The organism is Siphonobacter sp. BAB-5385, from assembly GCF_002261125.1.
Taxonomy (GTDB): domain Bacteria; phylum Bacteroidota; class Bacteroidia; order Cytophagales; family Spirosomataceae; genus Siphonobacter.
Window position 1 is genome coordinate 1 of record NZ_NMPS01000224.1, and the last position, 54,586, is coordinate 54,586.

The 54,586-nt window shown below is 43.8% G+C and carries 45 protein-coding genes; 28 read left to right on the forward strand and 17 right to left on the reverse strand.

The genetic code is table 11. The features are described 5' to 3' along the window. Positions 1 to 436: 436 nt before the first annotated feature. Positions 437 to 2,008, reverse strand: a complete 1,572-nt coding sequence (locus tag BWI93_RS23765) for a reverse transcriptase domain-containing protein (RefSeq protein WP_176454310.1) — start codon at positions 2,006 to 2,008, stop codon at positions 437 to 439. Between the two features lie 435 nt (positions 2,009 to 2,443). Here BWI93_RS23765 and BWI93_RS23770 point away from each other — a divergent pair, with 435 nt between their 5' ends. Beyond that, positions 2,444 to 3,646, forward strand: a complete 1,203-nt coding sequence (locus BWI93_RS23770) for a hypothetical protein (RefSeq protein WP_094816084.1) — start codon at positions 2,444 to 2,446, stop codon at positions 3,644 to 3,646. A gap of 61 nt (positions 3,647 to 3,707) precedes the next feature. Here the strand turns inward: BWI93_RS23770 and BWI93_RS23775 are convergent, their stop codons facing one another. Continuing rightward, positions 3,708 to 4,157 carry a hypothetical protein gene (locus BWI93_RS23775; RefSeq protein ID WP_094816086.1) on the reverse strand — a complete coding sequence of 150 codons (450 nt, stop codon included), beginning with the start codon at positions 4,155 to 4,157 and terminating at the stop codon, positions 3,708 to 3,710. Positions 4,158 to 4,294: 137 nt separating this feature from the next. Here BWI93_RS23775 and BWI93_RS23780 point away from each other — a divergent pair, with 137 nt between their 5' ends. The 8 genes from BWI93_RS23780 to BWI93_RS23815 are packed head-to-tail and all read left to right on the forward strand — an operon-like array spanning position 4,295 to position 15,181. Further along, positions 4,295 to 5,869 carry a type I restriction-modification system subunit M gene (locus tag BWI93_RS23780; protein WP_094816088.1) on the forward strand — a complete coding sequence of 525 codons (1,575 nt, stop codon included), beginning with the start codon at positions 4,295 to 4,297 and terminating at the stop codon, positions 5,867 to 5,869. Positions 5,870 to 5,920: 51 nt separating this feature from the next. Continuing rightward, on the forward strand, positions 5,921 to 7,147 hold the full coding sequence (locus tag BWI93_RS23785) for a restriction endonuclease subunit S (RefSeq protein ID WP_217902335.1): 1,227 nt from the start codon (positions 5,921 to 5,923) through the stop codon (positions 7,145 to 7,147). Between the two features lie 31 nt (positions 7,148 to 7,178). Next, positions 7,179 to 8,198: a YhcG family protein gene (locus BWI93_RS23790; protein WP_094816090.1), complete on the forward strand. Its 1,020-nt coding sequence runs from the start codon at positions 7,179 to 7,181 to the stop codon at positions 8,196 to 8,198. Between the two features lie 42 nt (positions 8,199 to 8,240). Beyond that, positions 8,241 to 11,108, forward strand: a complete 2,868-nt coding sequence (locus BWI93_RS23795) for a type I restriction endonuclease subunit R (RefSeq protein ID WP_094816092.1) — start codon at positions 8,241 to 8,243, stop codon at positions 11,106 to 11,108. 54 nt (positions 11,109 to 11,162) lie between these two features. Then, positions 11,163 to 12,668, forward strand: a complete 1,506-nt coding sequence (locus BWI93_RS23800; RefSeq protein WP_094816094.1) for a MotA/TolQ/ExbB proton channel family protein — start codon at positions 11,163 to 11,165, stop codon at positions 12,666 to 12,668. 2 nt (positions 12,669 to 12,670) lie between these two features. Further along, complete coding sequence (locus tag BWI93_RS23805) at positions 12,671 to 13,339, forward strand: OmpA family protein (RefSeq protein WP_094816096.1); 669 nt, start codon at positions 12,671 to 12,673, stop codon at positions 13,337 to 13,339. Beyond that, the gene (locus BWI93_RS23810) at positions 13,336 to 14,139 is read left to right on the forward strand and encodes an HNH endonuclease (RefSeq protein ID WP_094816098.1); all 804 of its coding nucleotides are present in this window, start codon (positions 13,336 to 13,338) and stop codon (positions 14,137 to 14,139) included. The genes BWI93_RS23805 and BWI93_RS23810 overlap by 4 nt, the downstream gene beginning before the upstream one ends. A gap of 28 nt (positions 14,140 to 14,167) precedes the next feature. Continuing rightward, positions 14,168 to 15,181, forward strand: coding sequence for a hypothetical protein (locus tag BWI93_RS23815; RefSeq protein ID WP_094816100.1), 1,014 nt, complete (start codon positions 14,168 to 14,170; stop codon positions 15,179 to 15,181). Between the two features lie 92 nt (positions 15,182 to 15,273). On the opposite strand, the gene BWI93_RS23820 is transcribed toward BWI93_RS23815, so the two are convergent. Next, positions 15,274 to 16,191, reverse strand: coding sequence for a BRCT domain-containing protein (locus BWI93_RS23820; protein WP_094816102.1), 918 nt, complete (start codon positions 16,189 to 16,191; stop codon positions 15,274 to 15,276). Positions 16,192 to 16,685: 494 nt separating this feature from the next. Here BWI93_RS23820 and BWI93_RS23825 point away from each other — a divergent pair, with 494 nt between their 5' ends. Together BWI93_RS23825 and BWI93_RS23830 are read left to right on the forward strand one after the other, a co-directional pair. After that, on the forward strand, positions 16,686 to 21,413 hold the full coding sequence (locus tag BWI93_RS23825; RefSeq protein WP_176454311.1) for a DUF3320 domain-containing protein: 4,728 nt from the start codon (positions 16,686 to 16,688) through the stop codon (positions 21,411 to 21,413). Positions 21,414 to 22,292: 879 nt separating this feature from the next. Further along, the gene (locus tag BWI93_RS23830; protein ID WP_255158039.1) at positions 22,293 to 25,736 is read left to right on the forward strand and encodes an alpha-L-rhamnosidase; all 3,444 of its coding nucleotides are present in this window, start codon (positions 22,293 to 22,295) and stop codon (positions 25,734 to 25,736) included. A gap of 194 nt (positions 25,737 to 25,930) precedes the next feature. On the opposite strand, the gene BWI93_RS23835 is transcribed toward BWI93_RS23830, so the two are convergent. The 5 genes from BWI93_RS23835 to BWI93_RS23855 all read right to left on the reverse strand — a co-directional run bounded on the left by BWI93_RS23835 (position 25,931) and on the right by BWI93_RS23855 (position 30,794). After that, on the reverse strand, positions 25,931 to 26,524 hold the full coding sequence (locus tag BWI93_RS23835; protein WP_094816160.1) for a sugar O-acetyltransferase: 594 nt from the start codon (positions 26,522 to 26,524) through the stop codon (positions 25,931 to 25,933). A gap of 139 nt (positions 26,525 to 26,663) precedes the next feature. Then, the gene (locus BWI93_RS23840; protein WP_094816108.1) at positions 26,664 to 28,904 is read right to left on the reverse strand and encodes a xanthine dehydrogenase family protein molybdopterin-binding subunit; all 2,241 of its coding nucleotides are present in this window, start codon (positions 28,902 to 28,904) and stop codon (positions 26,664 to 26,666) included. Positions 28,905 to 28,930: 26 nt separating this feature from the next. Further along, complete coding sequence (locus tag BWI93_RS23845; protein WP_094816110.1) at positions 28,931 to 29,926, reverse strand: xanthine dehydrogenase family protein subunit M; 996 nt, start codon at positions 29,924 to 29,926, stop codon at positions 28,931 to 28,933. Beyond that, positions 29,923 to 30,549: a (2Fe-2S)-binding protein gene (locus tag BWI93_RS23850; protein ID WP_094816112.1), complete on the reverse strand. Its 627-nt coding sequence runs from the start codon at positions 30,547 to 30,549 to the stop codon at positions 29,923 to 29,925. The genes BWI93_RS23845 and BWI93_RS23850 overlap by 4 nt, the downstream gene beginning before the upstream one ends. 53 nt (positions 30,550 to 30,602) lie before the next feature. Further along, positions 30,603 to 30,794 (reverse strand): cyclophilin-like fold protein, encoded by a 192-nt coding sequence (locus tag BWI93_RS23855; protein WP_369679215.1) that lies wholly within the window; start codon positions 30,792 to 30,794, stop codon positions 30,603 to 30,605. Between the two features lie 182 nt (positions 30,795 to 30,976). Between BWI93_RS23855 and BWI93_RS23860 the strand changes: the two genes are divergently transcribed. From BWI93_RS23860 to BWI93_RS23875, 4 genes are all read left to right on the forward strand, one after another. Next, positions 30,977 to 31,864 carry an AraC family transcriptional regulator gene (locus tag BWI93_RS23860; protein ID WP_094816114.1) on the forward strand — a complete coding sequence of 296 codons (888 nt, stop codon included), beginning with the start codon at positions 30,977 to 30,979 and terminating at the stop codon, positions 31,862 to 31,864. A gap of 110 nt (positions 31,865 to 31,974) precedes the next feature. Next, complete coding sequence (locus BWI93_RS23865; protein WP_094816116.1) at positions 31,975 to 32,763, forward strand: SDR family NAD(P)-dependent oxidoreductase; 789 nt, start codon at positions 31,975 to 31,977, stop codon at positions 32,761 to 32,763. Positions 32,764 to 32,856: 93 nt separating this feature from the next. After that, the gene (locus BWI93_RS23870) at positions 32,857 to 33,900 is read left to right on the forward strand and encodes an NAD(P)-dependent alcohol dehydrogenase (protein WP_094816118.1); all 1,044 of its coding nucleotides are present in this window, start codon (positions 32,857 to 32,859) and stop codon (positions 33,898 to 33,900) included. 130 nt (positions 33,901 to 34,030) lie between these two features. Further along, positions 34,031 to 34,723, forward strand: coding sequence for a hypothetical protein (locus BWI93_RS23875; protein WP_176454312.1), 693 nt, complete (start codon positions 34,031 to 34,033; stop codon positions 34,721 to 34,723). A gap of 148 nt (positions 34,724 to 34,871) precedes the next feature. On the opposite strand, the gene BWI93_RS28355 is transcribed toward BWI93_RS23875, so the two are convergent. The 4 genes from BWI93_RS28355 to BWI93_RS23885 are packed head-to-tail and all read right to left on the reverse strand — an operon-like array spanning position 34,872 to position 36,659. Next, positions 34,872 to 35,483, reverse strand: coding sequence for an aspartate/glutamate racemase family protein (locus BWI93_RS28355; RefSeq protein ID WP_217902336.1), 612 nt, complete (start codon positions 35,481 to 35,483; stop codon positions 34,872 to 34,874). Then, complete coding sequence (locus BWI93_RS28360; RefSeq protein WP_255158041.1) at positions 35,477 to 35,830, reverse strand: aspartate/glutamate racemase family protein; 354 nt, start codon at positions 35,828 to 35,830, stop codon at positions 35,477 to 35,479. Before BWI93_RS28360 ends, BWI93_RS28355 begins: the two co-directional genes overlap by 7 nt. After that, complete coding sequence (locus BWI93_RS28365) at positions 35,785 to 36,291, reverse strand: aspartate/glutamate racemase family protein (protein ID WP_217902337.1); 507 nt, start codon at positions 36,289 to 36,291, stop codon at positions 35,785 to 35,787. The genes BWI93_RS28360 and BWI93_RS28365 overlap by 46 nt, the downstream gene beginning before the upstream one ends. A 5-nt stretch (positions 36,292 to 36,296) precedes the next feature. Then, on the reverse strand, positions 36,297 to 36,659 hold the full coding sequence (locus BWI93_RS23885) for a helix-turn-helix domain-containing protein (RefSeq protein ID WP_094816122.1): 363 nt from the start codon (positions 36,657 to 36,659) through the stop codon (positions 36,297 to 36,299). A gap of 114 nt (positions 36,660 to 36,773) precedes the next feature. Here BWI93_RS23885 and BWI93_RS23890 point away from each other — a divergent pair, with 114 nt between their 5' ends. From BWI93_RS23890 to BWI93_RS23905, 4 genes are all read left to right on the forward strand, one after another. Next, a complete protein-coding gene (locus BWI93_RS23890) occupies positions 36,774 to 37,649 on the forward strand; it encodes an SDR family oxidoreductase (RefSeq protein WP_094816124.1) in 876 nt (291 codons plus the stop codon). A 96-nt stretch (positions 37,650 to 37,745) separates the two neighbouring features. Next, on the forward strand, positions 37,746 to 38,087 hold the full coding sequence (locus BWI93_RS23895; protein WP_094816126.1) for a DoxX family protein: 342 nt from the start codon (positions 37,746 to 37,748) through the stop codon (positions 38,085 to 38,087). A gap of 419 nt (positions 38,088 to 38,506) precedes the next feature. Further along, a complete protein-coding gene (locus tag BWI93_RS23900) occupies positions 38,507 to 38,854 on the forward strand; it encodes a nuclear transport factor 2 family protein (protein WP_217902338.1) in 348 nt (115 codons plus the stop codon). A 67-nt stretch (positions 38,855 to 38,921) separates the two neighbouring features. Continuing rightward, positions 38,922 to 39,395: a hypothetical protein gene (locus BWI93_RS23905; protein ID WP_141217582.1), complete on the forward strand. Its 474-nt coding sequence runs from the start codon at positions 38,922 to 38,924 to the stop codon at positions 39,393 to 39,395. Between the two features lie 404 nt (positions 39,396 to 39,799). Here the strand turns inward: BWI93_RS23905 and BWI93_RS23910 are convergent, their stop codons facing one another. Then, positions 39,800 to 40,177: a helix-turn-helix domain-containing protein gene (locus BWI93_RS23910; RefSeq protein WP_094816130.1), complete on the reverse strand. Its 378-nt coding sequence runs from the start codon at positions 40,175 to 40,177 to the stop codon at positions 39,800 to 39,802. 387 nt (positions 40,178 to 40,564) lie between these two features. Here BWI93_RS23910 and BWI93_RS23915 point away from each other — a divergent pair, with 387 nt between their 5' ends. Both BWI93_RS23915 and BWI93_RS23920 read left to right on the forward strand, forming a co-directional pair. Then, entirely contained in the window at positions 40,565 to 41,605 is a 1,041-nt protein-coding gene (locus BWI93_RS23915; RefSeq protein ID WP_094816132.1) for an aldo/keto reductase, read from the forward strand. A 37-nt stretch (positions 41,606 to 41,642) separates the two neighbouring features. Next, positions 41,643 to 42,413, forward strand: coding sequence for an SDR family oxidoreductase (locus BWI93_RS23920; protein WP_094816134.1), 771 nt, complete (start codon positions 41,643 to 41,645; stop codon positions 42,411 to 42,413). Between the two features lie 556 nt (positions 42,414 to 42,969). Here the strand turns inward: BWI93_RS23920 and BWI93_RS23925 are convergent. Continuing rightward, a complete protein-coding gene (locus BWI93_RS23925) occupies positions 42,970 to 43,662 on the reverse strand; it encodes a helix-turn-helix domain-containing protein (protein ID WP_199182119.1) in 693 nt (230 codons plus the stop codon). A gap of 308 nt (positions 43,663 to 43,970) precedes the next feature. Here BWI93_RS23925 and BWI93_RS23930 point away from each other — a divergent pair, with 308 nt between their 5' ends. The 5 genes from BWI93_RS23930 (at position 43,971) to BWI93_RS23950 (ending at position 46,587) form a co-directional block, all read left to right on the forward strand. Further along, a complete protein-coding gene (locus BWI93_RS23930; protein WP_094816138.1) occupies positions 43,971 to 44,456 on the forward strand; it encodes a cupin domain-containing protein in 486 nt (161 codons plus the stop codon). 146 nt (positions 44,457 to 44,602) lie between these two features. Beyond that, positions 44,603 to 45,484 carry an aldo/keto reductase gene (locus BWI93_RS23935; protein WP_217902339.1) on the forward strand — a complete coding sequence of 294 codons (882 nt, stop codon included), beginning with the start codon at positions 44,603 to 44,605 and terminating at the stop codon, positions 45,482 to 45,484. 160 nt (positions 45,485 to 45,644) lie between these two features. Then, positions 45,645 to 45,923 (forward strand): cupin domain-containing protein, encoded by a 279-nt coding sequence (locus tag BWI93_RS23940; protein ID WP_255158043.1) that lies wholly within the window; start codon positions 45,645 to 45,647, stop codon positions 45,921 to 45,923. A 3-nt stretch (positions 45,924 to 45,926) separates the two neighbouring features. After that, positions 45,927 to 46,163, forward strand: coding sequence for a tautomerase family protein (locus BWI93_RS23945; RefSeq protein WP_094816144.1), 237 nt, complete (start codon positions 45,927 to 45,929; stop codon positions 46,161 to 46,163). 40 nt (positions 46,164 to 46,203) lie between these two features. Then, positions 46,204 to 46,587 (forward strand): DUF2255 family protein, encoded by a 384-nt coding sequence (locus tag BWI93_RS23950; RefSeq protein ID WP_094816162.1) that lies wholly within the window; start codon positions 46,204 to 46,206, stop codon positions 46,585 to 46,587. A 217-nt stretch (positions 46,588 to 46,804) separates the two neighbouring features. On the opposite strand, the gene BWI93_RS23955 is transcribed toward BWI93_RS23950, so the two are convergent. Both BWI93_RS23955 and BWI93_RS23960 read right to left on the reverse strand, forming a co-directional pair. Next, positions 46,805 to 47,302 carry a Fic family protein gene (locus tag BWI93_RS23955; protein WP_094816146.1) on the reverse strand — a complete coding sequence of 166 codons (498 nt, stop codon included), beginning with the start codon at positions 47,300 to 47,302 and terminating at the stop codon, positions 46,805 to 46,807. A gap of 59 nt (positions 47,303 to 47,361) precedes the next feature. Continuing rightward, positions 47,362 to 48,450 (reverse strand): helix-turn-helix domain-containing protein, encoded by a 1,089-nt coding sequence (locus tag BWI93_RS23960; RefSeq protein WP_094816148.1) that lies wholly within the window; start codon positions 48,448 to 48,450, stop codon positions 47,362 to 47,364. Between the two features lie 1,509 nt (positions 48,451 to 49,959). On the opposite strand from BWI93_RS23960, the gene BWI93_RS23970 reads away from it, so the two are divergent. After that, the gene (locus BWI93_RS23970; protein WP_094816152.1) at positions 49,960 to 52,008 is read left to right on the forward strand and encodes a PAS domain-containing sensor histidine kinase; all 2,049 of its coding nucleotides are present in this window, start codon (positions 49,960 to 49,962) and stop codon (positions 52,006 to 52,008) included. Positions 52,009 to 52,965: 957 nt separating this feature from the next. Here BWI93_RS23970 and BWI93_RS23980 read toward each other — a convergent pair. Continuing rightward, positions 52,966 to 53,283 carry a Na+/H+ antiporter NhaA gene (locus BWI93_RS23980; protein WP_094816156.1) on the reverse strand — a complete coding sequence of 106 codons (318 nt, stop codon included), beginning with the start codon at positions 53,281 to 53,283 and terminating at the stop codon, positions 52,966 to 52,968. 970 nt (positions 53,284 to 54,253) lie between these two features. Here BWI93_RS23980 and BWI93_RS23985 point away from each other — a divergent pair. Further along, on the forward strand, positions 54,254 to 54,586 hold a 333-nt coding region (locus BWI93_RS23985), incomplete at its 3' end, for a PAS domain-containing protein (protein WP_141217583.1).

The following is a 54,586-nucleotide window of genomic DNA, read 5'->3' on the forward strand; positions in this document are numbered from 1 at the left end:
TGTCTTTACCCTTCGGGACTCGGGAGTAAACTTTGAGTGCTGTGATATGCCAGAGGTTAACACCCTAACCATTAGCATCCTGGCTACGATGGCTCAGTGAGAGTGCGAGATGATTGCAAAGCATAAACTAAGGTGCTACAAGATTTAGAGAAGGGAAGTTAAAGCCTGTTAATCTTAGAAGCTCTATGGACTAATGCCTAAGAAAAAGAACTAAGCAATATAGAAAAGCCTCAATCTGTCTAATAAATGTATAGGCCAGGGCCTTCACTGAAAGCTTATGAAATTGGAACGATAGGTAGGCTGAAAATAGCTTTTTAAGTAAATGATACTACTTTTAGTTTAATGCAAGGAGCTCTTGAATTATAAAGGTGCAAGAAGTCTTAAATTACTTATTTAAAGTAGATTAATCAACCTTTGTTTAGTTAAAGAACACTTTTCACTTTTTTAAATGTCTTTGTATAGCTTGATTGAAAATTAGTTTATGTTTTTTAAACTGATTAATTATAGCAGGTTCTTCCATTATTCGGCTAGCCCTGTTAACATATGTCAGATAGTTACTTTTAAAAAGCTTAGTCTTTTTCTCTGATACCACTCTGAATTCTCCATTAGAATGTTTTACAATTTTCTTCCAGTTACTATGAACTTTAATACGCTTTAAATTAGGATCATTGCAAAGTTTATAAAGCTGCCTTCTATAAATAACAGGTTTTTGACCATAGTCCTTTTCTGCCATTTTTTTTGCTCTGCGTGCTTTTCTCTTTACGCAGCTGATCACTCTACGATAATACTTAGCTAAATTTGTAGATTTTATGAATGCATTCTTCCCGTTGAATTCAAACCCCAGGTAAGTTACTGGTGCAACCTTAAGAGTGCCATCCGATAGGTATTTATAAGAAAGTAGTCTAGGTTCAGTATTACCTAAGATGGATTGCTTGAATATAAATTTCTCTGTTTTATCCTTACTAATTTGAACGAAACTTTCCTGTAATGCATTAGTAACAAACGTTTCTACATATGTAGCATTACTGGTAGTGCATATTATAAATAAATCATCTGAATATCTGCGATAAAAAACATTACTTTTTTTAACTAATTCGTTTAAAATACTTAGGTCAAAACTGAATAAGTACATATTGGCTAGTACTGCACTAATAGGTAAACCTTGAGGAATGCCAATAGGTTTTTTTGTTATTTTATCCCTAAACGGATATTTGTGGATTCTTACTTCTCCACTTTTAACTTTATCCCTAAACTCTTTAGGTGAGCTAAATAAACTTTGTTTGCCCAATCTATTTCTAATGTGAGCCAAATGCCCTTCATCGTAGCCTTTGCGTTCGCATCCATTTTTTGTATGCCTACATAAATCTTCATGCAGTATATAGGAGAATCTCGTACTCGCTTTAAATACATTCAGATGATCCTTTGGCAAATGTGATACTCCTAGGATGTCAGCCCATATGGACTTTAGCAATTCATGATTTAAGCTTGAAAAGAAACTTTTTATATCAAAAGTCAATACGATACAATCAGATCCTTGTTTAGATCTATTTTTAATTTCATCGAATACTTCTTTCGCAAAATGAATCGTACTTTTATTAGATTTCCCTTCAGAAGTAGGAATTCGTCTGTAGGCGATTATAGATTCTGATAAGCCGACATGTTCTTGAATTCGCTTTTCGTAGTGTGATTGAAGCAGATCAGCGTAATATCCAAAAATGAGGGCATCTAGGTGAGTGGAATAGTGAAGAGGTCTAAGCTTTATGTTCCTTACAGGTTCTCCATTTTCATTTCTGTAAGAATGTGCCCTTTCTGAACTATTAGAATCTTTTCTTTTATATCTCCTCTCTTTGAGTATAGAGTGGATCAACGGATAAAAAGCGTAAGTAGAAACAAACTCGGGATTAGTTACTTTACTAATAATAGTCTTTTTATTTTTGGTAATATCAATTTGTGGGGTTAAGTGTAGATATCCTTTAGCTTTTAACCAAAGCTTTTCTTTTTTATCCATTTTAGTGAAGCAAAAAACCTTGCAGGTACGTGTAACAGATAGGTATTGAGTAAACATACACTCTATAATAAAGAGCCGGACCAGTACCCAAATTCTTGAGTCACAGAATGTTGAATCTTATTAATTTCATCATTCAAATACTTATTATCATGGAAGTATCAGAAGAAATCGTTAACGTTGCAATTGGGCTATCAAGCTTAGTTCTTTCAGGGTGGAACCTGTATCGGGTTCGTACTGGTGAGCCATGCTCGAAGGCAGCAATCGAGAATCTTTAACCTTTTCAATAATAATTTATGAAAAGTAAACTTCTACAATAGTATAGAAGCTTTATAGTCCTAACCAATTGTTTACTCTCTTCGTACTTTTCTGCAAGGTTTTGGCAAAAATAGGTTTATTTGCAAATAGTTGTCTTTTTTGTCCAAAATAAATTTACCTATGCCCCCAGAAAAACTAAGCCATTTTAAAGAATGGTTGCCTGGAACTATTGTTACCTTGCAAACTCATGCTTATACAAGCAAAATATTTGGCGATGCAGTTATGATTGGAGGAGATTCAAGCTTATTGTCTCCTGTTATGGTGATTATCGAAGTGCTTATTGAAGGGAAATCACATTTTGAAGAACATTCTGGAATGGAAATAGCCCAGGAGGGATCGTTCCAATGTAAATGTATGTGGTTCTCATCAAAATCACATCACTTTGAAGATGTCTGGATTTCTTCTCGACTCTTAAAGCCCATCAAAAAGATTGAAGATTTATTACCTGAAGGATTAAAAACGTCGTATAGCTATGGTGACAAAGTAAATTTTAGGACTGTTGCTTATGAATTGGATAAAAGAAAGAGTACTTTAAAACATAACAGTCATAGCTCTGATCCAATCACTAAAGACATCTCATCTTTAGTATCTTTTGTTGCTCCATTGATGCAAGTAGTTGGTACCTCAAGATATGAAAGTAAAGAGCCTCTTATTGATAATAAAAGTGGGGCAATTAGGAGAGTTACGACCAATCGATTAATTAAGTGCAAATACTTTAACTGTCACTCTGATAAATTTAGTGAAGTATTTTTGCCTATCGAAACGTTAGAGTTCATTAATATACCTGATGATAAGACCCTCAAATTTCTAAACAATTCTTTGAATAAAAAGCAATATCTTGTTTTCTCTGAGAATCCTGAAAATGTTGAATCACGAACACTTCTAGAGCCAAAACTTTTACACTTCCGAAATGGCATCTACTTTCTTGAAGCACTTGACAAATTGACCTATCAAAGAACAGAAATCCGTATCAGTGCTAATGAAAATCGTTTTAAACCCTATAGTAGAAAAAATCCCTCATTGCCATCTTTTTCGGAAAATAATGGTAAGTTTTTAACCAAATTCATAACCCCTGATACCCTCAAAGAATTAATTGGCAAGCCCGTAGAAAATGAGTATCTGAATATAACTTATACTGATCACAATGAAAATACAAGTGTTCGTACCTTGAAAGAATATTCAATTATCGAACCTAGTGAAGAAGAAAAAAACGATACTGATTTGTATTTAAAAGCAAAGTGTTTGTTGAGAGACAGTATAAGATATTTTAAGATATCCAGAATAAAGAAAGCTCAACTATTTGATTTAAATGATGATTTGTAATAGATACGTCACTAGCTAGCGATATATTCATTTGCTAGCTAGTGATATTTTAATGTCTTTTTTATTCACACTCACATTCATAATCCATAATATAAGCATTAAAACGTTCCCCGTAGGAATGTTGCATATCATAGATATTTCTGAATGCATTCCAGTTTCTTCGCGGTACATTGCAGAAAATGTAGTGCTGGGTTTGGTATCCTAACCTATCGCGTTTGATTTCAGCAATGACATAAAGAACGTCCTTATATTCAATGGCTACTACGGATTTTAACCAGGAAGAGCGAATGAGTTGAAAACTGGAGACTTCTCCTACTTTATAACCATTGTCGATAATGAAGTTCATTAATCGGACGCAGGAAACACTCTGACTTACTAGAACGGGTGGTTTTACTTCTTCTTTCTTGACGTTAAGATTTGCTTCAAGTGTATGATCCGTTGCGTAGACTTTCTCCAATTGCGTATGGATGAGCAACAGCGATGCAGTCAGTAGCCAGGCGATTGATTTCATGTTGGTAAGGGCGTTTTACTATATATCACTATTCCTCTATACAGGTTATCACTTTTTAGTAGATTTTCATTGCCCCTAGTCATCTTCCCACCTCAATCCCTTATTTTTGACTATTCACCATTTACCCTAAGTACCCCATGTCTGATTACCAGATGAATGTGCTGAAAACTCAGCTTTGGAATGTGGCCAATACCCTGCGGGGCAAGATGAGTGCCGACGATTACCGCGATTATATTCTGGGTTTTATTTTCTATAAATACCTCTCCGAGAAACTCGAAAACTACGCTAATACTATTCTCCAGCCCGACGGAATCACGTATCTGGAGATCGACGAAAACACCGAAACCGGGCAGGAATACCTGGAAGCCGTCCGGGTGGAAGCCGTGGAAACACTGGGGTATTTTCTGAAACCTTCCGAACTCTTCAGTCAGGTCAGCAAACGGGGAAACGATAGGGACGACGAAACCAGTAGTTCATTCATTCTGGAAGACCTCGACCGAATTCTCAACAACATTCAGCTTAGTACCATGGGTACGGATAGCGAGGAAGATTTCGATAACCTGTTCGAAGACATTGACCTGAGTAGCTCCAAGCTGGGCAAAACCGCCGAACAACGGAACGTCCTCATTGCCCGGGTATTACACCATCTCAATGAGATTGATTTTCAGCTCGAACAATCCGAGCGGGATGTACTGGGCGATGCTTACGAATACCTCATCGGGGAGTTTGCCGCCGGAGCCGGAAAAAAAGCCGGTGAGTTCTATACGCCGCAACCCGTAAGCAAACTGTTGGCTAAACTGGTGACAACGGGTAAAACTAAGCTCAAATCGGTGTATGATCCGACCTGTGGTTCGGGTTCGTTGTTGTTGCGGGTAGCTAAAGAGGTGCAGGAGGTAGGGCATTTTTACGGACAGGAAATGAACCGGACGACCTATAACCTCGCCCGGATGAACATGATTCTGCACGACGTCCACTACAGCCGTTTCGATATTAAAAACGACGATACGCTGGAGCACCCGCAACACGAGGGCATGCAGTTTGAAGCAGTAGTAGCCAACCCACCTTTTTCGGCTCAATGGAGTGCCAATCCGCTCTTTACGACCGACGAACGCTTTGGGTCCTACGGCAAGCTGGCTCCTTCGAGTAAGGCCGATTTTGCCTTCGTGCAGCACATGGTGCATCACCTGGCTGATAATGGTACCATGGCAGTAGTCTTACCCCACGGCGTACTCTTCCGGGGCGGGGCGGAGTTACTGATTCGCCGGTATCTGGTCGAAAACCGGAATTACCTGGATGCCGTGATTGGCCTGCCCGCCAACATCTTTTACGGCACGAGTATTCCGACCTGTATCCTGATATTTAAGAAATGCCGCGAAACGCCGGAAGATGTCTTGTTCATCGACGCCAGCCATGATTTTGAAAAGGTAAAAACGCAGAATTACCTGCGGGACGAAGACCTGCATAAAATTGTTACTACGTACCGCGAGCGTACCGAGCTGCCCAAATACAGCGTACGGGTACCGCTGGCCACCATCGTGGAAAATGAATACAACCTCAACATTCCCCGCTACGTCGATACCTTTGAAAGTGAGGAAACGATTGATCTGAACGCCATCGCGGAAGAGTTACAAACGCTGGAACAACAACTGACCGAAACGAATACGAAGATTGCGGGATACTGTCAGGAATTGGGGATTGTTTCTCCGTTTTAATACAGTTGTTCGTTGCTGATTGTTTGTTGTTAGTATCAATGAATCGAGTTTATGGAAAAAGAATTGAATGTGCCGACGTTGCGGTTTCCTGAGTTTAGTGGGGAATGGGAGATAAGAATTTTGAGTGATATTAGTAATAAGATAACAGATGGAACACATGATACACCTATGCCAATTGAATTTGGTATTCCCTACTTAACAGCGATACATATTAAGGATGGCAATATAGACTATGAAAATTGTTATTATTTATCCAGAGAAGATCATGAAAAGATCTATAGAAGATGTAATCCCGAATACGAAGACTTGTTAATTGTTAATATTGGTGCTGGGGCAGCAACGTGTGCTTTAAACACTATAGACTATGAATTTAGTTTAAAGAATGTTGCACTAATTAAGCCTAATAAAAAATTAATAAATCCATATTATCTTGAACAATATCAGAGAAAATCTAGCATACAATTATTTACAAGATTGTCTTCTGGTGGAGCACAACCGTTTCTTTCCCTTAAGGAAATAGGTAAATTTAAAATACCATACCCCCCTCTCCCCGAACAACAAAAAATAGCCTCCTTCCTTTCCGCTATAGATGAGAAAATCAGGGGTTTAAAGCGGAAGAAGAGCCTGTTGGAGCAATACAAAAAGGGCGTTATGCAGCAACTCTTCAGTCAGGAAATTCGCTTTAAAGATGAAAAGGGGAATGATTATCCGGATTGGGAGGAGAAGAAGTTAGGGGAGGTAGCAAGTAATGTCATGTATGGTCTTAATGCTGCTTCTAAAGAATTTGATGGTGAAAACAAGTATATTAGAATTACGGATATTGATGATAATTCTAGAACTTTTATAAATGATGGTGTAACTTCTCCAGATTGTGAATTGGATGATAAATATCTTTTGAAAGAAGGAGATTTGCTATTTGCCCGCACAGGTGCTAGTGTTGGCAAGACTTATCTATATAATTACAAAGACGGTAAAGTTTATTTTGCAGGATTTCTAATTCGATTTTCTTTGAAAGATAATATTCCTTATTTTATTTTCCAGCAAACCTTACAACCTTCTTATAACAATTGGGTAACTAAAATGTCAATGCGTTCTGGGCAACCTGGCATTAATGCGGAAGAGTACAAGAGCTTTCCAATAATATTACCTTGTATAGAAGAACAAACCAAAATCGCCAATTTCCTATCCGCGATTGATGAAAAAATAGAAATAGAAGACGCCCGGATTAAACAGGCCGAAGTTTGGAAAAAAGGCTTGTTACAACAGTTATTTGTATAGACCGCTCTTCTTATTATTTGTTTGCATAGGTATGACGAACGTAGAACCGCAGTTTCAGCACATTACCCGTCTGATCGGAGAAGCCCGGCAACGGGCTTTTCTGGCGGTGAATCGGGAACTAGTGCAGCTCTACCGGCAGATTGGGCAGTGCGTAAGTCAGCAGGTGACTAGTAAAAGCTGGGGTAAATCCGTGGTGAAAGAACTGGCCGAATACATCCGCCGGACCAAGCCCCAGCTCAGTGGTTTTTCCAGTCAGAATATCTGGCGGATGAAGCAGTTTTACGAAACTTATCAGACCTATCCGCAACTCACTTCGCTGCTGAGCGAAGTAAGCTGGACGAATCATCTACTGATTTTGCCCTGTCCGAGTCCCGAAGAACGTGAATTTTACCTGCGGCTGGTCGCCCGCGAGCGGTACTCCAAGCGGGAGCTCAGCCGCCAGATCACCAGCTCGTACTACGAACGGGTGATGCTGGGTACGCAAAAACTCGCACCACTGGTGCGAGAATTACCGCAAAGCCTGACCGACTCACTCAAAGACACCTACATACTGGAATTTCTGCAACTGCCCGAGTTGCATCTGGAAGGAGAGCTGCGGAAACGCATCAGTCAGAACATTACCCGTTTTTTGCTGGAATTTGGCCGGGATTTTGCCTTCATCGGCGAAGAGTATCCCCTTCAGGTGGGCGATCAGGATTTTCGCATCGATCTGTTGTTTTACAACCGAACCATGAATTGTCTGGTTGCCATCGAATTAAAGGTCGAACGCTTTAAGCCCGAGCACTTGGGTCAGCTCAATTTCTATCTGGAAGCATTGGACCGGGACGTCCGTAAGCCGCACGAAAACCCCTCGATTGGCATTTTGCTCTGTAAGGGAAAGAATGATACCGTCGTGGAATACGCTCTTAACCGAAGTCTGTCGCCCACGCTGGTCGCCGATTACCAGACCAAGCTGCCCGATAAACGCCTGTTACAGGCCAAATGGCAGGAAATTTTGGATACGTTGACGGAGGAAGCCGATGGAGCAAATCCAGAAAATTCAGTCGTATAAACGCACCCGTTTGATAGTATAATACCTCCGCCCCGCACCACTATGAATACCTCCGCTTCGGCTGTCCAGTCCGAATTTGCCCTGGAAAAGAGCCTGGTTGAAACTCTTCAACAGCTCAACTATACATTTGTTGCCATTCGTAACGAAACCGAACTGATTGCCAATCTCAAGCGGCAGCTCGAAATCCAGAATGCAATCGAATTTTCGGCTTCGGAGTTTGAGAAAGTCCTCAATCTCCTGAGTAAAGGCTCCGTTTTTGAAAAAGCCAAAACCCTCCGTTCCAAACAGCATATTCTGCGGGATAACGGAGATCCGCTGTATTTCGATCTGCTTAACGTTGAGCACTGGTGCCAGAATCAGTTTCAGGTTACGCAGCAGGTGAACATGGAAGGTACCTACAAAAACCGCTACGACGTAACCCTGCTTATCAACGGCCTGCCGCTGGTACAGATTGAAATCAAGCGTCGCGGGCTGGAGCTGAAAGAGGCTTTCAACCAGACCAATCGCTACCAGCGACATTCCTACGGCAGTGGGATGGCTCTGTATCAGTACATTCAGCTCTTCGTCATTAGCAACGGCGTCAATACCAAATACTACGCCAACAACCGCGAACAGTCATTCAAGCAGACCTTCTACTGGACCGACGCCGAAAATCAGCGGATTAGTAATCTGGATGCCTTCACGCGTACCTTTCTGGAACCCTGTCATCTGTCGAAAATGATCTGTAAGTACATCGTGCTGAACGAAACGTACAAAAGCCTGATGGTATTACGGCCTTACCAGTACTATGCCGTCGAAGCCATTATTGAGCGAGTCAAGCAAAGCAATAAAAACGGCTACATCTGGCACACGACTGGCTCGGGCAAAACATTAACGTCGTTTAAAGCCAGCCAGATTATCATGCACCTACCGCAGGTGGCAAAAGTGGTCTTCGTCGTGGATCGCAAAGATCTTGATTATCAGACGTCCAAAGAATTCAACAGCTTTAGCAAAGGCAGCGTCGATGGTACCAGCGATACCCGGGCTCTAGTCAAACAGTTTTCTGACGACACCCGTCTGATTGTCACCACCATTCAGAAATTGAATACGGCTATTACCAAAGGCAAATACCAGGCCTCGATGGAGCGGTTCAAACGCGAGAAGGTCGTATTTATTTTTGACGAATGTCATCGCAGTCAGTTTGGCGATACGCAGCGACGCATCCGCGAATTTTTTGAGAATGCCCAGTTATTTGGCTTTACGGGTACCCCCATTTTCAAAGACAACGCTCAGAAAAATTCACTGGGACTGCGAACCACCAAAGACCTCTTTGGCGAACGTCTACACCGTTACGTCATCACCGACGCCATTCGGGACGAAAACGTACTCAAGTTTTCGGTGGAATACGTGGGCCGTTTCCGGCGAAAGGATACGCTCAATGAAATGGACATTGAGGTTGAAGACATCGATACAAAAGAGCTGATGGAACATCCCAGTCGCCTGGAAAAGGTGGTGGATTACATCTTGGCCAATCATTCTCGTAAAACGCATAATCGGCTATTTACGGCCATGTTCTGCGTGAGTAACGTCCCGACCCTCATCAAGTACTATGAACTGCTGCAGCGGAAAAAGCAGGAGGGCAAACACGACTTGAAAATAGCCACCATCTTTAGCTATGGCGACAACGAAGATGATGCAGACGCGAATGGTTTTCTGACTGACGGAACCGACGCACTAGCCGCTGATGGATCCGTACAGTACCTCAGCAACGTACATAGCCGCGAAAAACTCGATGCTTTCATTGGCGACTATAACCAGCAATTTGGCACCAATCATTCGGCAAAAGACGGGCTGGCCTTTGATAACTACTATAAGGACATTGCCAAGCGGGTAAAAGCGAAAGAAATTGACTTGTTGCTGGTCGTCAACATGTTTCTGACGGGCTTTGACAGTAAACCGCTCAATACCCTTTACGTTGATAAAAACCTCAAGTACCACGGGTTGATTCAAGCTTATTCGCGTACCAACCGGATTTTGAATGAACTCAAATCGCAGGGAAACATTGTAGTCTTTCGAAATCTGAAACAGGCTACTGACGACGCCATTACCCTATTCAGCAATCCCAAGGCCATCGAGGAAATCATGGTGGAGCCTTACGAGGATTACCTGCAGAAATTCCAGCAAGCTTTTAAGCGGCTTATAGAGGTTGCCCCCACGGTTGAAAGCGTGGATGCGTTGCCCACCGAAGCCGAAGAACTGGCGTTTGTCAAGGCATTCCGGGATATGATGCGGAATAAAAACGTCCTGGAATCCTTCGCTGACTTTACCTGGGAGGATCTGCCCTTAACCGCTCAAACCTTTAACGATTACGCCAGCAAGTATCTGGACCTGAAGGATAAAACCAAGAGTAGTGAGGGCAAGGAAAAAGTTTCCATACTCAATGATGTTGATTTCGAGATTGAACTGATTCACCGCGATGAAATCAATGTCAGTTACATCCTGAGTTTGCTGGCCAAAGTGCTAGACGTTAGTCCGGAAGAAAAAGCCAGAAAGCAACAGGAAATTCTGGACATCATTGCGGGGGAAGCCCAGCTCCGTAGCAAGCGGGAACTGATCGAAAAGTTCATTAACGAAAACCTGCCTTATCTCAAAGACAGCGAAGACGTAACCGAAGCGTTCAGTACGTTCGTTAGCGATGCCCGACTAGCCGCCCTGCAAACCCTCGTTGCGGAAGAAAACCTGGAAGAATCTCAGACGGAACGTATCATTGAGCAATACCTGTTTGCTCAGCGTCAGCCCCTACGCGACGACGTGCTGAAACTCATCAAAGGTTCGCAACCTTCGGTGCTTCAACGTCGCAAGACCGGCGAACGCATCATTGAAAAGCTAATCGGCTTTGTCGAGACTTTCATTCAGGGAATGCCTGTGTAATTTTTTTCAAAGTAACTGTTAACCACCGCCCCCTTTCCGGTATATCCTAGTATCATGCAAGAACATTTCCTTTCCATAGCCTGCATTGGAAGTTGGGCTATTTTCAGTAGTTATTACCTGTTCCGATCCTATCATAATCCGTCTAAGGTTAATCCTTACCTGCTGGAAAGTATTCCTTCCGTTTTTCCGACGCTTGGGATTATGTGCACGGCTTGGGGCATTTTCTCTGGATTGTCAGATTTTGATGCCAGCAATATTCAAAATAGCTTACCTCAGCTTTTATCGGGATTGAAGTCTGCGTTTGTCGCTACTATCGCCGGTATTGCGGGTTTGATTATTGCTCAGAAAGCTTTAGCCTATGTCCAGAATCATATTGACCATTCACCGAATCGGCCCCGACAAGCCAGTGATGAGCTTTCAGCGTTAAATGATTTAAACCTTCGGTTTGGAGAACTGGAAAAGGCCCTCCGGAACGACCTCTCCGTCATTAATAAAACGCTCCGGGATACTCAGGAATACAATGTTCAACAGTACAGAGAAATTCAGAACCTTATTAGTAAGCAAATTACAGAAAGTGAAAAGCAATTTGTTCAAACCGATGGTATTCAGCGATCGATCGATCAACAAATAGCTATAGGAAATAGTCAGCTTTCCCAAACAGAAAGCTTCCAGAAAACAAATGCTGCTTATCTGGATCGGATTCTTAATAGCTCTACCCAAACGCTGAAAGCAACCGAAGATCAGACGAAGAACCTTGAACAAGGCTTTGGGCAGATCGTCAGGGGGATGACGACCAGTAATCAGCTACTGACGACCAAATTTGACGAATTCTCCGAGCTGATGCGTCAAAACAATACAGAAGCCTTGGTTGAGGTCATGAAAGCTACTACGGAGCAGTTCAATGCTCAGATGAGTGAGCTTATTGATCGACTGGTAAAAGAAAACTTTAAAGAACTGAATTCGAGCGTACTTATGCTGAATTCCTGGCAAAAGGAAAATAAGGAACAAGTTGCTCAGTTAGGGAAAGAGGCTCAGTTGATTCTGACCAATGTAAGTAAGGCTACGAAAGATTTAGATAAAGCAACAATTGTACTTTCGCAGGTTGCAGCCCTGAGTGAAGAACTGGTAGCGAATGATGGTAAACTCACTCAACTGGTTAGAGAGTTAGATAAGGTCATGATTAGTGACGGTAAGTTTACGGATATCGTAACCAGGGTTGAACGCTCCGTCGATACCTTACTTACGACTACGATGGCTTACGATGAAACTACTCAAAAGCTAAATATTTGGGTTCGGAATCAAATGAATTTTAGCGATAAGGCCGAAATTCTCATTAGTCAGCTTGAAGAATTCAGAAACCTGAATGGGTCGACCTGGGATAATTACCGGGCAGAAATGGACAAGTCCATTAACATCATCAAGAGGGCTTCTACTTCCCTTGGTAAAGACCTGGAAAACATTAACCAGGAATTTTATGAACGTCTTAATGATACCCTACAAAATCTGGATGGCTTGATTCAGCGATTCATGATGGGTCAAACTACAGTAGCCCGTCGATAACCATGAAAGCAAAAAAAGAAAACTTCTGGATTCCCTACGCTGACTTGATGACTGTTCTGATGGTTATCTTCCTGTTTATTGCTCTGGCTTACATGGGTTTATTGCAGGAGAAAGTAGGTCAGGTAGAAGATACAAAAGCTCAGATCTATAAGGATCTTCAAAAAGAGTTCAGGGAAGTAGCCAGCCACTGGAATTTAGAAGTTAACAAAGACTTATCGATTCGTTTTAAAAATGCGGATGGCCTGTTTGAGAAGGGGGAAGGTATGCCAACTCCCCATTTCGTTAGCGTACTTAATCAGTTTATCCCTAAGTACTTAGCAATTATTACCAAACCAGAATATCAGTCTACTATTCAGGAAGTACGCATTGAAGGGCATACTGCCTCCGGAAATTACCGGCAAACCATCGAACTTTCTCAGCAACGAGCGAATCAAGTCCTCTATTACGTAGTCAACCATTCCTCTTTTGCAGGATTAACCCGAGACCAGCAACGGAACTTAAAATATACCCTAACCACAAGTGGGTACGGCTGGAGCAGGGCTCTGGATGCAGAAGGGAATTACTCAAAAATCTCCCGTAAAGAGTTTGATGTCCAATCCCGTCGGGTAGAGTTTCGGATTGTGACTAACAGTGATAAGGTTATTGAAGAACTAAATCAAATTAAGTTATGAGTTTGTATACGTTCGGTCGATTGAATAATTTCTTAGATGACCAAGGTTACAAAAAGGGAATTTTAGGAGCGTTTAAATCCATCAAACGGACTCTAAAACAGCTGTTAGAAAGTGAAGAACTCATTATCAGGCCTGAAGGGTTATTCTGTCTGGAAGATGGAATTGAATATCAGTGTTACCTGTATAATAGAACTCCTAACATAAGCAAATATGGAATACCTAAATTTCACATTGCCGAATGCGACGTAGTATTGGATCGGCATGAATTACTAGGAGACTATGTCGTTAGTAACACTGAATCAGTTCAGCTATACGATTACTCCAAAAACAAACAGGCTTATCCAGCGGAAGGAGTATTAACTACTTTGACACTATGCTCCAAATGTAGAAAACTGGTTGGAGAACAAATGGATCAGGCTTATTCTACTAGTGATTTTTACAAATACCTCGAAGAAAAATATGAATCTACAGTAGCAATAGAAGATATACCTACGGATATCGATGGGCATACCTTAGATTGGAAATGGGTAAGTAAAAAATTCCGTGAATCAAAAGAATATGTCTGCGAGAAATGTACGATCAATTTACAAGAAAGCAGTGCTCGTCGCTTTTTACATGTTCATCATAGAAATGGTAACAAGACAGACAATCGATCTAAAAACTTACAATGTTTGTGTATAGACTGTCATTCAAAAGTTGACAAACTACACATAACTAACTTTTCAAAGCCTTCCAAAAGAAAAGAGTTAGAAGCATTTCAGAAGTATTTATCAAGCCGCACAGACAGTGAGGCAAATTGAATCATCCCTAATTTATGTACTTAAGCTTATGCTACTAGTAGTCAACCAGGAAAACCCTACCACTTTCGACAAAATTCAGGCGGGCACTTTCAATGCTTTCAATATTTGGGAACGCAGACACATTCAGGAATGGATTCGGCAGGCTCCTGAAGTACTCGGAGAAGACCTTCTGGTAGTAAGCATTGAATTTGATAAGTTCATTAAGTCTTCGGATCGACTAGATATACTTGCGATTGACCGGAAAGGAAACCTAGTAATTGTAGAGTTAAAGCGAGACAGCATGGCGGGTTATGCTGATTTACAGTCCATTCGTTATGCCGCCATGATGTCCTCTTTAACGATTGAAAAGCTTTTACCCCACTATGTAAGCTATCAACAAAAGTATCTAGCAGACGAACAGGCCAATATCAGCACTTCATTAGAGCAGATTAAGGAATTTGTGACTGAACAGGAAGATTTTAAACAATTCACCAATAAGCCCCGAATCATCTTATGCTCGGAGGACTTTTCTACGGAATTGACCACAACTGTACTTTGGCTCAACCAATGTGGATTGGATATTTCCTGCGTTCGAATTAAACCTCATCAGATTGGTACTCAAATCGTCATTGTTCCTACGAAAATCATCCCCTTGCAGGAAGCTCAGCAGTACTTAATTGAAATTCAGCATAAAGAAGAGGTAAGAGAACAACCTACCTCTCTAACTAAACGTCCAACTACCATACGAGTATTATTGGAAAACGGCTGTCTGCATGAAGGGGCCATTATCTCCATGAAGGATAACTTACCTAGCTTTGTTATCTACCGGGATGATAACTTTTTTAAAGCGGAGATTACAGGTAAGTTGGGCCAAAAAAATACAGTAAAATGGTTGTATGATGGCAAAGAGTACTCTATTTCAAATCTTACCCATACGATATTTACTGAATGTCATCCAGAAAAACAGCACCCTGGAGCTTTAGCAGGGGGAGAATATTGGCAAGCAGAAAATGGCCGGAATTTATATGCCTGGGCGGATGAAGTCTGGCAGTCCCAGAATTAGCCGAAGGCAAGCTGACAAAAACTAAACTCAGTAGTTCCCTCAAGTATGTACTTGAAAGAGCTACTGAGTTTAGCTTAAATTAAAACCAAAGATTAAATAGCAGAGCTCTGTTTTAGTGCTTCAATAGCCGCATGTAAATCTTCTTCGTATATAACTTCAGGCCCCTTGCCTTTAGCCTTCAATTGAATTGCTTTTTCTACTTTCCTCCCGTAGCTGGCAAAGGCCCAGCAGTTACTTTTTTCATCGCAGATAACTAAATATTGCAATTTAGAAGAAACGCTATCCTGCATATATCCGCCGTATAGTTCAATGAGTTCAGCTAATTGCCGTCGTGTGTACTGCTTGGAAGTCCCAGTTAGGCAAAAGCTAAAGGTGGGAATGTCAATCTGTAAATCAGGAGAAGTTAGAGATCGAGCCATAGTCTGGTTCGATCTTTCCTCCTGTTGAGGAAGAGCATTGACTAAGTCACAAATCTTGAGTAACTCATCTTGTAATGATGGAGTAATAGTGCGGTTCAAGATGATTTTTTGGATCAATGGAAAAAGGTCATCAAACAACCAGGTATTTTTCAAGAAAAAATGTTCCCCTAACCAATCATTTAACTGATGAATCTCTGCCTCATTAATAATTCGATCAGCTGCTATACCCGTTAATAAACCAGTAAGTTGCTGAGTAGCGGAGGTGATGATGCAATAGTAGGGATTGTCTTTGTTAAGATACTGCTGACAAAGCCAGCGTAAATTCTCAATTTCCTCATCAGTTACCACGCCATCAGCCAGCACATTTTGAATTGCTTCGATGAAGACGCGATAGGGGTATTTGTTCTCGTACGGTTTTACAGAGCTTGTCCAACTAGTAAGCCGAGCCATTTCCTCCGCATTGATATCTGCATCTGCTTGTATACCCAATAAATACCCATATAATGAATTTAAATCACGTTCGAGTTGGGCTTCTGAACAAAAATGAACGTATGTACCCTGATCAAAGGTATCAAATGAGGCTGTGTTCATGTGGACAATGGAAGGATTATAGGTTATAAGTTGATTAGATTAGACAATTTGGATCGAAGCTGCCCGTATTCAATCTTCGCAACTCTAATTACTGACTTGGTATAGCTGTATTTTTATAAAAAAGCAGAAGACCGAAATTTTCAATTATCGATACTAAGTAAAGTATTTTGTACATATAAGCTTATGATATTCTAAAAAAGTACATTTTAGGGCTAGTACTTCTGCATGTAGCTAACCACCTTTAGCGTTCTCACCTCATTAACTAGGTACTACCATTATGCAATAATATAAATAATACGTTCATAAATACTCATAAGTAATTACGGCAGATAGTATTTTAATCGATCTATAAGCTGAATGCTATTTGATTTCGTTGTCTTCATTTTGAATGATTTTAGATTTATAAGTCGAAAATTACAATTCTTAAGTAAATAAGTAGTATTATTAAAGATAAATTAACCCTTATAGTCTTTAACAAGAGCATGTCCGCCCCCTTGCATCCCGTTCAAAAGCAACTGGAAGAAAACCGACGCGAATTGTTGGATTTATCAACCAGAAACCGGCTTATTTCCATCCCGCTTGGCTCGAAAAGTGCTCGTTTAGTTCAAATTTTTGATGAACGAGCCGATGAAGTTTATAAGCGGCTCATTACTGAGCGAAAGACATTCACATTTCTACCGGGTAAAGTTCGCTCGAAATCACAGACATCAAACGAGATGGATGAAGATGTCGAACAACTGGTAGAATTACCGTTACCAGATGACGATGATGTAGATGAAGTAACGGGAAAAGCTAAACGACACACAGACAGTAGACTGCAAACCCGACTTACACCTGAAGTACTGCAACGGAGATTATTTGACTTACATAACGAAGCCCGGACACTCATTGAAGAGCAGGGAGTAAATGTTCTCTATTTAGCGATTGGACTTTTACATTGGATTGACCGCAATACCGCAAATACTCCACGACAATCACCCTTGCTGTTGATTCCAGTAGATTTGACTCGAAGTTCTGCTCAGGAACGCTTTGCACTTCGCTGGCGGGAGGAAGATCTTATGGATAATCTTTCTCTGGCTGAAAAGCTGCGGTCAGAATATCAGGTACAATTACCCTCTCTGGGTCAGGAAGATGCAGAAACGTTTGACTTGGCTACTTACTTTTCAGCAGTAGAACAGTCTATTGCCGGAGCTACGGGCTGGTCAGTAGAAGCGGATGGCATGTGTTTAGGATTCTTTTCCTTTGCCAAGTATTTGATGTACCGAGACTTAGATGCAAACCTTTGGCCTGAATCTCATTCCTTACTTGAGCAGCCATTGCTTAACCAATTATTATTTCCTAAAGAGGAATTAATGAAAGAATCTGGTCTTACTTTACCTCATAGCTTGGATGAGTGGATCAGTCCAGAGCGGCTGGATCATGTAGTGGATGCAGACAGCTCACAGACTATCGCCGTAGAATTAGTACGACAAGGACAAAATCTGGTCATTCAGGGTCCTCCAGGTACCGGTAAGAGTCAAACCATTACGAACATTATTGCTACTGCTGTACTTGATGGTAAACGTGTTTTATTTTTAGCAGAAAAGCTTGCCGCCCTCGAAGTAGTAAAGAGACGATTAGAACGCGAAGGCCTTGCAGCTCTTTGCCTTGAATTACATTCCAATAAGTCTCGGAAAGCTTCGGTTTTGGGTGAATTAAAAGTAACCTGGGAACTTGGTAAGCCCCAGATGGAAGGTGTGTCTTTTCAGGCTCTAAACGAACAATTGCACGTCCACCGCACTCTACTCAACGAGCACCCTTTACGCTTACATCACAGTAAACTAAACCCAATCCCCTCTGCGTATACTCTACTCGGTACCATAACTACTTTAGGGTTGCCTAAGGGAGCGGAAACTTTGGTTGCTTTACCCGACATTCGTGCCCTTTTTCCTAAAACGATTGCCTCCATTCGGCATAACTTGGACCAGTTAAGTCAATCCATTGCAACCGTTGGTGACCCAGCTACACACGTATGGCGAGGGGTGGGCTTACGCAGATACTTAGGTACTGAACGGCAAGAACTTTTGCAGAGATTAGAGGTTCTGAGTACACAGGCTCAAGTTTTGCATGAACTTTCAGAAACATCAGCGAATGCTCTTATGCTTAGAATTGAAGAGTCAACTCTTGAAAGACTTGAGCAGTTTCAAAATTTACTTGAATTTTCCCGCTACAAGCCTAGCGGCAGCTTATTCTCATTAAGCCAACCCGTCTGGGAAGAGTCTTATGCTAGTATTGAAAAATTAACTCTGTTAAAAGCTCAATTTGAAGCCCTTACTCTAGTTCTAAAAGATGTGGTGGTAGCGGGTATCTGGCAGGAAGATCTTACACGAGTACAGCGACCGTTGGCTGAACACGAATCTAGCTTTTTCAAAATTTTAAATAGTGATTACAAACAGGCAAAAAAGGAGTTTGCTCGTCAGTTACGTATTCCTTTACCTTCGGATGTGTCAGATCGGGACCGGCTATTGAATCAAATTATTAAAGGACAGGAGCTTTACCGGTCCTTAACTTTGCAGGCAGCTTTGGGCGAACAAGCATTTGGGAGTCGTTGGACAGAACAAGGTAATGCACAAGAACTTGTCAAACAGGCGGAATGGATGCGACAAGGCATTGAAAAAGGTTTTAGTAACCTCGAGCGAAAAGCTGCTTTAAGTGTAACGAGCGAAATGGCCAATCAGCTTTTAGCCACCATTCCTGAACAAACCGCCAAGTATCGTGAACAATTAAACTGGTTATCGGATCGACTCAATCTAAATGAGAGAGTTTACGGTCCAAGTGATAAGATTCCTTTTTTAGAGGCAATTTATCAATTTCAACAGTGGAAACAGTCTATCGATCAATTACCAGAGTGGATAGCCTATCAAAACACGTTACAAACCTCTTTAAATGGTCCGGCTAAAGCGGTGGTCGCATTATTTATTGACGGTAAGCTCTCTCCTACTGAATTACGAAGCAGCTTCGACCGAATCTTGGCTAAGCAGCAACTGGAAACATTACTACAAGAGGAACCTGAACTCACGGATTTTAATGGTGATATACACAACGAACATATAGCAGGATTTCAACGATTAGATCGGCTTCGTCTCGATTTAGCTCGTTTGAACGTACTTACTCAACATCAGCAGAATTTTCCGATAAAAAAATCGGTAGGGGCTGTAGGTATAGTTTTAGGAGAAGTAAATAAGCAGCGGGGACATCGTCCTGTTCGCCAGCTGCTGACTGCTGCGGGACGAGTTATTCAGGATTTGAAACCCGTTTTTATGATGAGCCCCTTGTCGGTTGCTCAGTTTTTGGAACCCAGTAAGGTTGAATTTGACCTGTTAGTCATTGATGAAGCCAGTCAGATTAAACCCGTTGATGCTTTGGGAGCCATTGCACGCTGCCGTCAATTGGTAGTAGTCGGCGATGAAAAGCAGTTACCTCCTTCCAGTTTCTTTTCTAAGCTCACTTCTAATGATGGAACGAAAGAGACCGAAGAGGACGACAATGAAAGCAATCTAGTCAAAGCTAAAGAATTAGAAAGTATTCTTTCTTTGTGTAAAGCTCGTGGTGTAACTGATACCTTACTACGTTGGCACTATCGAAGCAAGCATCATTCTCTGATTGCCATTTCTAACAGTCAATATTACGAAGGTAAACTTTTTGTTGTGCCCAGTCCTTGGAAACCGAACGCTGGACTAGGTCTGGTTTGGCGTTCCGTTAAAGGAATTTATGACCGTTCAGTAACTCGTACTAATCCAATCGAAGCAAAGGAGGTAGCCTTGGCGGTCATGGATCATGCATTAAACCGACCCGAGGAAACGCTGGGTGTAGCAGCCTTTTCAATGGCTCAACAGCGAGCTATTCAGGACGAAGTCGAAGTTCAACGACGAAAATATCCCGAAGTAGAAGCTTTTTTTGCCAAGCACGCCCACGAGCCTTTCTTCGTTAAAAACCTGGAAAATGTGCAGGGAGATGAACGGGATGTTATATTTCTTTCCTTAGGGTATGGGAGAGATTCCAGCGGTAAACTCAGCATGAATTTTGGTCCATTAAATAAAGTAGGTGGCGAACGAAGGTTAAATGTCCTCATATCTCGGGCTCGAAGACGCTGCGAAGTCTTTAGTTCTATCACTGATTTAGATATGGAGGTTACTCCAGCTACTAGCCAGGGCGTAGCAGACTTAAAACAATTCCTCCAATATGCTCGAACGGGAGAAGTACATTCTAGTACTTCTAACGCAGCTGGAATCCAACATTCACTCGAGCAAGCTATTAAAATGAGTCTGGAAGAAACGTATGGCTGGGAAGTACATACCCATGTGGGGATAGCCGGTTTTTTTGTCGATTTAGCTATTGTTGATCCTCAGCGAAAAGGTCGGTACGTGCTAGGAATCGAGTGTGATGGTATATCCTATCATAAGGCGGCTTCGGCTCGGGACCGGGATCGGCTTCGTCAATCTATTCTCCATTCTCAGGGATGGCTAATGCATCGTGTTTGGGCAATGGATTTCTTTAAGAAAAAAGAGGCAACCTTAGCAAAAATTAAGCAAGCTTATGATGAGGCATTGTCCCTTTTGGAAGAATCTGATGCTTTGACCCTTGTCTCTCCAGAACATAACATATTTTACAGATCAGAAGAAACAAAACCTGAGCTATCCGAAAATGAGTATCAAGTTGCTACGGACATCAGTGTTCCAACCCATGATCCTTATCTTCTTTATCCTGGTCAATTCAGTGAGCTGACCTTGCAGGTGTTGAAAGTAGAGTCTCCTATTCACGTAGATGAATTAACAACGCGTTTACGAGAACTTTGGGGCTGGGCCAAAGCCGGGAGCAAGTTTCGACGTTTAGTTGAAGAAAGTATTGATGTACTGGCACTTACAGAAACTGTTCAACGCCAAGAAAATGGTTTTGTGACTCTTAAAGATCATCCTCTCAAAATCCGCCGTCGCGGAGAAAACGCTCCAATTGGAACGCGTAAACCCTCTTATATTGCCCCACAGGAGCTTGAATTAGTACTAATAGAATGTACTCGCTTAGTGAAAGCGTTAACTCGGGAAGAAGCAGCAAAAGAAGCAAGTATGATGTTAGGTTTTAAAATGCTCAGTAGCGAGTTTCGTACCCTTCTTTACGAACGAATAGATAAATTATTAGAAATAGGCAGCTTGAAAGAGACGGAAGGAAAAATGCATCTTCCCTAGGTAGATAATGTTAATTCGATATATAAATAAGACTCGTATCCTTTTACTAAATAACGACTATTAAAAAGGGTATGAGTCTTATTTGTAATTCATACTACTAGCAGTATTGTATGAATATATCAAATACAAACTTTATAACTGATATGGTACGCTGTTGAGGCATAAAATGCAGTAGTAATGCCCGGCATGAGAAAATTCGCGGGCTAGTAAGTAATCCTATGGCATTTTACAAACGAACCTTTCCAAAACGTTATGAACAGTTGATTTATCATTTTCATCTCAGTGGAACAGTGAATTAATGAAATAATTTAAAATATATTTGCTAGTGAATGGTGTATTATCGGGTCTTGACCAATCAAGAAGTTACGGTATGGGACTTGGAGCTCAAAAGCAAGTCGTTGAAAATTTCAACCGGTTAAAAAGAGTAGTGCTTTTTAGCTTCACCGACTTTTAATCCGGTAAAAAAATTGATTAGCCCCAGCATCAGGCCGGCATCAGTTATTACAAAACTTACAGGGCAACCTTCCTCATTGCAAAACTGGATCGACTTACTCGGAACTTAGTCTATTCTGTACGCTGTACTTACTTAATCTTAAATCTATACCTAACTAACTTCTTAGGTCTCATACCGGGCAGGATAGTACAGGATATTGTCGGCGAGTACAACTCCTAGTTTTAGCTATCTTATTTTATTGGTAGTATCTTACTCAAGATACACTCAAGTATAATTACTCGCTTGTTAAGCCCCACTCGTTCGATCACATCATGAACTTCAGAGTACCACTCTTACTTGCCCTTTTTGTTTTTTGTTCATGCATAGCCACTGCTCAAGTTCATCTTAAAAACCTACAAGTTGAGTACACTCCAACTCCGCTGGGTATGGATGTCGAGCGTCCCCGTTTTAGCTGGCAAATGCAAACACCAACCAGAGGAGCTAGTCAAACGGCCTATCAACTGGTCGTTACGGATGAAAGGGGGCAGCCTGTTTGGGATTCTAAGAAAACAAAAAGCAGTAGTTCTCTAGCCATTCCCTACGCCGGGAAACCACTGAAAGCCCGTACCCGGTACCGGTGGCAGCTTCAGGTGTGGGATCAGTCCCATCGTGCCCACCGGTCTGAATCCTGGTTTGAAACGGGACTGATGGATACGAATGCGGAAGGCTCGGCCTGGAACGGGGCCCGGTGGATTGGTGGGACGGATACGAGTTTGGTGCTTTACTCATCTTACCTGCCCGTGTTTAAACTAAGTTATAGCCTGCAACTTGAAAAGTCTTCCACGCGGGCCAGTTTTGTCTATGGAGCCAATGACCCTCGGCTCATGGATCCCAACAAAAACCTGTTCAAGCTAGCCAATAGAAAAGATGAATCGTATCTGCGTCTTGAACTCGATATTAGTCCCTTATCCAACAACGGAACGGCTCTACTTCAGGTCTACCGGGCAGGCTATCATCCTTCGGATCATCCCGAGAAACCATTAAAAAGTTTTCCCATTCCCCTGAGTCTAATCAATGAGCAGAATAAATACGACAAGCACCGGATTTACCTGCACTCTAACCTGGGCATTTCACACTTTTATGTGGATGGCGAAGATCGAAGTCACCTCGTGGCCGAAGCCGGACTGAATCCCTTGGGTAATGGAGGTGATTTCATTGCGTTTCCCGTATTAGGCGAGATTGGGTTTTCGGTGCCGAAGGGACATACCGCCTTTTTCTCTGAGGTGAAAATTAGTAATTATCGAAGTCCTTCGAATGTTCTCTTTACCGAACCGCTTCATCAAAGCCCTTACCAGGGGATCTTTTCCGGGATACACATTAAAAATCAGGCCTACCGAGTGCAGGGTGGTCAGACGGGCGTATTGCTGACGGCCAATCCTAGTAAAGCCGCCATGCCCATGTTACGTACGACTTTTACGGCGTCGTCTGCACCACTTGTGAAAGCTCGCCTGTATGCAACCGCTCGGGGGATTTACGAAGTCTACCTCAATGGCAAACGGATTGGTCAGGACTATTTTAATCCCGGCCTAACGCAGTATAACAAAACCCACCTCTACCAAACCTACGATGTTACCAAGCAGATTCGGGCGGGAGAAAATGCGTTGGGAGCCTACTTAGGCGAAGGCTGGTGGAGCGGCGGGGCTACGTACGCCGGCGAAAACTGGAATTATTTTGGAGATCGGCAATCACTTTTGGCTCAGCTCATTCTTACCTACGCTGATGGTAGGGAGCAGATCATCGTGAGTAAGCCCCAAAGCTGGACTTATTTCGACGGGGGACCAATGGTCTACGGTAGTTTTTTTCAGGGCGAAGTCTACGACGCTTTGCGGGAACGGGCCATTGAAGGGTGGTGTACTGCTGCTTACGATGCTTCCTTATGGAAGCCGGCCCAGGAAATCGGTTTGTCGAAGCAAGTCAGTCAGGCGTATTCACTCAACAATCCCAGCGTAGCTGATTACTCGCAGGCCACGCTACGGGGACAATTTGGGCCAACCGTACAAAAGGTCCGGGAGCTTACTGCCGTATCGATGCAGGAAGTTCGTCCCGGCGTTTTTGTCTACGACATGGGTCAAAACATGGTGGGTGTTCCTGAGATCCATTTGTCAAACGTGAAAGCTGGAACCAAGCTTACCTTGCGGTATGCGGAAGTAAAATACCCGGATCTGCCGGAATATACCGGAAATCAGGGCATGATCATGCTTGAAAACATCCGGGCAGCGATGGCTCAGGATCTTTATTTTGCCCGAGGGGGAGAGGAGACGATTGCCCCCCGCTTTACCTACCACGGCTACCGCTTTGTGGAGATCACCGGAATCGATCAGCCCTTACCGCTAACGGCTGTGAAGGGAACGGTTCTTAGTTCCATTCATCAACTGGCCTCCCAGTATGAAACCTCCAATGCCAAAGTGAATAAACTTTGGGAAAACATAACCTGGTCCACGCTCGGAAACTTTCTGTCGATTCCCACCGACTGTCCCCAACGCAACGAGCGTCTGGGCTGGAGCGGCGATATTTCTGTATTTGCCCGCACTGCTACCTACCTGGCCGATTTACCGCAGTTTCTAAGCCGGCACCTGCAAGCCATGCGGGATGTGCAGCGAGCCGATGGCCGTTTTACGGACGTGGCTCCTTTGGGTGGAGGCTTCGGCGGTATACTCTGGGGAAGTGCGGCTCTGACCGTAGCCTGGGAAAGTTATCAGCAGTATGGCGATAAAGAATTACTGGCCGCCCACTATGAAGCCATGAAACGCTACACCCGCTATATCCAGGAAAAAAACATAGACCCTAAAACCGGATTGCTCACCCAGGAAAATCCGACCTTCTGGGGAAATCTGGGTGACTGGCTGGGACCAGAGCAAAACAAGAACGATAATTCACTTTTATGGGAGGCGTACTGGATTTACGATCTGGAGCTGATGCAAAAAATGGCTACTGTTTTGGGAAAAACAGCGGATGTCCGAACGTTTGAGGACTTACACCAACAGCGGAAATCCTTTTTTAATGCCACGTACGTGGAAAAGCAGAGCGGAAAAACCATTCATTCCGGCTTTAAACAAAATCCGTCAGCGACTCTGAAAGCGGGAGATGCTGTGGATACTCAGACGTCTTATGTGCTTCCGTTAGTATTTGATGCGTATGATTCAGAGCACCTTCCCAAAGCTATTGATCGCTTCGTGGAAAGCATCAAACGGGAAAGTAAGGCTGAGAACGGTACCCTCACGCCGTCGTATTCCTTAATGACGGGCTTTATTGGTACGGCCTGGATCAATAAAGCCTTATCGGACCAGGGGCATTCCGAAACGGCGTATCGGCTATTGCAACAAACCTCGTATCCTTCCTGGTTATATTCGGTTGATCAGGGAGCAACGACCATTTGGGAACGACTGAATTCGTACACACATACGAATGGATTCGGGGGCAATAACCAAATGAACTCCTTCAATCATTACTCGTTTGGAGCCATTGGGTCCTGGCTGTATAACTATTCGCTGGGCATTGAACGGGACGAAAAAGCCCCGGGCTTCAAGCATTTCCTGCTCCATCCCGAACCAGATCCTACGGGACAGATGACCTATGCTCGCGGCTATTACGATTCGATGTACGGACGTATTGAAAGTAGCTGGAAAAAGAAAGAAAAAGGGCATGTGTACCGATTCGTCATTCCCGCCAATACATCCGCAACGGTAACCTTACTAGCTCCTTCCGCCCAGGCGATCTCCATCAATGGAAAACCATTTGCGTCTCCCAAAGTCGTTAGCTACTCAAGTGCTAAAGGAAAACAAGTATTCGAGCTTCTTTCGGGGACTTATGAAATTATAGTGAAGCCTTAGTTGCCATTTTCTTTGATAAATCAATTTCGGGAATTTTTACATAATGGCAAGAGAATACCAATACCATTGTGCAAGGATTGAAGATAAGCTTTCAAAGGCTGCTGCACCAAGAAGATAAGCTCATAAACGAAGACTTACATGCATTAATACTTATCTTAAAAGCTTGAGAAAGGTTGACCAGTAGATATAGTATACTACAAAGTTTTAATAATCTTAGCCGGAACCCCAGCAACAATGGTGTTTTCGGGAACGTCCCGGTTCACTACTGCACCCGCAGCAACGATTGCGTTTTCTCCGATAGTAACTCCGGGAAGAATGGTGGCTCCAGCTCCAATCCAGGCATTTCGCTTGATGACTACTGGGCTAGGAATGAGCGTTTGACGGTCAAGCGGATCTATAGGGTGATTCTCAGAGGTAAGATTTACTCTGGGACCGATTTGTACATGATCTTCAATAATAATTCCACCAATGTCTAAAAAAGAACAGGCGTGATTAATGAAAACGTTTTTTCCCAATTGAATGTGAATACCAAAATTGGTATGAAAGGGAGGAAAAATCGTTGTCGATGGATCAATAGGGTACCCCACAATTACACTGAGTTTCTCTCTTACCTGATCTATCCCAGTGGCGGTAGCGTTCATTTCCATACATAAATGAATCGTACGTGAAACTACTTCAGCAAAATCCGGGTATTCGGGATCATCTTTTCTTAGAAGTTCTCCCGCTTTGAGCCGCTTAAATATAGTGGAGTTAGTCTTGGACTGCTGGTCAGAATGAGCACTGGTCATAGTAGATCTCTTAGGGTAAAATGTAGTTCTGGGCAACAAGCTCTCACTGTCCAGTGTTGCCATGCTACAGCTTCTTGGTCAGATGTATTGATCATCATGGGATCAAATAGTACTAGATATACTACTGATCCCATGGAAATTAAACAAGTCCTATCAGTTTGTCAGGGGTAATGGGCAAATCCCGGATTCTTTTACCCGTAGCATTGAAAACCGCATTAGCTACCGCAGCCGCAAAACCAATGATGGCAATTTCTCCCATGCCTTTAGCACCCATCGGATTAATATAGGGATCAGGCTTATCGATTAAAATGGTTTCAATGGCTGGCACATCTGCGTGTACGGGCACGTGGTAATCCCCGAAATTGTTATTGACAAATCTTCCCAAGCGGTGATCGATGAGAGCTTCTTCCGTTAAAGCCATGCCAATGCCACCGACGGCCCCGCCGATCATCTGACTGGCCGCGGTTTTGGGACTTACAATGCGACCCGCATCGGCAATGCTAATGGCTTTCGTTACTTTCACTGCCCCGGTCAACGCATGCACGTTCACCTGGACAAAATGTAAAGAGAAGGAGTACATGGAATACTTCTGCTGCTCGTCTCCGCCTTTGGATAACTGGGTTTTATCGATGACAGGCACGTTACTCTGCTGCATCAATTCTAGTAGGGAAACCTTCTTGGATGGATTGTTTCCGGCGTATAACTGACCTTCTTCCAAGACCAGGTCCTCGGGATTCTGCCCCTGTAGGGGACCCCCGGCTCCAGTTGCCAGTTGAGCCAGCTCTTTTTTAATCAGAGTACAGGTATCCATGACGGCTGAGCCGACGGTGGAAGTTACCGTTGAGCCTCCCTGCATGGGGCCGGGGGGAAGGGTGGTATCCCCGTATTCCACCTTGATTCGATCCAGGGGTACGCCCAGAACCTGATGAGCAACCAGGGTCATCGCGGTTCCCGTACCCGGCCCAATGTCCGTTACGGCACACTGAACCGTTAACGACCCATCGGATTTCAGAATAGCCCGTACGGTTGCTTGTCCGCGAGAAGCATTAAACGTTCCCGTTCCCATGCCGTAGCCGACCAACCAGTCCCCTTCACGAATGGAAGCGGGTTCACTTTTTCGCTGATTCCAGCCAATGGCTTTCGCTCCTCTTTCGTAGCCTTCTTTGAGGTTTTTAGCGGAAAAGGGACGGTTTCGCTCAGGGTCCGTTTCGGTATAATTTTTGAGTCGGAATTCAATCGGATCCATCTTGAGCTGATGGGCCATCTCATCCATGGCCGATTCTAATGCAAAGGCTCCCGTGGCTTCGCCCGGTCCCCGCATCCAGATGGGTACGCTCCGGTCCAGCGGGACGATTTTATAGCGAGTTTCCAGGTAGGCACTCTCGTACATAAACCGGGTCATGTTGACAGTAGCCTCTGTAAAATCTTCGTAGCTGGCCGTTTCGGCGGTGGCTTCGTGTACGATACCCAACAGTTTTCCATTGGCGTCGGCCCCCATGCGAATGGTTTGCAGGGTATAGGGACGGTGACCTACCAGCGTAAACATCTGACTTCGCGTCATCAGCAGCTTAACGGGTCGTCCCAGCTTCCTGGCAATAGCTACGGTGGCTACTTCCTGGGGCCAGGTTCGAAGGCCCATTCCAAAGCCTCCACCCATAAACTCAGTGTGCACGCGGATGCCTTTAGCATCGATCTTAAACGCCCGAGCCATGGCCTGTTGCGTAGCCATTACCCCCTGTGTTTTAGCATAAATCATGATCTCTTCCGGACCTGTCCAATGAGCCAGGATGCCGTGAAGTTCCATCGGGTTATGCACTTCAATGGGAATACTGTAGCTCGACTCCAGCTGCACCGGAGCGGACTCCAGAGCCTTACGATCTCCCCGGGCATAGTCGGCAAAGCGGGGTCCCTTAGGCGTAACGGCCTTACTCAGGTTTTTGCCCACCTCGGTGTGTGGTGTTTGTTTGGCATAGCTTACCTTCACCAGTGAAGCGGCGTAAGTAGCTCTTTCAAACGTATCGGCTACGACCATAGCCACCGGCTGGCCGTCAAAGAGGATTTCTTTTCCCGAAAGAATACGGTAGGTTTCACCCCCGGAGGGTGGAGCCGGGGCTGGTCCGTTGGCATTGCCCGTGACGGGCGAATCCCAACCTGGAATAGGAGGACGGTTGAGATGGGTGAATACCCCCAGCACCCCCGGAGAAGCTTCGGCTTTTTTCGTTTGAATACCAGTGATGCTACCCCGGGCAATGGTACTGCCGACGATGACGCAATAGGCCATTTTAGGCATTTCAAATTCGGCAAAGTATTTGGCTCCTCCCGTTACTTTCATTCGCCCGTCAACCCGGTCGATGGGTGGATTTTTTGGATTCTTTTCCATGGATCAGGCTAGGTTAGAGGCTCCTTTCACGCCTGGATGATGGTTTGAGGAGTCAGGGTAAGTTTGAAATCATTGTGTCCATATCCCTTAGCCCCCTGCATGGCTAACTGAGCGGCTTCTTTAAATACAGCTTCACTGGCCGTTTTGCCCCGCAAGAAGGATTCGACCTGGGGCAGCCGCCAGGGTTTATGGGCAACCCCGCCCAGAGCCAGTCGAGCCTGCTGGATGGTTTTTCCTTTCATCTCCAACGCAACGGCGGCTGAAACCAACGCAAAGGCATAGGAGCTTCGATCCCGCACCTTTACATAATGCGAATGCTGGGCAAAGTCATTGCTGGAAAGCTCAATGGATACAATTAACTCACCCGGCTGTAAGGTGTTGTCTTTTTGAGGCGTATCTCCGGGCAGGCGGTGAAAATCAGCGAAAGAAATGGTTCGAACTCCTTTCAAACCCTGGATCTGCACGGTGGCTTCCAGGGCTGCCAACGCAATGCACATATCACTCGGGTGCACGGCAATGCATTTGGAAGAGCCCCCAAAGATGGCATGCATCCGGTTCACACCCTCTAACGCTCCACAGCCCGAGGGCCCGTTGGGCTGATTTTTATCAGGACCAGCTTCTAGCGGGCTGCGTTTATTGCAGGGCATGGACGTTTCGTAAAAGTAGGAGCACCGCGTCCGCTGCATCATATTTCCGCCAACCGTAGCCATGTTGCGTAACTGGGCCGAAGCTCCGGCATTCAAAGCCAAGGAAAGCAGCGGAAAGTGTTTTTTGACTACCTCATGTTCAGCAAGCGTAGAGTTCTTCACCAGGGCTCCAATCCGCAGGCCCGTAGAAATCTCTTCAATGGTAGCCATTGGTAACTTGTTGATGTCCACCAGTTTTTCGGGAACAATAACTTCCCGTTTCACCAGATCAATAAGGTTAGTACCGCCGGCTAAAAAGTAGCTCCCCTTCTCTTTGGCATGAGCCGTGAGGGCTGACTGAGAGCTGGAAACTCTCACGTATTGAAACGGATTCATAGCTTTTCTCCTTTCGCTTTAACTTCCAGAATAGCATTGACGATGTTGGGATAAGCTCCGCAGCGACAGATATTACCACTCATAAACTCGCGAATTTCTTCGGGGGAGTCGGCGTGGCCCTCCTTGATGCAGGCGACCGCGGACATAATTTGTCCAGGGGTGCAGTACCCGCATTGAAATCCATCGTGTTTGAGAAAAGCCTGCTGCATGGGGTGTAGTTCTTCCCCTTTGGCTAGTCCTTCAATGGTGGTTACCTGGCAGCCCTCAGTGGTGATGGCCAGGGTAAGGCAGGAGTTCACCCGCTCGCCATTCACGTGCACGGTGCAGGCTCCGCACTGGCCGTAATCACAGCCTTTTTTGGTGCCCGTAAGGTGTAGCTGATCTCGCAAAAGATCGAGCAGGGTCACCCGGGCCTCCACATTCACCTGTTGGGCGATTCCGTTAACTTCCAGGCGTAAGGGGAGTTGTTCAAACGCCAGGGCTACCTGCTCATCCCAGCCTTTCTGAGCGGCGGAAACGGCCGCTCCGGGCGTGAAGGCGATGGCGGTAAGGGCCGTCGACTGCTTCAAAAAAGAGCGACGGGAGGAAGAATTAGGATTTGGCTCGTTGTTGTGCGTACTCATAAAGTCAGTTTTTTAGCTGTATGATAACCGATCATAGACCCACGTTGCAGTTATTACTCGATTTGAAAAGAAATGGATATGTCACCCGATTCTAAAGCCGCTGCCAAAGCGGCTGGGTGATCAATTTTGCCAAGCCTGGTGTAGGCATACGAAGTGCGGAAGTATTCATAAAAGAGAACTAGCGTATAGGACCCATATAGCATCAGATCGCCCATTTGAATGATTCCGGGGTTAGTAGCGTTAATAAGTAAGTTCTACAGTAAATGCCAGTAATCTAGGAAGTTAGTTAAAATAGTGTCCAATGGTAGACAAAAGTGTCTTTCATGAAGACAACTTCTTGTATACATTTTACGGTTTTGTCTACCACTTTTACCGTTCCTGGTAAGAAGTGTCTATATAGGGCGTAGATTTGAGTAAAAACAAAGGCATGATCGTCTACGATACGATAAAAAAGTATAGCGATAGGTTTAATAACCGAACGCTGCACCCACTCATTAACTGGGTGGATCTGAATCAGTCGAAGCTTCTGCCACGATCAAAGTTTACCGTGCATTTCTACGCGGTCATCCTTAAAGAAACGCACTGTGGGGATTTACGTTACGGCAATCAGTATTATGATTATGCCGAAGGCACGATGGTTTTCTTTGCACCAGGGCAGGTCATTACTAACGAACCGGAGGGGGAAATGCACCAGCCCTATGGCAAAGCCCTGATTTTTCATCCCGATTTGCTGAAATGCACGAGCCTGGGCAAGCAGATTCACGAATACTCTTTTTTCGATTATCAGTCGAATGAGGCCTTGCATTTGTCTGATAAGGAGAAAGAAACGGTAAATGCCTGTTTGGGAAATATTACTACCGAAATCAGTCAAAACATTGATCGGCATAGTAAAGCGTTGATTGTAGCCAATCTTGAACTGCTGCTCAAGTACTGTACCCGCTTTTATGACCGCCAATTCATCACCCGCGAGCAGGCCAATCAAGGAATTGTCGAGCAGTTTGAATTGAAATTAAAGGAGTATTTACGCAGTGACCAGCTCAAAACCGAGGGCGTACCCACGGTTGCTCACTTTGCCCGTGAGTTACATTTATCCCCTAATTATTTCGGGGATGTCATCAAAAGGGAAACGGGCAAAACGGCCTTAGAATTCATTCAGCTTCATATCATTAATCTAGCGAAGGGATGGATATTTGATACCAATAAATCCGTTAGCGAAATTTCGTACGAATTGGGCTTTAAGTACCCTCAGCATTTTACTCGGTTCTTCAAACAGAAAGTAGGCGTAACGCCTCATGAGTATAGAAGTATGAATTAGCTGGTAGAGCCGATGCAAATAGATAAGTTCGATTTCTTTCCTACGCTGAGCCCTATAACTATGGATACTTTTTATTAAGAATCTTTACAGTAACCATACCTCAAGCATTCATGGCTAAAATTCTGATTACTGGCTCAACCGACGGTCTGGGGCTATTGGCTGCTCGGGACTTGATAACCAAAGGACATGAAGTTATCCTTCATGCTCGAAATCAAGAAAGAGCTGATCAAACCGTAGCAAGAGTTCCGGGAGCAGGGAAAGTCCTTGTAGCAAACCTGGCCCATGTAGGGGAAATTAAAGCATTAGCTTTCGAAGCTAATACCTTAGCACCTTTTGATGCTGTCATTCATAATGCAGGTATCTATCAGAACGATGAAAATGCATGGGAACCTGGTAGCTTTTCTCCTTTATTTACAGTGAACAGCCTAGCTCCTTATCTTCTGACCTGCTTGATTGAAAAACCTAAACGATTGGTTTACTTAAGTTCTTCAATGCATACTCAGGGGAAGGCGGACTTACCCAATGTATCAACTGCTAAAGATCATCAAAGACCGATTACGTATGCCGATACCAAACTGCACGATTTAATCCTGGCTATGGCCGTGGCTCGTCAGTGGAAAGAGGTGTATACCAATGCCGTAGATCCTGGCTGGGTCCCCACGAAGATGGGCGGAGTCGGGGCTCCAGATAATCTTGAGAAGGGCTTTCAGACGCAGGTTTGGCTAGCGGTGAGTACTGAAGCTGAAGCCCTAGTGAGCGGCCACTATTTTCACCATCAAAAACACGCTCGCTACCTGTCTACTGCTACTGATGTGAAGGTGCAGGAAAATTTTCTTGCTGGATGTAGGGAAATTACGGGTATAAGTCTAGACAAGAAAATTCATAGACAGCAACGTTAGAGATAAAAATAATAAAAGACCTGAATGAACTTTTAACCCATTCACTTTATAGGTTAATCAAGCTTAGGTAACCTGTTTTAAATCAACCCTCTTATGATTGCAACCAAAGGGTACGCAGCCCAGACAAAAGATTCCGGTTTAGCTCCTTGGGCGTTTAAACGCCGGGAGCTCGGTCCTCACGATGTGCAGTTTGATATCACGTACTGCGGGGTCTGTCATTCCGATTTACACCAAATTAGAGACGACTGGGGCGGTGCCATCTTTCCCATGGTACCTGGCCACGAGATTGTAGGACGGGTAGTAGGCATAGGTAGTCAGGTAACTAAATTTAGTATAGGTGATTTAGCGGGTACGGGTTGCCAGGTCGATTCCTGCCGAACCTGCGAAAATTGCCAGCATGGTCTAGAGCAGTACTGTCTGAATGGAAATAGTCAGACCTACAATGGCTTAGAGCAGGATAAAAAGACCCCCACCTACGGAGGCTATTCCAACACTATCGTCGTAAACGAAGATTTTGTGTTGCATATGCCCGAAAACCTAGATCTGGCGGCATCGGCTCCCTTATTATGTGCAGGAATCACCACGTATTCTCCACTCAGGCACTGGATGGTTGGTAAAGGACACAAACTGGCCGTAGTGGGACTGGGTGGATTAGGGCATATGGGCGTCAAGTTTGGTTTAGCTTTAGGGGCGGAAGTAACGGTATTGAGTACTTCGCCAGCGAAGGAAGATGCAGCCAAAAAGTTAGGGGCTCATCATTTTATCGTCACCAGCGATCCTGGTCAGATGCAAACAGCGGTTTCTACGTTTGATTTTATTTTGGATACGGTATCCGCCGAGCACGACTATAACCAATATCTGGCTTTACTTAAAGTAGATGGTGTGCATATCTGCGTAGGAGCTCCGCCAACGCCTTCCGCTTTGTCGGCCTTCAGCTTGATTCCAGGTCGGAAAAGTATCGCAGGTTCAGCCAACGGGGGCATTGCTGAAACGCAGGAGATGCTGGATTTCTGCGGGGAGCATAATATTGTTTCCGACATTGAGCTCATTGACATCAAAGACATCCACACTGCGTATGAACGAATGCTAAAGGGCGATGTGCGTTATCGATTTGTCATTGATATGGCTACTCTTTAATAGCCCAATCCTAGGGTCATTATCATTTTTTTGAAGTTTAGAGACGTATTCTATGAGATCTAGAAAAGGTTATCCAGTTCTAAGGCAGACGTTAGGTCTTACCCCATCCATTGTGATCTTTAGCTGGGTTATGTGGGCTATTTTTTCTTCCCAATCATTAACTGCTCAATCTCTTCAGATGAATCAGACTCCACCTCCTTATATTGCCAAAACTTCCAACTTCATGGCCATTGCTTTTCAAGTAAAAGCCGGTGATGCACAAACGTTAGTTCCTGCGAATCTAAAAGTTAAAAGTAATGAGCAGGGGCTTGTAACGGGGGGAATGGAAATCTATACGACTGATCAAACGTCCGGTATCCCTAGCTATAGTATTGCCTTTATTTATCTAGAAGTAATGAGCCAGGAGCAAGCGGGGAACTGGCCTATCTGGGGAGCCGTGAGTGATGTTAAAGCGTTGGAGCACTTTAAGCACTTTTACAATTTCCCCTATATTCATAAAAAAATAAAGATTGAAACCAGGGGAAATCAACAAATGGCTAGCATAGGGGAAGGCGAAGAAGAAGGATTGATGTTATCCTTGCAAAAGCAAATGGACAAGGCCGTTGCTAGTAAGGGGTTAGCCCGCATCTATAGCTATTCAACGGAGGGACAAATGCTTTTAACGGAAATTCCCTGGCTTGCAAGTGGTCATCAAGGGAAAGTCCTTTCACTAGAAATCAGAGCAGGTAAAAACAAGACCTTGCAGTTGTTAGAAGGCGTACAACCTTCGTACAGCCAAATCAGCACGAATGCGTTTAGTTATTCAAAGCCTTTGAAACAGTAACGATTACATCAGCCTCGCTGAAAGTAAGCTACTCCTTTTTACAGACTAATGGTTGATAATCGGGCTTTAGTCTGTAAAAAAGAGTAGTAAGTACCTCTCTTCAAGTAAACGATGATGTTAAGACTAATCAAAGTTCGGCAGTAGGGTATCAAACATTCAATGCCAGGTGTACACATTTTTTTGCCAGTAGGGTCGTTGGATCAGCCAGTTCTACTCTTTTGCCTTGGCTCACTATAGAGGTTTGATCCGGAAACATTAGCGGTAATTCCGTGCAACCTAAAATCAAAACTTCCGCTCCCCGTTGAGTTAGGTGATCAATGGCTTTGGTCAGGTCCTCTACACATTGTCCTTTCGAAAAGCCTGCTTTCACTCCCTTAGGGCCATAGATGCTCGCCATAACTTCTTTTTGAAATTCAGGCTCAGGAATTAATAGAGACAAGCCTTCTTTACTAGCGATTTCGTGATATACCTGGCTCTCAATAGTTCCACTCGTTGCTAGTAATCCAACCTTTACAGCTTTCCCATACTGCTTGATAATATGTTCAATGGTTACGTGAAGCATATGGATAATGGGAATACGCAGATGCGGCTGGATGGCTTCTATAAAGGCATGGGCCGTGTTACAGGGAATGGCGATGGCTTGAGCTCCTTCGGCTTCCAACTGCTTGCAGGTAGAAAACATCGCCAGCGTAGGATCAGCTTCATTACGCAATAAATGAGCCGTTCGATCCGGTATTTGCGGATTCTGTTCAACTACCATTTAATATGATCCTGATCCTTCTGAGCAGGGGTGTTTTTAATCACTTTTGCCATAAAGTCTACGGTGGCAGCTGGCCCCACACCTCCTAAAATTCCCAGTTTAAATTCTTTAGAAGGTTTGCGGATTTCACTAGCTAGGGCGTAGTTTACATATATTTGGTTGACATCCATCAGACGAATACCACGTCTAGCTAAGGGTTCACAAAGAAGAGAGAGTTCAGTAATACCCGGTACAATCACGCGACATCCGGTCTGTTCAAGCTCCAGACAGGCTTGATAAATATACTCTAGGGATATGCCCTCTAAATATCCCTTCTTAATGCCTTGCGGACCATACACCGCTTCCATAATGAGCGATTGCGAGCTGGGAAAAACAAGCTCATAGTCCTTAAAATAACGACTAAACAGCTTTGATTTTTTACGTAATCCGAGGCGATGATCCCTACTTTTTCATCCTTTTTTAGGGTATTCTTAAGGTAGTAACTTAAGGCGTCAAAGAGATTGAGAATGGGAATCTGAAGTTCAGTTTGAAGCTGATCAATAAAACCATGAGAAGCAAAACAGGGTAAGAGAACCTTATCTACTTGTTTGGCTTCGAAGGCTTTACAGGTGGTGTACGCGTAAAATTTACGGGAGTGTAGATCGGCCTCATTTTCTAGCCGGGCATTCATTTGCTGATAAGGATGCTGCTCAAAGAGAAAATGAAAGTCCTGCTGATTCTCCAGTACAGCTTTGGATTTCAATAATTTAAAGAAAAGATCTCCTCCTGATAAGGTACCTAATCCCCCAACAATTCCGAAAGTCTTCATAAAGTTTAATTTAAATCAAGGGGAGTAGGTTGCATCAGCCTTTTGCGGTGTCCTTTTCCCCACGCACTCAGAGCCCTAATGACTGGTTCCAGGCTTTCGGCGTACTCACTTAACGTATATTCGACTAACACGGGTGTTCCTGTATAAACACTACGTTTGATGAGCTGATGCTCTTCGAGGTCTTTTAGCTCTTTGGTTAATACTTTAGATGTAATTCCCGTCACGGCCCGCTCAATCTCCCGGAAACGAGTATTACCCGCTGAAATAGCTATGACAATCTGAAGCTTCCACTTGCCACTTAGCACGTCCAAAGCGTCCCGAATGGGTAGTAAATCCCCCGTACACTGCGAATGATCCCGTTTTTTCATATTCTTTTAGAAAGCTGGCTACCTGAAGGTAACTGCTTACTTTAAGGTAACTGCTATCTTTTGGAATGCTAATATAGCTAGATTTGTCTCATCAAAACAAAAAGAGGTAATCCCATGAGTACGATTTTAGTAACCGGAGCGACCGGACATTTAGGTACAGCGGTAGTCAATGAGTTGTTAACCAAAGTAGACCCTAGTTCGATCTCAGTCTTAGTTCGGGATTTACCAAAGGCTGAAGCCCTGCAAGCAAAGGGGGTAACGGTTTTGCAAGGGGATTATAGCGATTATAATTCTTTAGTCAATGCTTTTCAAGGGTTTGACAAACTATACTTTGTTTCTTCTAGTGAAATCATCAACCGTTTGGCCCAGCATGAAAATGTAGTTAAAGCCGCTAAAGAAGCTAACGTAGGACATATTTTTTACACGAGTGCTCAGCGTAAATCCGAAGATGGCACTTCACCCATTGCTTTGGTAGGGGATGCTCACTATAAAACCGATCAGCTCATTCAAGCTTCGGGACTTACCTACACCATCTTAAAACATGGATTATACTCGGATATTTTACCGATGTTCATGGGAGCTAATGTAGTCGAAACCGGAACCATTTTCTTACCCGCTGGAGAAGGCAAAACCTCTTTTGCCAGTCGGAACGATATGGCCGCCGCTGCTGCCATACTGCTCACCACAGAAGGCCACGAAAATAAAATCTATGAACTGGGTGGCGTAACGGCTAAATCCTTTCATGATATTGCTGGAATGCTTAGCCGGTTATCAGGCAAAACCATTGAGTACGTTTCGCCTTCCGCTGAAGTATTCGCTCAGCAATTGAAAAGCTTTGGTGTACCTGAGGAAGCCATCCAAGGGGCATCAACGTTCTGCCTGGCCATCGCTCAGGGTGAATTTAACTTTCCTTCTAGGGATTTGGAAACGATTTTAGGAAGAAAGCCGGAGAGCGTGGAAACGTTTTTGAAAAAAGCCTATTCATTATAACTGCCAGTAAAGTACGGCTTGTAGCTTCAGGCGTTCAACCGCTAAGGCATAGGCCGTGCTATTTCCCCCCCCTTATGATTTCGAATTAGATGATCTATGAACGTTAAAAAGATTATTTCTACCGGCCTTACGGTGCTGGTAGTAGGCATGGTGGTAATGAGCGGTGTAATGAAGTTAGCAGGTAATCCTGAAGGTAACCATATGCTTGAAGCCGTTGGTGTGGGTTCTTTTCGCTTAGGGCTGGGACTTGCCGAGATCATTTTTGCGGCTTTATTTGCCTTCCCTAAAACGATGAAGCTCGGGTTCATTCTTTTATCCTGCTATTTTGCGGGAGCCCTGGCTACTGAACTTTCCCACCAAGTGAATCCTAATGCTCTGGTACTTTTAGTATTAATTTGGGCCACTGCCTTTCTCAGAGACCGTTCTGTATTTATATGAACGACCACTCACCTTTATACTCAGCTAGCAATCAATCGAGTGTATGCCACCTTTTTCGTTTGAGCTTATCAAGGTTAATACGGCGGTTGTTCCTGCTTCTCATTTTATGCATTCCTCTCCACAGCAGTACTAAGAAACCAGGTCACTGGTCAATTATTAAAAAGCAGATTACCTTGACGTAACTAAAGTTTTTAGAAAGCCAGGGACTCCTACATTTGTAAGAGCACAAGCCAGTGCAAATCCCAACTTGTCAAGGAGTTACGTACCATTGACAAAAAGCCAGGGAGCACTTACAGCATTCATTTTAAATACTTTCAAGTAAAAGCCATGACTACAGAAACGTTGCAAACCAAAGAAGAACTAAGAAATTTAATTGACGCCTATGCTTATCTAGGGGATGAGAAAAAATCTCGGAGCAGATGGGCTTATTCACTCCCGATGCCACCTATAAAGTCTACATGAATGGTAATTTGGTAGCTGAAACCGTGGGAACGCAAAACCTGGAGCATGAATTTAATGGCCACGCTTCTCAGGTAAAAACCTATTTTACGCTCAATGGCCAGCATACTGTAAAAATTGATGGAGCCAGTGCTACGGGTGTATCTTTCTCTCAAATCAAAATGATCCGCGGCTCTGAAGGCCCGGATGTGCTTACCGATTATAGTGTCAAATACGAAGACACCTACGTACTTGAAAATGGGAAATGGTTCATCAAAGCCCGGATTGGACATTTTGTCATCGTCGAAGCAAGACCCTTAGCTCAATAAGCTTACTTGAACCCATACTTAATTAGATAGATAATTAGGTATGGGTTTCTGCTCGTATACGTATCATATGGAGCTAATTTCTAGACACTTTATGAATATAAATGAAATTTTTCATTCAAAAATTGAGCCGCAATTTGCTGATTTACTTGGCCCCGCTTCATTACGACCGTTCGAGTGTACAATAAGAACGGTATCTACGCAAGAGCTTAGGGCTACTTATATTCTCTTTTCAATCGAAGAAGAATATTCTCTGGAGCAGTTTAAAGAGTACATCCAACATAGCCCGGAGTATTTAGCCATCGATGATGTCATCCAACAGGTAAAGCACTTAGAAGCGTTGCTCGCACAAATGATTCATGTGGAGCATTTTAAGCAATGGAAGTTACAGAGGCTACAAATTGCTTCGGGGATAACGCTCCTTTTACTTATGAAAGAAAGAGTTAACCTTCATTTAGTGACTACGCCAGAGATAGAATACCTTCGAAGTCTACTCAATAGTGAACCTTTTCAAGAAGCTATACGAATACAATATCTAGATTAGATTGGCGATCTATCTTAATAATGCCTATAAATATTAGACAAGCAGAGCAATTGGTAAACGGTAGAAAACAGGACCGCCAGGTGTACTACGAGGTTATTCTTTGCATGTCAACGTTTAAGGGCTTTTCTATGCAAAAAATAATATCAAGCCTCACTTCAAAACGATTATCTCAAATGCGGCGGGAGCTAGAAACCCATTAGCTCATTGAGCGATCAGTATACCACGATGCTCGCCCAACCTTGTAAACGGGCTGACTGAAAAAGGGAAAGGTGTACTCCCCTGCCTTGAGTCATTACTCGAATGGAGGGAACAAGACTCAGAATCTGATTCTACCCTAAGTCATCGTAATAACTTGGCGGTTGCTTGTATTTAGTTTTTACGTATATGCATAAGCGGTATATGGTCTAACTCGAGAACTCGTTTTTTAATTTTTCGCGGTGCATCAACCCCCATTCACTCAAAGCGATGACTACGTCTAACAGCGTATAACTGTAAGGCTTAAGCTCATACTCAACGACTAAAGGGTAACTCTCGATCACCTTTCTTTGAATGAATCCGTTTTCCTCTAAGTCTTTTAGTTCATTCGATAAAATTTTAGACGAAATGCCAATCACCCCACGAAGTAGCTCATTAAATCGCTGATTGCCTCCAAACAGAGCCATTAGAATAGGAAGTTTCCACTTACCACCAATGGCGTAGAGTGCATCTTTAACCGCACTCAAATCGCCGATGCATTCAGGCAGGTCAGCAGCATTAGTGATAAACTTTTGATTTTTTATCATAGCAGAAATAGTCGCAATTAGGTTTCTAAAGATCAGTTAGTAACTACTGGTAAGTAAATATAATTCATTTTGTAAGCGGGCCTACCCGTTTTACTTATAAAGCAATGGTGTATACCATTGGACGGAACCAGCACTAAAAGACTTCTGATCTTTTAAAAGTGCTGGACTCTGCAAACCCTATAACTCTCTTTGCTCTGAATTTATGTATAGTAACTCCAGATCCTTTGATGCAAAGGGAGTAAGGGGACCAGTAACATAGAATGTAACTATACAGGAATCTAAATCACTATATAAAGACAAACACGATTACAAGCAATGTCAACTAGCCCAATCAATCCAGCCGATGCAATTGCGATACTAGGTCAGTAAAAGTCAAAAAACAATTCTATGAAATACAAACTATTGGGGCAACGTACCGGTTTGCCCGTAAGTGAGTTAGCATTGGGTACGGCCATCTTTGGCAATGCTTGGGGTTATGGTGTGGATGAAGCAGAAATAGCGAATATCATTTCACTCTATGCTGAGCAGGGAGGAAACCTGATTGATACGGCCGATACTTATCAATGGGGAGAATCCGAACAATTAGTTGGCAAAATGCTTAAAGACAAACGAAATGATTTTGTCATTGCCTCTAAATACACGCGTGATACGGTTGCTTCTCCCTCCCTAGCTACCCTTGGCAATCATCGCAAGAATATGGTGCAGGCGGTGGAAGCTAGCCTAAAGCGATTAAAGACCGATCGCATCGACCTCTATTTTGCTCACATGGATGATTCGTATACTCCCATAGAGGAAGTGGTCAGAGGGCTCGATGACTTAGTGCGAGCTGGAAAAATTGTATACGGTGGTCTATCTAATTTTCCGCGCGTGATGCATCCTGCGGCGACTTTGACTAACCTTAGAGGGTGGGCTCCCTTAGTGGCCGTTGAATTAGAATACAGCCTACTTCAACGAGCAACGGAGCGGGAGCTTCTTCCGATGGCAGAAGGATTTGGCTTGGGCGTGCTGGCCTGGTCGCCTTTAGCGGGAGGACTCTTAACGGGTAAATATCGCAACGGAGAATCGGGCCGAGCCACTGCATTAAAGGGAAGTATTCCTTATGAAGGCTCCTCACTATCAGAAAAAGTGCTCGATGAGCTATTCGCTATAGCCAATGAAACGAGTACGAATCCAGGGCAAGTGGCCCTGGCCTGGACGATGAGTAAGGGTGTCATTCCCGTGATTGGTCCTCGAACACAGACTCAATTAGCCGATAATTTAAAAGCATCCGAGCTACAATTAAGCCCTTCACAAATCGATCGATTGGATCAAGCAAGCGTCATTAGGCAAGGGTATCCCTATGACTTGATCTACTCAGCTGACCAAAGAAAAGCGATGACTGGCAATAGACTGGATCTCATTGAGCACCCTTTCAAAGTAGTCTTATAATTCAATAGTATCAAAAGTTTCTTCACATTAATCGAATATGGAAAATATTAGTGCAAATTTTCAACGTCTGGCTACTAAGGTTGTCGTAATTACCGGAGGTAATACGGGGATTGGTCTGGCTACAGCCAAGCTTTTTGTGGAACATGGAGCTCATGTCTACATCACCGGACGTAGCCAGCAAACACTAGATGAAGCCGTCTCTGAGTTAGGTGATCAGATTACCGCCGTTAAAGCTGATAGTTCTAAAGTTGAAGATCTTGAACAGCTCTACTCAAGTATTAAAGCTAAACATGGAAGAATTGATGTCCTGTTTGCCAATGCGGGCATTGCTCAGTGGGAGCCACTAGGATATATTACGGAAGCTTCGATTGACGAGATTTTTAGTATTAATGTCAAAGGTACTGTTTTCACTGTGCAAAAGGCGTTACCTCTAATGAGTGCAGGTGGTAGTATCATTTTAAACGGTTCTATTAGTGCTTCGATGGGAACACCGGCCATGAGCGTATACAGTGCCAGCAAAGCAGCGATTCGTAGTCTGGCTCGCTCTTGGGCACAGGATCTTCGAGGTACGGGAATTCGTGTCAATGTGCTTTCTCCCGGCCCAACGGCAACAAAAGGCGTGATGGACGGTCTTTCTAAAACGGGTCAAATGGAAGCCATGATGGAAGGGATCAGAGCTCAAAGCCCACTGGGCCGGATGGGTGAACCAGTAGAGATTGCCGCCGCCGCTCTTTTTCTAGCCTCTGAGGAAAGTAGTTTTATGACGGGAAGCGAGCTGACGGCTGACGGAGGATTAGGACAGATTTAAGCGTAATTATTGATCGCAAGAATATAGAGAATCAATCTGCGAAGCTATCGCTATCACATTTAATGGAGAGAGGCTATTGATTGTATAATCAATAGCCTCTCTCCATGAGCCAAAGTTCGCTACCGGTAGCTCCTGATCGTGTTTGAAAATACCCGATTTATCACTCGTGCAAAGCTGAATTATTGAACTGATATTGATGTTTAGGCTGTCAGTTCTGTTCTGGCCTGATAAACCCCAATATATGAAGAGCATGGTTCTGATTGGCCTTGTGCGTTAGATTCCCATGATTGTTGGCTGGAATGGATGATTTGGCTGGGTTAATCTTCTTGGCCTTTTCAGGTACTCTTTTATATAGGTCTGTGAGGGTGTGCTTGTAACCTGCTGCCTCCTTATGCTTTGCAATACCTTTCTCATTGGATAAAGTAGTTCAGAGCGTCTTTATCTACTTAGATCTTACTTTGATTTAAAGCTGACTACTTATTAAGCCCCTACTAATTTTTGGCTTTACACTTTATGTACGTATATCAAAGTACGTAACCAAAGGGATTGTCCTGTACTAAGTCGATTCCAACCTATTTCTATATTCGCCTGGAGTTACGCCCAATAATTTCTTCACGTAGCGGGTGAAAAAGGAATGGCTGCTAAATTCCATTTCATTCGCGATTTCTGAAATGTTGAGTGCTTTGTTTTGCAATAGCATAATGATCCGCTCTTTGGCGTAACGTTGGATCCATTCAGAAGCAGTAATCCCAGAATGAATTTTACACAGATGGTTCAAATATTTTGGAGTTATATTCAACTGTCTACTATAAAACTGAACCTCCCGGTGCTGCATGCAATATTGCTGTAGTAACTCAATAAACTGTTCATATAAACTACCCGTTTGCAGGCTGTGTTTTCGTTGTTCATATTCATCGGCAAAGGTGTCCCACATATCCAGCACGAATAACTTCATTCTCAGATTCAGATATTCTGCGTAGAATCGGTGATCCGTATCGAGAGAATGCTGGTATAGACTTTCAAAGTTGTTTAGTATTCTTTTTCGATGGCGATCGGATTGTATCGTTTTTACGGGATGCACGCGGCTATGCAGCAAAGCGTTGATACTCCAACTCTGATCGGGAATATTATCCATCAAAAATTCTTTCCCAGCCAGTAAGGCAGTGGCTTTGAAATTTTTTGAAAACTGCAATCCCGACAACCTGCTTTCGGCAAACCAGAAAAGAAACTGTCCGGCTTTGCATTCCATCGGCTGATCATTAAACAAAAACTTGATACTACCTGCCTGGCAGTATAAATGCGTGTGATAGAGCTTTTGAAAATGCTTCGGAAAGTCGCCTTCGCGGGTGATTACGACCAGCAAAACTTTGGGGGCAACACTAAGATCTATTGGTTCCATATCTTCGCGTAAAGATAGGTGATATGTGACATTATTGGCGTGTTTAATGTCACAATCAGGAAGTACCCGCTGCCTACCTTTGTAATCAAATCAATAACCATTCGTACCATTAAGGGTGCTCTGGATGCTTTACAACCCTAATTCAATTTTTATCACCTATGAACTGCTACAGAAATGTTACCTCCGTATTTTATACGATTCTAGTTGGCTTCCTGTTGAGTTGTAGCCCTACAGCCAAAACCGATACGGTCGAATCCAACGCCATTTTTCCCAAAGGCAAGCGTGGGCCAGCCGAAAACTTCACTGGCAATGCTTGGAATATAGGATTAGTAGATGCCGATTCTGCCTATACGACTTCTGTCGGCAATGTCTATTTCGAGCCAGGTGCCCGAAGCAACTGGCATACGCATCCCGGTGGCCAGATTCTGATTATCACTGCTGGCGTTGGCTTCCACCAAATAGTTGGTCAGCCCAAGCAAATATTACGCAAGGGAGATGTGGTAAAGTGTCCACCCAATACGCTTCACTGGCACGGGGCCAGCCCAGACGTAGGCATGCAACAACTTTATATTGTTCCTAATACGGACAAAGGCATCGTGGAATGGAAGCAGCCGGTGACCGATCAAGAATACAACGGTCAATAGCTTAATTAACCAGATCCCTCTATTGGTAGGTACACTAAAAGCAGGCATGAAATATTGAGGAGACGAGCTGGATTAGGAAAAAGTATTTGCCGCTTAGGTGAATGAGCTAAACGATAGGGCTACTATCACCTGCTAAGTAACATTAGTTGAAAACAGAAAACAATACAATGATTTTAAATGAAACATACACCTTGTCGAATGGTGTTGAAATCCCAAAACTTGGCTTGGGTACATGGTTTATAAGCAATGAGAACGCCGGTAAGGCTGTCGTAGAAGCCGTGCAAGCGGGTTATCGTCACATTGATACGGCACAGGCCTACCAGAACGAACCAGGCGTCGGAGAGGGCATCAGAAATGCAGGTATCGCCAGAGAGGAGCTTTTTATAACCACCAAGCTTGCCGCGGAGATCAAATCCTACCAGGAGGCTATTGCCTCGATTGATGGATCTTTACAGGCTCTTGGTCTGGACTATATAGATCTGATGATTATTCACAGTCCCCAGCCTTGGGCAGAATATGGCCAGGCCGACCGGTATTTTGAAGGCAACAAAGAAGCCTGGCGGGCTTTGGAGGATGCCTATAAGGCTGGCAAGCTGAGAGCAATTGGTTTGTCAAACTTCGAAGAACCTGATATTAGCAATATTCTCGCCTCTGCCCACGTCAAGCCGATGGTGAATCAGATCTTGGCACACATCAGTAACACTCCCCATGAGATGATTAAGTTTTGCAAAGAAAACCAAATCCTTGTCGAAGCTTATTCGCCAATCGGGCATGGGGAACTTTTGAAAAATCAGCAGGTGAACGAAATCGCTCAAAAATACGGGGTAAGCATACCGCAAGTAGCTATTCGCTATGCGTTAGAGCTTGGGATGCTACCGTTGCCGAAGACAGCCAACCCGGCACACATGAAATCCAACGCAGCAGTCGATTTTGAAATTAGCACGCAAGATATGAAACTGCTTATGAATATTGAGACCATCAAAGACTATGGACAGGCAAGCCATTTTCCAGTTTACACTAAAAGATAAGACTGATCAGCAGTTGTGAAGCATAACAAACATTTGAAACCATGGAAATTATAAAAATGGAGAGCAAGCCTCAACCAAGGGTCCTGAGCAGTGGTTCTCCGGAAACGTCAGAATAGACCCCTTATTTGGGAAAAAAGAAGCTACGGTTGGATCAGGTTCACTGGTCACTTTCGAGCCCGGAGCAAGGACAGCCTGGCATACGCATCCGGCGGGCCAAACCCTTATTGTGGTTTCGGGCCTTGGATGGGTGCAAAAGGAAGGTGGACCCATTCAGGAGATACAACCGGGTGATGTGGTGTATTTTGAACCCAACGAAAAGCACTGGCATGGTGCTTCTAGCAGCAAGGCCATGAGTCATATTGCCATCCAGGAAGCAGTGGACGGACAGGTCGTCACCTGGATGGAACAAGTCAGTGAAGAGCAATACCAAAAACCTTAAAATATGCCACACTTAGCTATAAAGCTTTTGGAAGGAAAGACCGAGGAACAGAAACAGAAGCTGGCCCTGGCCTTGATCAAAGCCGCACGTGAGGTAATCGGTTATGGTGATGAATCTTATTCGGTGACCATTGAGGACTTTTCTACTAAGAGCTGGTTCGATACGGTTTACGAGCAGGAGATCATGGGTAAAAAAGACATTCTCTACAAAGCACCTGGTTACAAAGATTACCGCAAGTGAGCAGGCTGTATCTATCCGCTTGCTTTAACTATATAAAATGATGAGCAGTAACGAAAACAAGTTTCCGGCCCAAGAACTACAGCTTATCGACCAAGCTGATGACTTGAAAATTTCGCCTCTTCGTGCTGACGGAGTAAGTTTTGGCACGCCGACTTGGATATGGTCAGTTGTGGTGGATGGGAATTTGTATGTGCGTGCCTATAACGGTAAATCCAGCAGTTGGTATCGATCAGCCGTGCAAATGCAGATCGGCCGCATCCATGCAGCAGGTAAGGTAACTGATGTAACCTTCGAAACGGTCTCAAGGAATCTGGATGCGGCCATTGATCAGGCCTATGCGGCTAAATATACGGGCAGCCCGTATTTGGCCCCCATGCTCAGCGAACGCACAAAGCAAGCCACCATTCGCATCCTGGCCCGATAGGGCCGAATAAAATACGAAGTGAAAGTCTTGCCAGTTCCAGACAATCGGAATCGCTCATTGCAGCAGTTGCAAATGAGCGATTCCGATTGTCTAGTTTTATTCCATTTATGCTTGTTGCATAACTTGAATTATGTTAAGCATTACACAAATTAGGATATAGTCCGGTGCATCTTCTCCTTTAGTAGTTAAGCTTAGTTACTGCTTAGTTACTGCTTAGTTACTTTTGATTCTCTTCCGCTAGCCAACGAGCCATATTCTTTCCTCTTTCGGTAAGCATATACCGCTGTAATGGACTATTAGGTCTTGTTTTGATAACTTGACTAACTATTTTTAATACAAGTAATGGCTCTAGGTACCGTTCCACATTCTTAGTCTGATTACTCAAGCCAATCCCTTTTAAAACCTCTTTTCTTTTCATGGGGGGATTATTAGCCATGGCTGAAATAATGGCAAGCGAAAGAGGCTCTAGTTTTTCTACTACCGACTTATAGGTTTTAATCTGTTCTTGAGAGAGTGGAATTTCTTCGTTAGCGAAGATATGATCTAGATAATATTTTAATAATGCATCCGTTTTCAGTGGCCGGAAATTAACGGAAATCTTTTCTTCTTTCTTGGTGAATTCAGGATGTATGGGAAAGGTGACTTCAAAGTACGTACGCTCGTCATCAACGTCAAATTCAGCCACTGGGGAGCCGTTCTGCTTCAAAGATTTCATAATCAAAGCTATACCCGTGGCATGACCTTCCGTCAGTCGTAAGGCTTTCAGGAAATCGCCTATCTTCGATTCCGATACCGTTTAGGTCTGGGGTGCCCAAGGCGTAGATCATCCAGCTTTACAGACCGATCAGGCCCTCCCGAATTAAAAAGTATAATCTTATCTGGATGGATAAATACCTTAATGGGTTCTCTGACCTGATAATCCCGGTGGAAAATGCAGTTAGCAATGGCTTCTTGTAAAGCAATCAAGGGGTAATTGAAGACCCGAATTGATTCTGCCTGGGATTCGAGCTTGATCACCTTCTCTAAAAGTACCTGTGAAACCATATAATCGGTGAGTTGCCTGATCTGATGGTGAACGGGTCCAGTAAAGCGAGTTTCGGTGAAGTCTCGATCGGCGGGGCCCTGGGTGTACCGGACTACTTCGATATAGGTATAAGGGAAGAACCGATCGGGCCGCTCCGAGAAAAGCATCAAGGAGACGTTACGAGGGAATTCTTGCTCTATGGGTCCAGAAAGCAAAGCCATCTGCTGGAGTAAATCCCGCTTAGCGGTTTGTTCCAGGTTATCCAAGAGCCGGCTATTCGTTTGCTGCAAGTACTCTCTGATCCAGAATAAAGAAATATCGTCCAAGCTGGCCTGCGTATTGGGGCGATCATCAAAGGGTATTTGATTGGCTAAACTAATGAGTTCCTGTTGCTCGGGCAGAGAAGCTTTGACGGAATTGGCATACTTGCGAATATAATAGTGAAAGGTCTTCTGCTTATCGGTAATAACTTCCGGTACCTGGTGAGGCCGATTAGAGCTTCCTGGTATCCAGATCACCAATAGCTTCTTTTGATCTACGTCTTCAATGAAAAGCCTGGGGTAGTATTCGGGCCGAATGAGTTGATTGAATCCGATCATTTCCCGTTGGATCTTATCCAATTGCTCCAATGGCAGTCCCTTAACCGGACGCTGAGCAATGCCATCCCTTTCCTCAATCCCGACGATAATATACCCGCCTCCCAAGTTATCAAAGTCGTTAGCAAAGGCACAGATACTGCGGTAAATGGCATTCGGATTCCAGCCTTCTTTGAACTCAACGCGGTCTGACTCGACCGAGGTATGATTAATAAGACTTTCTAAATCAATGGGTAAACTCATGAAGGTGTTGAAAAATGAACTTGAAAATAAGCTCTTTTCTCAAATTTTTTACTTTCATCTTGTAAATGAATCAATCGTCTGAAAATTACGAATGGATCTGTAATTGATAAAAGGACTAATCAATAGTTAGGCTAAAACGGTTATTTCTCAAAAGTGACCAATATAAGAGAAATGACAATAATCCTATGGCCTTTTACAAACAACTTCTGTAAATGGTTACAGATTAGAATGCACCTTTCATGAGCATGGCATAGTTGGCAAGCCGTCTAGCTTTTATAGAATAATTTCGGCGTGAAGTGTATGTCCTTCGGGAAGTTTCGCGAAAAAATCTGCTCAAAACCTATGCTTAGGACTCACAGCTGGCATCGCAGGCTAACTCCCAGGACATGTCACCTATAAATAACTTACCCTAATGCTGGATGGAACGGAACCTGTTTTGAGCTTATAGGAGCTGTTCACCTGTGCATGAGTTAAGTAACATGCTATGACGACTACGCAATAAAAGGCCCACCTGGGGAAATATCCAGGCAGGCCTTTTTGGGGATTTATTCAAGCAAATTAGTTATAAATAATGCATACAGTTTTTCAACGCTTCATTGACTTATCTAAATCCTTTCGCAGTGCTTCATCAGTTGAATAAATACTACGTTTGATCCTAATTCACCTGACGAAGCAGACTCCTAAGCCGCCACTATAGAGCCTCAACCTGCCCAAAGGAGCAGGGACTAAATGTTGTTTAACCCACTGCTCCACAAAGGTAAACGTTTCATTTTTAAGTTAAACAGGCTTAAACTAACCAGTTAAGACCCCTACAAGTAGGGGTATCCCCCTGTTTTTAGGGGGTGCAATTGGGGTAAATTGCACCTATGTTTCCTACCATTCAGCTTGCTACCTTTGATCCAACTTGTGAGGCAGGGGTTTGATGTTGGACTTCGCTTCTACCGAATCAAGCAGGGCAAGGTTAAACTCTTTACTTGATGCGAAGAGCCGATCTCCGTCAGTCATTTGGGTTGAAAGGGGGAAAGTGACCTAATGACTGACGGAGCTTTGCCTGACCAAAAGGATCTAACTACGTAGCCGTTAGTCTTCTACCTTCTGCTTATTGTTAGTTCACGTTAGATTGACATTGAACCTTATGAAAGGCCTGCTTAAGGATCTCCTTAAGCAGGCCTTTTGCATTTTTCAAGGTATAGACCATTCCGCTTGAGTGCCAGAACCAAAGGAAAATAGCTATCAGACCATCGTTGATGAAGGGGTAAGGGTGATCAAAAATAGTCTGGTTTCCCAGAGGAGTTGATAGCATTTCGCCCTATGTGAACTTCCTCCTAGTAAGGCTAGTACAACGCTTAAATCTGCATGATCATTGAGAACCTATAAAATGGGCAGAATTGAATTGAACCGGTCGGATGGAGTGATTCATACTTTTGATTGATAAGTAGTAACTTATTCTACTATTACTCATTTTTTAATAGTATCTTACGTCAATTTTTCATATAAAAATGGCTCGTCGTGCTTAACCAGGAATCCGCTTTTTCCACTAATTCTACTGAAGAAAACCAACGGCTCCAATTTGCTTTACAGGCTGCGGGCATCGGTACCTGGGATTTAGACATCATCCATCAACAGGTTTGGTGGGATGAACGTTGTAAGGAACTCTATGGGTTTTGCAAAGATGCTGTTGTTTCTTATGATCAGGTGCTTTCCTACATGCACAAGGAAGATCAACAGCGAGTGGATCAAGCCGTCCAATGGGCTTTGAATCCGGCCTCTGGCGGTCAATATATGATTGAATTTCGAACCATTGGAGCGGAAGACAAACGCCTGCGTTTGCTACGCTGTCAGGGAAAGGCTTACTTTGATGAACGTGGCGTGGCCTATCGTTTTTCAGGGATCGCTCAAGACATCACCGAAGAAAAAAAGCTTGCTGAAGACCTGGAGCAACAACAACTCCAGCTTCAAACGATTCTCGATCATCTCCCGGTAGGCATTTTGATTGCCGATGCAACCGAAAAGTTGCTGTATGGCAATCCGCAAATGGAACGTATGTTCATGCATACGCTTAGGGAGAGTAAGGATCTGGAATTTTATCAAACTGGGCAGCTGTTTGATCCGTTGACTAACGACCCTATTGCTCTGGAACAAATACCAATGGTGCGGACACTGCGGCACGCGGAAACAGTCGAAGGAGTTGAAGTTAAATTACGTCGGGCAGATCATACCTGGGCGTATGCTTCGGTTAATAGTGTTCCCGTCTTGAATGCTCAAGGGAAGGTACAGCTAGGCGTAGCCGCTTTTATTGACACAACCCAGCGTAAACGAGCTGAAGAAGACCTGCGTAAGAATGAGACTCTGCTACGTTCCGTTTTAGAAAGTATCTTGGATGGTGTTTACATCGGCGGTATGGAAGGGATCAGCTTAGCTAACCAGGTGGCTTTGGATCAACTAGGGTATGCCACACGTGAAGACCTGAATCGCAACATTGCCACGCTAGCTCAGGAAATTCAGACGAGAGACTATCAAACCCGTGCCATCATCCCTGCTTCTGAGCAAGCCTTTGCTAAGGCATTGGGGGGACAACGAATCATTCAGGATGTGCTCGTACGTCACCGCACAAGTCAGCAGGAACGCGTGGTTCGTTGTGCAGCAGCTCCCGTTCTAATCGATGGCAAAGTAGTTGCGGCGGTGGCTGTCAATACGGACGTTACCGAAATTAAACAGGCTGAAGAAGCCCTTCGCCTGAGTAAACAGCGTTATAAAGAATTAGCCAGTGAGCTTGAGCAGCGGGTGGAGGAAAGAACCCAGGCACTGGTAGCAGCGAATTACGATCTCAAACGCTCCAATGATCACCTGCAGCAGTTTGCTTACGTAGCCAGTCATGATTTACAGGAGCCTCTTCGTAAAATTCAAGTATTTACCAGACTATTAGCACGAGAAGAAGAAATCGGAGCGAATGAAAAAGCTAGTCATCATTTAAGTCGTATCCAGGCTGCTACCAGCCGAATGTCTTCGCTGATAAAGGACTTACTGAGTTATTCGCAGGTCGTGACCCGGCAACAAGATTTCACGCAGGTTTCTATAGATGCAATACTCGATCAGGTTTTAGATACCCTGTCCATCCCCATCCTAGAAAGAAAAGCTCAAATAACTGTAGATGCTTCCATTACTGTAGTAGGGGATGAGTTACATCTTCATCAACTCTTTCAGAATTTACTTTCCAATGCACTAAAATATACATCCCCAGAAAAGGTACCCGTCATTCATATTGCCTATCAGCGACTACAGCGTCAGCAGTTACCGATGAACATTTCGCCTACCAGTCAAGCCCAATGGTTCTATCAAATTAGCGTTGCCGATCAAGGCCTAGGATTTGATGAGCAATATGCAGATCGCATTTTTGAAGTATTCCAACGTTTACATGATAAAAACGAATATGAGGGTACAGGCATAGGGTTGGCGATTTGTCAGCGGGTCGTAGAAAGCCATGGCGGGGCTATTTCCGTAAGCAGCCAACCTGGGAAAGGCTCAACCTTTTATGTGTATCTGCCCGCTTACCAGTAGCAGTGCAGGTAAGGCGTTATACCGAAGGGCGGTTTTAACGCAGAATCTGCCCTGATGAATGAATGTGGCTAGGCATACTTAGCGGTCAGTTCCCAAGTTTATGCAAATAAAGCAATAGAAAATTCTAGCCTAACAATAAATAACCTTTACCGTAAAAGCGAAAAATAATATAATCAGGGGAGTTTGATCATAAGATTTCTACCAAAAATACTAGCTTCTTACTAGATGGAAGCGGGCTGCATTATACGTGGAAATGCCGAGCAATTTGATAGATCATACCTGCCAGAATGATCAATCCATAATAGGCCAAGATCAGGTGAAAACCCGTGAACCGTTTATTGAATCTGGCAAATTGCCTTAACCGGGCAATAGAATTTCTTCGTTCCGATGCGATAAAAGAGGAGCCACGATCAGCAGTTATGTTCTTCTCAGCAGTATCCATTGTTGTTGCTTTTTAGCAACCTTAGAGGTAAAATTGTGCCTGTCGTTAAGCGAAAAGAAATAATGGCTGATTTTCAGCAGTTTACTTTATAAAACCTATTAATTTTTAAAGGAAATTTTTTCAAAATGACAAGATGATTTTCATTTTGAAAAAAGGTCTGATCAGTCAGTAAAGTATGCTCAGATCACGTTTATAGGTGCTGTATACAAAGGGTGTCTGGCTACATGGGGTAGGGGATTTGCTAGTAAATCAGATGAGTGCCGGAACAAAAGCCTGACTGCTCAATGACTTGTTTTGCGGGTCCATTAATCAGAAAAGATCATAACTCTTTGGCTTGCTCTTAGTTAAGCAAATAGTTAACTTGATGGAAGCCACTTGTCTGGGCAGTCCACTAATCTTCGTACTGAACTTGTTTTGATTGCATGTCTTTTACCCCTTCATCACCTTCCTTTTTTACCCGTTTGAGTCGCCTGGTGCGACAACGCTTCAGCTTAGAAGAAGATCAGGATGACGCTTCAAAGGTTATTCAATCCATTAGTCGCGGAGAGTTCTCCTGCCATGAACTCCCGCTTGAGTTCCAGACCAATGACAAAGAAGAAAACGGCCATCAGGCCATCGTTGATCCAGATGTGTAAGGGGTGATCAAAAACGTGCTGGGCAACGCCCACGGAGAGACTGGTTTCCCAAACGTGGTGGTAGGATTCTGCCCCGGGTGAATTCGCCCAGAACAGGGCTGCCACAACGCTTAAAAATAAAACGATACCACTCGTATACTCCTGGTGGATGAATTTGCTAATGGGTCGAACGACCACATCAATGGGTGTTTGGCTCATCTTCGCCTCGAATCAATGGTTGCAGCGGTAAAGATAGCCTTAAGGCCTTAAGGAAGCCCCCAATGGAAGGCGAAAGTAAAGCCTTATAGAAGGCAAAGATTGAGTAGTAAAGATAAGAATAAAGGGTCCTTGGGCTGACGAATACTTACGGAAACAGGAGGAATAAACAGTAAAAAAGGCATCGGTTGAAAAAGCCTACATACAAAAATAAGCACGTTTTTGTATGTATGCTTCGATTTATAGACTCATGTGCTGCTTGTTTGGCAAATATAAGAAGAGATCATTTTAAAGGCCCATGAAGACTTCAAACGTGAGTTTGAGGCCTAGGAGCCGGAGCTTAGTAAAGTCTTACCATTTAACCGCACGTTTGCTAAGAAGCTAGAGCTACTCCGATCATTTGAATAACGGGCAAAAAGAAAGCTTGTTTAGATTCCCTAAGCAAGCTTTCTTTAGATGGGGCCTGACAGGTAACCAGCAATAAAGCTACTTGGAGCGTGAACCCGGTAGCAACCCCTTTACGCAGGACTCCGTTCGTAGGTAGATTCAAATCCCCCGAATGAATCAGCCTACTAGCCAAGTAGATTTTCAACCGCCGATAAAAAATCTTACCCTACCTAAAGGCGTAACTAAGGTCGGTTAGCCATTACTAACCCCAACGCTACAAAGATAAAGGGAATAGGATTAGTCGCTCTAGCATTAATTTAGTCGGATCAATACCCTAAAATGTAAGGGTTACAGGCGGAAAGTAGATAGATATCTAAACCTCGTATAGGCTAATACGTAAAGTAAATCCTAAAGTGTTGCATACGCCCTTAATACCTTCTTTTTAATTGATATATGACAATAAATTCACCTTACTGCTGATTGAGCTGGAGTTTTAATTTACTTCGTGTGGATCCCCGTCAGCATCATTTGGCCTAGTCTTTTACTAGGTTACGTTTTCCTTCCAACCTCTACATTCTCATCTCGCATGAATTCTGCTTCTCAATCCGCAGAGAATAGCTCACAGCCGGCTCTCTCAGCCCTGGAGTACCAAATCTTCATGGAGTCCTTTGCCCAGGCCTTCTGGGAAACCGATGCGAAGGGTATGGTTACTACCGATTCGCCCAGCTGGCGAGCCTACACTGGTCAATCGTTAGAAGAATGGCTGGGCGAGGGATGGGCCAAAGCGGTGCATCCCGACGATCAGGAATATGCCCTTTCGCAGTGGCAGGAGGCGGCCAGACTACGTCAACCCGTAAACGCGGAGTTTCGTCTACGCTCACCTACGGGTGGCTGGCGGTGGACCAACGTGCGGGCGACG

Coding starts and splice junctions, on each gene's coding strand:
- BWI93_RS23925 (WP_199182119.1), bottom strand. CDS start 43,662: ATGGAATGCAAAGCCGGACAGTTTCTTTTCTGGTTTGCCGAAAGCAGG.
- BWI93_RS23785 (WP_217902335.1), top strand. CDS start 5,921: ATGGAAAAAGAATTGAATGTGCCGACGTTGCGGTTTCCTGAGTTTAGT.
- BWI93_RS23885 (WP_094816122.1), bottom strand. CDS start 36,659: ATGAAAAAACGGGATCATTCGCAGTGTACGGGGGATTTACTACCCATT.
- BWI93_RS23945 (WP_094816144.1), top strand. CDS start 45,927: ATGCCACACTTAGCTATAAAGCTTTTGGAAGGAAAGACCGAGGAACAG.
- BWI93_RS23870 (WP_094816118.1), top strand. CDS start 32,857: ATGATTGCAACCAAAGGGTACGCAGCCCAGACAAAAGATTCCGGTTTA.
- BWI93_RS23845 (WP_094816110.1), bottom strand. CDS start 29,926: ATGAATCCGTTTCAATACGTGAGAGTTTCCAGCTCTCAGTCAGCCCTC.
- BWI93_RS23810 (WP_094816098.1), top strand. CDS start 13,336: ATGAGTTTGTATACGTTCGGTCGATTGAATAATTTCTTAGATGACCAA.
- BWI93_RS23875 (WP_176454312.1), top strand. CDS start 34,031: ATGTGGGCTATTTTTTCTTCCCAATCATTAACTGCTCAATCTCTTCAG.
- BWI93_RS23960 (WP_094816148.1), bottom strand. CDS start 48,450: ATGAGTTTACCCATTGATTTAGAAAGTCTTATTAATCATACCTCGGTC.
- BWI93_RS23775 (WP_094816086.1), bottom strand. CDS start 4,157: ATGAAATCAATCGCCTGGCTACTGACTGCATCGCTGTTGCTCATCCAT.
- BWI93_RS23835 (WP_094816160.1), bottom strand. CDS start 26,524: ATGACCAGTGCTCATTCTGACCAGCAGTCCAAGACTAACTCCACTATA.
- BWI93_RS23865 (WP_094816116.1), top strand. CDS start 31,975: ATGGCTAAAATTCTGATTACTGGCTCAACCGACGGTCTGGGGCTATTG.
- BWI93_RS23765 (WP_176454310.1), bottom strand. CDS start 2,008: ATGGATAAAAAAGAAAAGCTTTGGTTAAAAGCTAAAGGATATCTACAC.
- BWI93_RS23780 (WP_094816088.1), top strand. CDS start 4,295: ATGTCTGATTACCAGATGAATGTGCTGAAAACTCAGCTTTGGAATGTG.
- BWI93_RS23915 (WP_094816132.1), top strand. CDS start 40,565: ATGAAATACAAACTATTGGGGCAACGTACCGGTTTGCCCGTAAGTGAG.
- BWI93_RS23980 (WP_094816156.1), bottom strand. CDS start 53,283: ATGAGCCAAACACCCATTGATGTGGTCGTTCGACCCATTAGCAAATTC.
- BWI93_RS23910 (WP_094816130.1), bottom strand. CDS start 40,177: ATGATAAAAAATCAAAAGTTTATCACTAATGCTGCTGACCTGCCTGAA.
- BWI93_RS23955 (WP_094816146.1), bottom strand. CDS start 47,302: ATGAAATCTTTGAAGCAGAACGGCTCCCCAGTGGCTGAATTTGACGTT.
- BWI93_RS28360 (WP_255158041.1), bottom strand. CDS start 35,830: ATGGAAGCGGTGTATGGTCCGCAAGGCATTAAGAAGGGATATTTAGAG.
- BWI93_RS23900 (WP_217902338.1), top strand. CDS start 38,507: ATGGGCTTATTCACTCCCGATGCCACCTATAAAGTCTACATGAATGGT.
- BWI93_RS23815 (WP_094816100.1), top strand. CDS start 14,168: ATGCTACTAGTAGTCAACCAGGAAAACCCTACCACTTTCGACAAAATT.
- BWI93_RS23770 (WP_094816084.1), top strand. CDS start 2,444: ATGCCCCCAGAAAAACTAAGCCATTTTAAAGAATGGTTGCCTGGAACT.
- BWI93_RS23905 (WP_141217582.1), top strand. CDS start 38,922: ATGGAGCTAATTTCTAGACACTTTATGAATATAAATGAAATTTTTCAT.
- BWI93_RS23790 (WP_094816090.1), top strand. CDS start 7,179: ATGACGAACGTAGAACCGCAGTTTCAGCACATTACCCGTCTGATCGGA.
- BWI93_RS23850 (WP_094816112.1), bottom strand. CDS start 30,549: ATGAGTACGCACAACAACGAGCCAAATCCTAATTCTTCCTCCCGTCGC.
- BWI93_RS28365 (WP_217902337.1), bottom strand. CDS start 36,291: ATGAAGACTTTCGGAATTGTTGGGGGATTAGGTACCTTATCAGGAGGA.
- BWI93_RS23930 (WP_094816138.1), top strand. CDS start 43,971: ATGAACTGCTACAGAAATGTTACCTCCGTATTTTATACGATTCTAGTT.
- BWI93_RS23805 (WP_094816096.1), top strand. CDS start 12,671: ATGAAAGCAAAAAAAGAAAACTTCTGGATTCCCTACGCTGACTTGATG.
- BWI93_RS23890 (WP_094816124.1), top strand. CDS start 36,774: ATGAGTACGATTTTAGTAACCGGAGCGACCGGACATTTAGGTACAGCG.
- BWI93_RS23950 (WP_094816162.1), top strand. CDS start 46,204: ATGAGCAGTAACGAAAACAAGTTTCCGGCCCAAGAACTACAGCTTATC.
- BWI93_RS23800 (WP_094816094.1), top strand. CDS start 11,163: ATGCAAGAACATTTCCTTTCCATAGCCTGCATTGGAAGTTGGGCTATT.
- BWI93_RS23920 (WP_094816134.1), top strand. CDS start 41,643: ATGGAAAATATTAGTGCAAATTTTCAACGTCTGGCTACTAAGGTTGTC.
- BWI93_RS23840 (WP_094816108.1), bottom strand. CDS start 28,904: ATGGAAAAGAATCCAAAAAATCCACCCATCGACCGGGTTGACGGGCGA.
- BWI93_RS23820 (WP_094816102.1), bottom strand. CDS start 16,191: ATGAACACAGCCTCATTTGATACCTTTGATCAGGGTACATACGTTCAT.
- BWI93_RS28355 (WP_217902336.1), bottom strand. CDS start 35,483: ATGGTAGTTGAACAGAATCCGCAAATACCGGATCGAACGGCTCATTTA.
- BWI93_RS23795 (WP_094816092.1), top strand. CDS start 8,241: ATGAATACCTCCGCTTCGGCTGTCCAGTCCGAATTTGCCCTGGAAAAG.
- BWI93_RS23830 (WP_255158039.1), top strand. CDS start 22,293: ATGGATGTCGAGCGTCCCCGTTTTAGCTGGCAAATGCAAACACCAACC.
- BWI93_RS23895 (WP_094816126.1), top strand. CDS start 37,746: ATGAACGTTAAAAAGATTATTTCTACCGGCCTTACGGTGCTGGTAGTA.
- BWI93_RS23860 (WP_094816114.1), top strand. CDS start 30,977: ATGATCGTCTACGATACGATAAAAAAGTATAGCGATAGGTTTAATAAC.